This window comes from Paenibacillus sp. Leaf72 (assembly GCF_001422685.1).
Classification (GTDB): Bacteria; Bacillota; Bacilli; order Paenibacillales; family Paenibacillaceae; genus Pristimantibacillus.
This window is the reverse complement of the sequence record NZ_LMLV01000006.1, coordinates 57,672-109,784: the sequence shown is the minus strand read 5'-3', so window position 1 is coordinate 109,784 and position 52,113 is coordinate 57,672. Positions and strand designations below refer to the sequence as shown.

Annotated in this window: 53 protein-coding genes, 1 rRNA gene and 3 riboswitches; of the genes, 44 read left to right on the top strand and 10 right to left on the bottom strand. The window is 49.0% G+C overall.

Features of this window, described 5'->3' with window-relative positions; translation table 11 throughout:
- Positions 1-88: ribosomal RNA gene (gene rrf, locus ASF12_RS12840) — 5S ribosomal RNA — on the top strand; the annotation flags it as partial.
- Positions 89-252: 164 nt separating this feature from the next.
- On the opposite strand, the gene ASF12_RS12835 is transcribed toward rrf, so the two are convergent.
- A complete protein-coding gene (locus ASF12_RS12835) occupies positions 253-783 on the bottom strand; it encodes a hypothetical protein (RefSeq protein ID WP_056034973.1) in 531 nt (176 codons plus the stop codon).
- A gap of 217 nt (positions 784-1,000) precedes the next feature.
- Here ASF12_RS12835 and ASF12_RS33685 point away from each other — a divergent pair, with 217 nt between their 5' ends.
- The 10 genes from ASF12_RS33685 (at position 1,001) to rsmI (ending at position 8,542) form a co-directional block, all read left to right on the top strand.
- Positions 1,001-1,192 (top strand): sigma factor G inhibitor Gin, encoded by a 192-nt coding sequence (locus tag ASF12_RS33685; protein WP_081418785.1) that lies wholly within the window; start codon positions 1,001-1,003, stop codon positions 1,190-1,192.
- A gap of 184 nt (positions 1,193-1,376) precedes the next feature.
- Positions 1,377-2,903 (top strand): aminotransferase class I/II-fold pyridoxal phosphate-dependent enzyme, encoded by a 1,527-nt coding sequence (locus tag ASF12_RS12825; protein ID WP_056034961.1) that lies wholly within the window; start codon positions 1,377-1,379, stop codon positions 2,901-2,903.
- Between the two features lie 107 nt (positions 2,904-3,010).
- Positions 3,011-3,637 carry a dTMP kinase gene (gene tmk / locus ASF12_RS12820; RefSeq protein ID WP_056034958.1) on the top strand — a complete coding sequence of 209 codons (627 nt, stop codon included), beginning with the start codon at positions 3,011-3,013 and terminating at the stop codon, positions 3,635-3,637.
- A 67-nt stretch (positions 3,638-3,704) separates the two neighbouring features.
- Positions 3,705-4,034 (top strand): cyclic-di-AMP receptor, encoded by a 330-nt coding sequence (locus tag ASF12_RS12815; protein ID WP_046234500.1) that lies wholly within the window; start codon positions 3,705-3,707, stop codon positions 4,032-4,034.
- 16 nt (positions 4,035-4,050) lie between these two features.
- Positions 4,051-4,494, top strand: coding sequence for a YaaR family protein (locus ASF12_RS12810; RefSeq protein ID WP_046234499.1), 444 nt, complete (start codon positions 4,051-4,053; stop codon positions 4,492-4,494).
- Between the two features lie 39 nt (positions 4,495-4,533).
- A complete protein-coding gene (holB, locus tag ASF12_RS12805; protein ID WP_056034957.1) occupies positions 4,534-5,511 on the top strand; it encodes a DNA polymerase III subunit delta' in 978 nt (325 codons plus the stop codon).
- Between the two features lie 4 nt (positions 5,512-5,515).
- Entirely contained in the window at positions 5,516-6,319 is an 804-nt protein-coding gene (locus tag ASF12_RS12800; protein WP_046234497.1) for a PSP1 domain-containing protein, read from the top strand.
- A 94-nt stretch (positions 6,320-6,413) separates the two neighbouring features.
- On the top strand, positions 6,414-6,854 hold the full coding sequence (locus ASF12_RS12795) for an initiation-control protein YabA (RefSeq protein ID WP_056035002.1): 441 nt from the start codon (positions 6,414-6,416) through the stop codon (positions 6,852-6,854).
- Between the two features lie 121 nt (positions 6,855-6,975).
- Positions 6,976-7,632, top strand: coding sequence for a tRNA1(Val) (adenine(37)-N6)-methyltransferase (locus ASF12_RS12790; RefSeq protein WP_056035000.1), 657 nt, complete (start codon positions 6,976-6,978; stop codon positions 7,630-7,632).
- A 31-nt stretch (positions 7,633-7,663) separates the two neighbouring features.
- Complete coding sequence (gene rsmI / locus ASF12_RS12785; RefSeq protein WP_056034954.1) at positions 7,664-8,542, top strand: 16S rRNA (cytidine(1402)-2'-O)-methyltransferase; 879 nt, start codon at positions 7,664-7,666, stop codon at positions 8,540-8,542.
- 120 nt (positions 8,543-8,662) lie between these two features.
- Here rsmI and ASF12_RS12780 read toward each other — a convergent pair whose 3' ends face one another.
- Entirely contained in the window at positions 8,663-8,917 is a 255-nt protein-coding gene (locus ASF12_RS12780) for an AbrB/MazE/SpoVT family DNA-binding domain-containing protein (RefSeq protein WP_012772023.1), read from the bottom strand.
- 280 nt (positions 8,918-9,197) lie between these two features.
- On the opposite strand from ASF12_RS12780, the gene ASF12_RS12775 reads away from it, so the two are divergent.
- From ASF12_RS12775 to ASF12_RS12710, 14 genes are all read left to right on the top strand, one after another.
- A complete protein-coding gene (locus ASF12_RS12775) occupies positions 9,198-10,493 on the top strand; it encodes an HD domain-containing protein (protein WP_056034952.1) in 1,296 nt (431 codons plus the stop codon).
- A 116-nt stretch (positions 10,494-10,609) separates the two neighbouring features.
- Positions 10,610-11,383 (top strand): TatD family hydrolase, encoded by a 774-nt coding sequence (locus ASF12_RS12770; protein WP_056034949.1) that lies wholly within the window; start codon positions 10,610-10,612, stop codon positions 11,381-11,383.
- Between the two features lie 184 nt (positions 11,384-11,567).
- Positions 11,568-11,775: riboswitch (cyclic di-AMP (ydaO/yuaA leader) on the top strand.
- Positions 11,776-12,020: 245 nt separating this feature from the next.
- On the top strand, positions 12,021-13,166 hold the full coding sequence (locus ASF12_RS12765) for a 3D domain-containing protein (RefSeq protein WP_056034946.1): 1,146 nt from the start codon (positions 12,021-12,023) through the stop codon (positions 13,164-13,166).
- Positions 13,167-13,498: 332 nt separating this feature from the next.
- Positions 13,499-14,047 (top strand): ribonuclease M5, encoded by a 549-nt coding sequence (gene rnmV, locus ASF12_RS12760; RefSeq protein ID WP_056034944.1) that lies wholly within the window; start codon positions 13,499-13,501, stop codon positions 14,045-14,047.
- Between the two features lie 9 nt (positions 14,048-14,056).
- Positions 14,057-14,971: a 16S rRNA (adenine(1518)-N(6)/adenine(1519)-N(6))-dimethyltransferase RsmA gene (gene rsmA, locus ASF12_RS12755; RefSeq protein ID WP_056034941.1), complete on the top strand. Its 915-nt coding sequence runs from the start codon at positions 14,057-14,059 to the stop codon at positions 14,969-14,971.
- 103 nt (positions 14,972-15,074) lie between these two features.
- A complete protein-coding gene (gene yabG / locus ASF12_RS12750) occupies positions 15,075-15,965 on the top strand; it encodes a sporulation peptidase YabG (protein ID WP_056034938.1) in 891 nt (296 codons plus the stop codon).
- A gap of 203 nt (positions 15,966-16,168) precedes the next feature.
- Complete coding sequence (veg, locus tag ASF12_RS12745; RefSeq protein WP_056034935.1) at positions 16,169-16,438, top strand: biofilm formation stimulator Veg; 270 nt, start codon at positions 16,169-16,171, stop codon at positions 16,436-16,438.
- A 174-nt stretch (positions 16,439-16,612) separates the two neighbouring features.
- Entirely contained in the window at positions 16,613-16,801 is a 189-nt protein-coding gene (locus ASF12_RS12740; RefSeq protein ID WP_056034932.1) for a small, acid-soluble spore protein, alpha/beta type, read from the top strand.
- Positions 16,802-16,944: 143 nt separating this feature from the next.
- The gene (gene ispE / locus ASF12_RS12735) at positions 16,945-17,799 is read left to right on the top strand and encodes a 4-(cytidine 5'-diphospho)-2-C-methyl-D-erythritol kinase (protein ID WP_056034929.1); all 855 of its coding nucleotides are present in this window, start codon (positions 16,945-16,947) and stop codon (positions 17,797-17,799) included.
- A gap of 83 nt (positions 17,800-17,882) precedes the next feature.
- Positions 17,883-18,713, top strand: a complete 831-nt coding sequence (gene purR / locus ASF12_RS12730) for a pur operon repressor (RefSeq protein ID WP_046234486.1) — start codon at positions 17,883-17,885, stop codon at positions 18,711-18,713.
- A 35-nt stretch (positions 18,714-18,748) separates the two neighbouring features.
- On the top strand, positions 18,749-19,147 hold the full coding sequence (locus ASF12_RS12725; protein WP_056034997.1) for a RidA family protein: 399 nt from the start codon (positions 18,749-18,751) through the stop codon (positions 19,145-19,147).
- 129 nt (positions 19,148-19,276) lie between these two features.
- Complete coding sequence (spoVG, locus tag ASF12_RS12720) at positions 19,277-19,564, top strand: septation regulator SpoVG (RefSeq protein ID WP_020620824.1); 288 nt, start codon at positions 19,277-19,279, stop codon at positions 19,562-19,564.
- Positions 19,565-19,793: 229 nt separating this feature from the next.
- A complete protein-coding gene (gene glmU / locus ASF12_RS12715; protein ID WP_056034926.1) occupies positions 19,794-21,194 on the top strand; it encodes a bifunctional UDP-N-acetylglucosamine diphosphorylase/glucosamine-1-phosphate N-acetyltransferase GlmU in 1,401 nt (466 codons plus the stop codon).
- Positions 21,195-21,304: 110 nt separating this feature from the next.
- Positions 21,305-21,955, top strand: coding sequence for a 50S ribosomal protein L25 (locus ASF12_RS12710; protein ID WP_327204917.1), 651 nt, complete (start codon positions 21,305-21,307; stop codon positions 21,953-21,955).
- Between the two features lie 228 nt (positions 21,956-22,183).
- Here ASF12_RS12710 and ASF12_RS12705 read toward each other — a convergent pair whose 3' ends face one another.
- Complete coding sequence (locus tag ASF12_RS12705; protein ID WP_056034994.1) at positions 22,184-22,723, bottom strand: GbsR/MarR family transcriptional regulator; 540 nt, start codon at positions 22,721-22,723, stop codon at positions 22,184-22,186.
- Positions 22,724-23,008: 285 nt separating this feature from the next.
- Between ASF12_RS12705 and ASF12_RS12700 the strand changes: the two genes are divergently transcribed.
- Genes ASF12_RS12700 through ASF12_RS12680 form a run of 5 tightly spaced genes read left to right on the top strand, consistent with a single transcriptional unit; the run spans position 23,009 to position 27,347 of the window.
- Positions 23,009-23,833: a carbohydrate ABC transporter permease gene (locus ASF12_RS12700; protein WP_056034991.1), complete on the top strand. Its 825-nt coding sequence runs from the start codon at positions 23,009-23,011 to the stop codon at positions 23,831-23,833.
- Positions 23,834-23,856: 23 nt separating this feature from the next.
- Positions 23,857-24,696: a carbohydrate ABC transporter permease gene (locus ASF12_RS12695; RefSeq protein ID WP_056034919.1), complete on the top strand. Its 840-nt coding sequence runs from the start codon at positions 23,857-23,859 to the stop codon at positions 24,694-24,696.
- 40 nt (positions 24,697-24,736) lie between these two features.
- Positions 24,737-26,095 (top strand): ABC transporter substrate-binding protein, encoded by a 1,359-nt coding sequence (locus ASF12_RS12690; protein WP_056034916.1) that lies wholly within the window; start codon positions 24,737-24,739, stop codon positions 26,093-26,095.
- Positions 26,096-26,098: 3 nt separating this feature from the next.
- Positions 26,099-26,995 carry an HAD family hydrolase gene (locus ASF12_RS12685; protein ID WP_081418784.1) on the top strand — a complete coding sequence of 299 codons (897 nt, stop codon included), beginning with the start codon at positions 26,099-26,101 and terminating at the stop codon, positions 26,993-26,995.
- A 7-nt stretch (positions 26,996-27,002) separates the two neighbouring features.
- Complete coding sequence (locus tag ASF12_RS12680) at positions 27,003-27,347, top strand: DMT family transporter (protein WP_046234480.1); 345 nt, start codon at positions 27,003-27,005, stop codon at positions 27,345-27,347.
- On the opposite strand, the gene ASF12_RS34480 is transcribed toward ASF12_RS12680, so the two are convergent.
- Positions 27,334-27,492, bottom strand: a complete 159-nt coding sequence (locus ASF12_RS34480; protein ID WP_155973135.1) for a hypothetical protein — start codon at positions 27,490-27,492, stop codon at positions 27,334-27,336. The two genes, ASF12_RS12680 and ASF12_RS34480, sit on opposite strands and share 14 nt — an antisense overlap.
- On the opposite strand from ASF12_RS34480, the gene ASF12_RS12670 reads away from it, so the two are divergent.
- The gene (locus ASF12_RS12670; RefSeq protein WP_056034909.1) at positions 27,491-28,405 is read left to right on the top strand and encodes a metallophosphoesterase family protein; all 915 of its coding nucleotides are present in this window, start codon (positions 27,491-27,493) and stop codon (positions 28,403-28,405) included. The two genes, ASF12_RS34480 and ASF12_RS12670, sit on opposite strands and share 2 nt — an antisense overlap.
- Here the strand turns inward: ASF12_RS12670 and ASF12_RS12665 are convergent.
- The gene (locus tag ASF12_RS12665) at positions 28,402-29,544 is read right to left on the bottom strand and encodes a WG repeat-containing protein (RefSeq protein WP_056034906.1); all 1,143 of its coding nucleotides are present in this window, start codon (positions 29,542-29,544) and stop codon (positions 28,402-28,404) included. The two genes, ASF12_RS12670 and ASF12_RS12665, sit on opposite strands and share 4 nt — an antisense overlap.
- 374 nt (positions 29,545-29,918) lie before the next feature.
- Here ASF12_RS12665 and pth point away from each other — a divergent pair, with 374 nt between their 5' ends.
- The 4 genes from pth to ASF12_RS12645 all read left to right on the top strand — a co-directional run bounded on the left by pth (position 29,919) and on the right by ASF12_RS12645 (position 35,753).
- Positions 29,919-30,479 (top strand): aminoacyl-tRNA hydrolase, encoded by a 561-nt coding sequence (gene pth, locus ASF12_RS12660; protein ID WP_056034903.1) that lies wholly within the window; start codon positions 29,919-29,921, stop codon positions 30,477-30,479.
- 75 nt (positions 30,480-30,554) lie between these two features.
- Positions 30,555-30,788 (top strand): anti-sigma-F factor Fin family protein, encoded by a 234-nt coding sequence (locus ASF12_RS12655; RefSeq protein WP_056034901.1) that lies wholly within the window; start codon positions 30,555-30,557, stop codon positions 30,786-30,788.
- A gap of 202 nt (positions 30,789-30,990) precedes the next feature.
- On the top strand, positions 30,991-34,518 hold the full coding sequence (gene mfd / locus ASF12_RS12650) for a transcription-repair coupling factor (protein ID WP_056034897.1): 3,528 nt from the start codon (positions 30,991-30,993) through the stop codon (positions 34,516-34,518).
- A 77-nt stretch (positions 34,519-34,595) separates the two neighbouring features.
- Positions 34,596-35,753, top strand: coding sequence for a peptidylprolyl isomerase (locus ASF12_RS12645; protein WP_056034894.1), 1,158 nt, complete (start codon positions 34,596-34,598; stop codon positions 35,751-35,753).
- A gap of 114 nt (positions 35,754-35,867) precedes the next feature.
- Here the strand turns inward: ASF12_RS12645 and ASF12_RS12640 are convergent, their stop codons facing one another.
- Positions 35,868-36,752: an AraC family transcriptional regulator gene (locus tag ASF12_RS12640; RefSeq protein WP_056034891.1), complete on the bottom strand. Its 885-nt coding sequence runs from the start codon at positions 36,750-36,752 to the stop codon at positions 35,868-35,870.
- Positions 36,753-36,910: 158 nt separating this feature from the next.
- On the opposite strand from ASF12_RS12640, the gene ASF12_RS12635 reads away from it, so the two are divergent.
- The 6 genes from ASF12_RS12635 to urtE all read left to right on the top strand — a co-directional run bounded on the left by ASF12_RS12635 (position 36,911) and on the right by urtE (position 43,623).
- A complete protein-coding gene (locus ASF12_RS12635; protein WP_056034888.1) occupies positions 36,911-38,308 on the top strand; it encodes an MATE family efflux transporter in 1,398 nt (465 codons plus the stop codon).
- Between the two features lie 487 nt (positions 38,309-38,795).
- Positions 38,796-40,058 (top strand): urea ABC transporter substrate-binding protein, encoded by a 1,263-nt coding sequence (gene urtA, locus ASF12_RS12630; protein WP_056034886.1) that lies wholly within the window; start codon positions 38,796-38,798, stop codon positions 40,056-40,058.
- A 110-nt stretch (positions 40,059-40,168) separates the two neighbouring features.
- Complete coding sequence (gene urtB, locus ASF12_RS12625; RefSeq protein WP_056034884.1) at positions 40,169-41,074, top strand: urea ABC transporter permease subunit UrtB; 906 nt, start codon at positions 40,169-40,171, stop codon at positions 41,072-41,074.
- A gap of 24 nt (positions 41,075-41,098) precedes the next feature.
- Entirely contained in the window at positions 41,099-42,184 is a 1,086-nt protein-coding gene (gene urtC / locus ASF12_RS12620) for an urea ABC transporter permease subunit UrtC (protein WP_056034881.1), read from the top strand.
- The gene (urtD, locus tag ASF12_RS12615) at positions 42,153-42,932 is read left to right on the top strand and encodes an urea ABC transporter ATP-binding protein UrtD (RefSeq protein ID WP_056034878.1); all 780 of its coding nucleotides are present in this window, start codon (positions 42,153-42,155) and stop codon (positions 42,930-42,932) included. The genes urtC and urtD overlap by 32 nt, the downstream gene beginning before the upstream one ends.
- On the top strand, positions 42,910-43,623 hold the full coding sequence (gene urtE, locus ASF12_RS12610) for an urea ABC transporter ATP-binding subunit UrtE (protein WP_056034875.1): 714 nt from the start codon (positions 42,910-42,912) through the stop codon (positions 43,621-43,623). Before urtD ends, urtE begins: the two co-directional genes overlap by 23 nt.
- Before the next feature lie 92 nt (positions 43,624-43,715).
- On the opposite strand, the gene ASF12_RS12605 is transcribed toward urtE, so the two are convergent.
- Together ASF12_RS12605 and ASF12_RS12600 are read right to left on the bottom strand one after the other, a co-directional pair.
- The gene (locus tag ASF12_RS12605; RefSeq protein ID WP_056034873.1) at positions 43,716-44,738 is read right to left on the bottom strand and encodes an iron chelate uptake ABC transporter family permease subunit; all 1,023 of its coding nucleotides are present in this window, start codon (positions 44,736-44,738) and stop codon (positions 43,716-43,718) included.
- 119 nt (positions 44,739-44,857) lie between these two features.
- On the bottom strand, positions 44,858-45,454 hold the full coding sequence (locus ASF12_RS12600) for a TetR/AcrR family transcriptional regulator (RefSeq protein ID WP_056034870.1): 597 nt from the start codon (positions 45,452-45,454) through the stop codon (positions 44,858-44,860).
- Between the two features lie 145 nt (positions 45,455-45,599).
- Here ASF12_RS12600 and ASF12_RS12595 point away from each other — a divergent pair, with 145 nt between their 5' ends.
- On the top strand, positions 45,600-46,235 hold the full coding sequence (locus ASF12_RS12595; protein ID WP_056034867.1) for a DUF2306 domain-containing protein: 636 nt from the start codon (positions 45,600-45,602) through the stop codon (positions 46,233-46,235).
- Between the two features lie 8 nt (positions 46,236-46,243).
- On the opposite strand, the gene ASF12_RS12590 is transcribed toward ASF12_RS12595, so the two are convergent.
- Together ASF12_RS12590 and ASF12_RS12585 are read right to left on the bottom strand one after the other, a co-directional pair.
- Positions 46,244-48,067 carry an alpha/beta fold hydrolase gene (locus ASF12_RS12590; protein ID WP_056034864.1) on the bottom strand — a complete coding sequence of 608 codons (1,824 nt, stop codon included), beginning with the start codon at positions 48,065-48,067 and terminating at the stop codon, positions 46,244-46,246.
- 94 nt (positions 48,068-48,161) lie between these two features.
- A complete protein-coding gene (locus tag ASF12_RS12585; RefSeq protein WP_056034861.1) occupies positions 48,162-48,737 on the bottom strand; it encodes a TetR/AcrR family transcriptional regulator in 576 nt (191 codons plus the stop codon).
- 187 nt (positions 48,738-48,924) lie between these two features.
- Here ASF12_RS12585 and ASF12_RS12580 point away from each other — a divergent pair, with 187 nt between their 5' ends.
- The gene (locus ASF12_RS12580; protein WP_056034858.1) at positions 48,925-50,100 is read left to right on the top strand and encodes an asparaginase; all 1,176 of its coding nucleotides are present in this window, start codon (positions 48,925-48,927) and stop codon (positions 50,098-50,100) included.
- Between the two features lie 50 nt (positions 50,101-50,150).
- Positions 50,151-50,299: riboswitch (guanidine-I (ykkC/yxkD leader) on the top strand.
- A gap of 214 nt (positions 50,300-50,513) precedes the next feature.
- Positions 50,514-51,689: an asparaginase gene (locus tag ASF12_RS12575; protein WP_056034855.1), complete on the top strand. Its 1,176-nt coding sequence runs from the start codon at positions 50,514-50,516 to the stop codon at positions 51,687-51,689.
- A gap of 105 nt (positions 51,690-51,794) precedes the next feature.
- A riboswitch (guanidine-I (ykkC/yxkD leader) is annotated at positions 51,795-51,943 on the top strand.
- The last annotated feature ends 170 nt before the right edge of the window (positions 51,944-52,113 follow it).

The window sequence follows — 52,113 nt, the reverse complement described above, 5'->3', positions numbered from 1 at the left end:
CGTTCCCATCCCGAACACGACCGTTAAGCCCTCCAGCGCCGATGGTACTTGGACCGCAGGGTCCTGGGAGAGTAGGACGTCGCCAAGCACGAGAAGCCTGCCGCAGTTTGCGGCAGGTTTTTTGTTTCAATTTTAATTTATAACCACTGAATTAAAGGGTAAATATGCATTTAAAGAAGCTGTTCCTCCACTAATGACTGAGGAACAGCTTCTTTTTCATAATCATAGATATTTGCGTTATAGGATAGCCAGTTAACGATGGTAGTACGAGGCTTCGTATTTTCCAAGGCGGAGAATGCCTTCTTTTTTTTGTTTGCGAAAAGCGACGGACAAAAGGAGGCGCGGAACGATGAGCCACAAATGCCAACAGATGATGCTGATCATAAGCGATTCCGAAATCCAAGGATATAAGATGCCAGTGCCACAAAGGCCTATCCAGAACAACTGGCGGTGTACGCGGCGGAAAAGCTGAAGCTTAATATCGTTTGCTGGCTTAAAGCCGAACCAAGGGGGCGTAATACCCCATACCCAGCGGCGATCAGCTGCCTCTTCTACTCGGATAAAGGTCAGCAGCAATATAATCAGGTGAATGACTTGAATGACAGCAAAGCCGAACAACCAGCTGAAAAGTCCATCTCTACCATACATAAGCAGCTGAAAAGCGACGAATATAACGGCAATAAGGATATGGCTTTGGACAAGCTCAGGCCTAATGATTTTACGTTTAACGAGCTGGTATTGATAAATCGTTGCAGCTTGCTGCTCAGATAATGATTGACGCATCTTTCTAACATCCCTTCCATAACGTTCAAGCCTATCCTATATATATCGGTTAATTAGAGCTTTCCCGCGATAGCACACGGCTAATTTTGTATTCACCATCTGGGCTCTGGCGGCATACGATATATAAATATTTGAAATGGGCTATGAAACAAGTTTAAAAAGCTAGAATATATGCCATAATAGTAGCTATAGAGTTGGGATGAAAGGCGGGATTCAAATGCTTGAAAATCATCAGCTTCATTGTATTATATGCGGCGAACATAAAGCCGAGGGTGAAGGAATTCGCATCGTTACTGAATTTATATGCCAATCATGCGAAATAGAAATGGTGCAGACCGACGTTAAAGATGCTAAATATCCATTCTTTATCCATCAGATGAAGCAAATCTTCATTGAAAAAAATGCTTGAGCGAACTCTACCTATAGAATTCGCTCTTTTTTTCATGAAATATATGAATGTATAAGTTTTCATTAGCTTATATTCCACCAGCGAAACGGTAGCTTTGCTGCCAGAGGACGGCAACAGCCGTTTAAGCTTGTTCAAATCCACTAAAATAGATTTAAGTTTATAGCGAAAGGAACGGCTCTCTTTGATGCAACATATACATGCTCCGCTATATGAAATGCTGCTTAAACATACAGCTTCGCAGCCGGTTAGCTTTCACGTACCCGGGCATCGCTACGGCCAGGCATTTGGGCCAGATAAGCCCGAACGGGAAGGTGAAGGGCAGGAGTCCGATTTTATAAAAGCAATGAAAGAGACTTTTACAGCGATTATGAGGCTGGATGTGACAGAACTGTCCGCTACAGATGATTTGCATCATCCAGAGGGGGCCATTGCCGAAGCGCAAGACTTGGCAGCTCGCTGCTTTGGCGCGGAGGAAAGCTTTTTTCTCGTGGGAGGAAGCACTTCTGGCAATCTAGCTATGCTGCTGGCTGTATGTGAGCCTGGCGATTATATTCTCGTACAGCGCAACGTCCATAAGTCGGTCATTAATGGTTTGAAGCTCGCGGGTGCAAGGGCCGTATTTATAATGCCGCAAATAGATGAGCCTACCGGAATTGCAACGCAGCCTTCTCTAGCGCAGGTAAAGATGATGATGGACTTATACCCACAGGCGAAAGCTGTATTTCTCAATAATCCGAATTATTATGGGATGAGCATGAACCTACAACCTTATGCTGAAGCGATTCATCAGTGCGGCATGCTGCTGCTTGTGGATGAAGCACACGGTGCCCATTATGGCTTGCATCCCAAGCTACCTGGCTCAGCGATAGCGGCTGGAGCAGATGCCGTTGTGCAGTCCACTCATAAAACACTCACTGCGCTTACAATGGGAGCGATGCTTCATGTGCAGGGTGAGTTTCTTAACCGAACCGCCATTAGAGAAGCTTTAGCGACGATTCAAAGCTCGAGTCCGTCTTTTCCAATTATGGCTTCGCTCGATATTTCCCGTGCAATGATAGAGGCGTCGGGCGCTGACTGGTTTGATGATGCATTAGCTGTTGCTGCATATTTGCGTAAAGGAATAGAAGAGTGCTGTGCGGCAATTGAGATATTGAAGCAAAGCGATGATAGGCTAGCCGCAATGCCCGCTTACAATCAATTAGATCCATTGCGAATTGTATTATGGGATCGAACGGGGGCATTAAGCGGTTTTGAAATATTGAAGCTGCTGGAACAGCAGGGCTGCTGGGCAGAAATGGCGGATATGCGCCATGTCGTGCTTTTGCTGGGGATTGGCATTCAGTCTGAGGATGCAGATCGTCTCATTCAAGCTTGTCAGGCAGTGGAGATGATTATCGCATCTAAAGGACGGGTAATAGCTGAACAACCGCTTGCAAGAGCAAGTAACCCGCTGTTCTTACCAGAATCGGTAGAACCAATTGCTTTTTCGCGAGTGAGTAAAGGGACTATGGTAAGAGTGAAGCTGGAAGATGCGATAAATTGCAGGGCAGCAGAGATGATCGTCCCATATCCGCCGGGCATTCCTATTGTATATCCGGGCGAACTGCTTACTGCGGAAATGCTGGGCTATATTAAAGAGCTTGCTAGCAGTGGAGCGAAGTTCCAAGGTGCGGTAGATCCAGCCATGCAATCCATTGCAATCGTGGAATAAATATGATTAAGCGGCAAAAGCTCGTATACAAGGGAAAGTCGCTTTGTTAAAATGGAAGTAAGCATTACGCTGAAAATTCAGTTTCATAGATTAGGAGTTACGAACCGTTGAATAAGGGTATTTTTATTACAATAGAAGGCGGCGAAGGGGCGGGGAAAACTACACTGATCGAGCAGCTTGCGCATACGATGCAGCAGCAGGGCAAAGCAGTGTTGACCACTCGTGAGCCGGGAGGCATCCCTATTGCGGAGAAAATCCGGTCAGTCATTTTGGATCGGAATCATACCGCAATGGATGCTAGGACAGAAGCACTCTTGTATGCGGCTTCAAGACGACAGCATCTTGTAGAGAAGGTCATGCCAGCACTTACAGCAGGCAAGCTTGTCATTTGCGACCGTTTCGTGGATAGCAGCCTAGCCTATCAGGGACATGCGCGTGGACTTGGCATGGAAGAGGTATGGTCGATTAATCAGTTCGCGATTGAAGGGGCGATGCCGCAGCTCACAATCTACATGGATGTGACGCCAGAGGTAGGTCTTGCCCGTATTGGACAATCGGATGATCGTGAGATTAATCGGCTTGATTTGGAGGAAATCGCTTTTCACGAGCGAGTCAGGGAAGGTTATTTTATATTGCTGGAGAAGTTCCCTGAGCGAATAGTCCGAGTTGATGCAAATCAGGAGCTGGATATGGTGCTGAAAGATGTTTTGGCCGCAATAGAGGGCAATCTCTAGCATTATTTGAACTAAAGCAACGTTAGAGCTTACGTTTAAATGATAACGAATAATGGGAGGAATCAGGATGAAATTAGTCATTGCGATTATTCAGGATAAGGATAGCAACCGTTTGTCGAATGCGCTTGTGACAGAAGGATTTCGGGCAACGAAGCTGGCAAGTACGGGCGGTTTTCTGCGCGCAGGCAATACAACTTTTATGATTGGTATTGAAGATGAGCGTGTGCACGAAGTGCTTCAAGTGATCAAAACCAACTGCAAAGTGCGCGATCAATTAGTTACGCCTGTATCGCCAATCGGCGGCTCAACGGATTCTTATATTCCTTTCCCGGTAGAAGTACAAGTGGGTGGCGCTGCCGTATTCGTCGTTCCGGTAGAACGCTTTGAACATTTCTGATTGGACGTGATAACGGATGAAAATTGATCCAGGGTTTCGTCCGCTTGGGGCGAATCGCGCGAGTAACGACCTAGCTTCCAAGCAGCCGCAGATGAAGAGCTTCGGCGATGTTATGGTTCAGCAGGAAGCACAGCGGACACAAGAGCAATTGCAGCAGAAGCTGCAGGACATTCATAGACAGGGTGACCATTTATCCAGAGTAATGACGGTGCGGGAATTAAAGCTTTACCGCCAGATGGTCAAGAAGTTTCTGGAGGATACCGTTAGGCGCGGCATCGGGCTTAAAGAGCTTAGAGGGTTTGACCGCAGAGGCCGTACGAAGCGCTATAAGCTGCTTGACGAGATTGATGCAGAGCTCGTTAATATGGCGGAGGAGCTGCTGGAGACCGAAGAAGGGCGTATTGAATTGCTAGCCCGGATCGGTGAAGTGCGTGGCATGCTGATTAATTTATTGTTTTAGATTGGAAAGGTTACGATCGAGGAAGGAATTTTTGAGCTTATGAGCATGGAGCAGCTAACCGGTCAATGGAAAGCGAAGCGTATTTTACAGCATGCGCTGCAAAGCGGTAAAGTATCGCATGCTTATTTATTTTATGGACCGAAGGGCAGTGGCAGAATGGCGATGGCGGAAGCTTTCGCTAAAGCCTTATTCTGTACGAGCGGTGGCGATGATGCCTGCGGGCACTGCCTGGAGTGCCGCAAGTTTGATAATAACAATCAGCAGGATATGATTCGGATCGCTCCGGAAGGGCAGTCGATCAAGATTGATCAAATTCGCGAGCTGCAGCGGGAGCTTGGGCTGCGGGGCAGCGGGGCGAAACGCAAAGTATACATGATTGAGCGAGTAGAAACGATGACACTTCAAGCGGCGAACAGCCTATTAAAATTTTTGGAGGAGCCGCTATCCCCTGTTGTAGCGATATTGATAACCGATAATGGACAAGCTGTGCTGCCGACCATTCGCTCTCGCACCCAGTGGGTGCCGTTCCTCCCGATGTCTTCCGATGAGATGCTTCAAACATTAACAAATGAAGGACTGCCCTCTATTCTTGCTCGCGCAGCCGTACAGCTGAGCTCGGGATTGGACGGCGCTAGGGAAATCATCCAGCAGAATCAGTTTGCAGAAATCCGAAACGTAGTGATACAATTAGGGAAGGACAGTCTGACCCGATTCACCGCGGCAATGATTACCGTCCAGCAGCAGTTCATTAAGAAGGATATTGGTGAAGATCCGCAGCTGCTGTTATCTCTTTTTGTATTATGGTTTAAGGACATGATTAAATTTCAGGCCGGAAGGCAAGAAGATATTGTATATATAGATCAGTTGGAATGGATAAGCAAGCATGCATTCAGCCGGCCAGTGGAAGGCTGGGTCACTTGCATGGAGCATACACTCGAAGCAAGCAAGCGTATTAGGTCGAATGTATCTGCTCAACTCGCTTTAGAGCAATTAATGGTAAACTTACAGGAGGGCTAAATCCTTGTATAATGTCGTGGGTGTCCGCTTTAAGAAGGCGGGTAAGATTTATTACTTTGATCCAGCCCTGCATCCCGTTGACAAGGACCAGCATGTCATTGTTGAGACGGCCAGGGGGATCGAGTATGGCAAAGTAGTGGTTGGACAGAAGCAAGTCGGTGAATCGGATGTTGTCCTTCCGTTAAAGCGCGTTATACGAATTGCCAGCGACGTGGATGCGAAGGTTGTAGAAGAGAATCGTTCTGCTGCTCAAGCTGCATTCTCAACCTGTTCAGACAAAATAAAAGACCATCAGCTGAAGATGAAGCTGGTTGACGTCGAATTCACGTTCGACCGCAACAAGATCATTTTTTATTTTACAGCTGAAGGTCGGGTAGATTTTCGCGAGCTTGTGAAAGACTTGGCAAGCGTGTTCCGTACTCGGATTGAGCTTCGGCAAATCGGGGTTCGTGACGAGGCGAAGATGCTTGGCGGCATCGGACCATGTGGACGGATATTATGCTGCTCTTCGTGGCTGGGCGATTTTGAGCCGGTATCGATCAAGATGGCGAAGGACCAGAATTTGTCGCTCAATCCGACTAAGATTTCTGGTTTATGCGGCCGTTTGATGTGCTGCTTGAAATACGAGCATGACAATTATGAAAGCTCAAGAGAAGAGCTTCCAGCGATTGGCAAGATCGTTATCACTTCACTTGGTGAAGGCAAGGTAACGGGAATCAATGTTGGTTCCAAGACCGTGTACGTACACTTGTTTGAAGTTTCGGGGAAACCGAAGGAACTTCCGTTAGACGATGTCATTTTGAAATGACAGTATTAAGAACAATTCATAGCATGTCCAAACGACCAAGCGCAATGCTTACAGCTAAGGTGCAAGACGATGCTTGAAGCTCTGGGGTGGGAACTTGGAGAAAAAAGAGATTTTTGTTCAAATGGATCAGCTTGATACCCAAATGGGCGAGTTTCATCGTCAAGTTGGGGATCTGAAGCTGCGGGTGAAGGAACTGCTTGAAGAGAATAAGCGGTTAAGCATGGAAAACCATCAGCTGCGCAAAATTTTGAAGCGGATACCGCAACAAGCGGAGGAACCTTTGCCAGTTAAGACAGCAGGGGCTTCAAAATCAAATGCGGGCAAGACGATGGGGACAAGCACAAAGGTAGAGCAGCAGACAGAAACAGCCGATTTGTTCACTTCCGCCGAAGATGCAGCTGCATATTCAGTAGGAGAAGGGCATGATAATTTGGCGAGACTTTACCATGAAGGCTTCCATATTTGCAATGTCTATTATGGGCATTTGCGGACAGAAGGCGATTGTCTCTTCTGCTTATCCTTCTTAAATAAATAATGCAATCGGTCAACACTATGCCGTCCTTGCTAAGAGGACGGTATCTTTATGTCAAGGGAGCAGTGGGAAAGTCGTGGACGAGCAGATCAAGCTGGAAATCAATGAACGTTTGGACGATTTAATGATGGATACCGGACTGCGAATTATTCAGAGCAGGGAAGTGTTCAGCTTTTCGACGGATGCGGTGCTGCTTTCCAACTTCGCAAGCATTCCGAAAAAAGGAAAGGTCATTGACCTTTGCACAGGGAATGGCGTAATACCGCTGCTATTGACAGGGCGGACGAAAGCACAAATTGATGCAGTGGAGATTCAGCCAAGACTTGCGGATATGGCAAGGCGGAGTGTAAAGCTGAATGGGCTGGAGCAGCAAATTAATATCGTGGAAGCCGATTTGCGAAATTTTGCAGCGAATAAAGCGATTTATGGAACGTATGATGCGGTAACCGTCAACCCGCCTTATATGTCGGCTGAAGCAGGAGACTCTAATGAAAATGAGCATTATGCGATCGCCAGGCATGAGGTACACGGAACCTTGCAGGATATTGTCGAAGCTTGCTCAAGGCTGGTGCGACCAGCTGGGAAAGTAGCCATGGTGCATCGGCCATCACGCTTTGTAGAAATAATTGAGACGATGCGCAAGTACAAGCTGGAGCCAAAGCGGGTACAGTTCATTCATCCGAATAAAAATGGCGAAGCCAATATGGTGCTTATTGAGGCTATGCGTGATGGCAGACCGGAACTGAGGCTGCTGCCGCCAATTATGGTATATGATACTTAGCCTAGTGGAATGCTAGAAGGAGGGCTCAACAATGTTTGTGCAAAAAAGCTTTAGCGGGCCGCAGCAACACGGTGCCGGGACGTTATATTTAGTCGGAACGCCAATTGGCAACTTAGAGGATATGACCTTTCGCGCGATTCGTACGTTGAAAGAAGTGGATCTTATAGCTGCCGAGGATACGAGACAAACACGTAAGCTTCTTTCCCATTTTGAAATTGCGACACGGCTTGTGAGCTATCACGAACATAATAAACAAGCGAGTGGCAGCGAGCTTATTCGATTGCTGCAAGAGGGGCAATCGATTGCCCTTGTAAGCGATGCAGGGCTGCCTGCTGTATCCGATCCCGGTGCAGATTTGGTTGCCGAAGCGGTGGAGCAGGGTATTTTTGTCGTTCCGATACCTGGTGCGAATGCGGCATTGTCGGCTTTAATTGTATCAGGCTTGCCAACGGAGCGTTTTATGTTCGCCGGATTTCCGCCGCGAGACAAAAAGTCACTTGCGAAATGGCTGCTTCAGCTTCAAGCACAGGAAGGCACCTTGATGCTGTATGAGTCGCCACATCGCTTGCGGAAGACGCTGGATGCCATACTGGAGCATCTCGGAGACCGTCGTATCGCGATGGTGCGGGAACTGACGAAGCGTTTTGAAGAAATGGCGCGTGGTACAGTAACGGAATGTATCACTTGGATTGAGGAAAATCCGCCATTGGGAGAGTATTGCCTTATAATAGAAGGAAGCAGCTCAGATGAGAATACGGGGGAGCTTGCTGCCGCTTGGTGGGCGGAGCTGAGCATGGAAGAGCATGTACAGCATTACGAAGCAGAGCTTGGACGTAAGGACGCGATAAAAAAGGCAGCTACAGATCGTGGTCTATCAAAGCGTGATGTTTATAATGAAGTAAACCGCTAGAAAAACAAAAAATAGAGAAAAAAAAGACCTTCCTGGCCGGGTTCTAGCACAGGAAGGCAATAAGGAGTATTAAAAGGTTAGAATTAACTAGTTGAATAAGGTTATTATAACCTATTTTTTTTATTTTGTCACAGGTGAAGGCATTTCTGATAGGCAAATGTGACAAACAATTTTTCCTTTGAAGTAAGATACGTTCTCAGCGTTACCACAGAAGATACAAGCTGGCTCGTATTTCTTCAACATAATGCGCTCGCCGTCTACATAAATCTCTAGTGCATCTTTCTCTCCGATACCAAGCGTACGGCGAAGCTCGATTGGAATAACAACGCGACCTAATTCATCAACCTTACGGACAATACCTGTGGACTTCATCATAATAATTTGTTTCCCCTCTCATCAAAAAGTGTATTCGTCACTTTTCGACATAGTTTCTCTTTTTATGTCTACTATAATACCAACGTTTCCCATAATAGTCAACTGAAATTATTGAAGAAAATTGCAGCTACTAAGGGAGTTTGACTATATAGTAAGGTCATATTACTCTTACTATAGAATACAACAGCTTCGACATTTTGGAAACTGTTTTGCGACATTCTTCGACATATTTTTTGCTTTTTTATGTCGAACCAGAGAACAAAAGGAGTTGATTTGTTGAATGAACCGACAGCTATCGGAAGAGAAAGTTTTTAAGGACCCCGTTCATAAATATATTTATGTTCAGGATCAGACGATATGGGATCTAATCAATACGAAGGAGTTTCAAAGATTACGGCGTATTCGGCAGCTAGGAACCTCTTATCTCACTTTTCATGGCGCTGAGCATAGCCGATTCTCCCACTCCCTTGGCGTGTATGAAATTACTAGAAAGATTATTTCCCAATTTGAACGCAATGGTTTTCCCGGCTGGCCGCAGGAGGAGCGGCTATTGGCGCTTTGCGCTGCGCTGCTGCATGACGTTGGTCATGGGCCATTTTCCCATTCGCTGGAGCAAGTATTCGATACGCATCACGAGCAGTGGACCTGCAGCATTTTGCTTGAGGACACCGAGGTCAATCGTATACTACGAAATGTAGCAGACGACTTTCCTGAACATGTCACTGCTGTTATTAATAAGACATATCCGAATCCAATTGTTAGCGGCTTGATTTCCAGTCAGCTTGATGCGGACCGAATGGACTATTTATTGAGGGATGCTTATTTCACAGGGGTCAATTATGGCAACTTTGATCTGGAGCGTATTCTGCGTGTGCTCCGTCCTATTAATGGAAGGATTGTTGTTAAAGAAAGCGGCATGCACGCCGTAGAGCATTATTTGATGTCCCGCTATCAAATGTATTGGCAAATTTATTTCCATCCGGTGACGAGAAGCTCGGAAATCATCCTTAGACAAATATTTCGCAGAGCGAAGGAGCTTTATGAGGGTGGGTACACATTTGGTTGGATGCCGGAGCCGCTAAAACGGCTGCTTGACGGGACAATTGGGGTTAAACAATATTTGAAGCTGGATGAGGCGTATTTGCAGACAGCCTTTATAGAATGGAGCGACGAAGGCGATGAACTGCTGGCGGAGCTATGTGATCGTTTTTTGACGCGTCGCCTCTATAAATACATCATGTTGGATAAACCGGATATTGGCCTCTTTAATGAAGTAAGACAACAATTTGCAGCGATCGGGTTGAACCCGGATTACCATATGGAAATTGATTTTCCATTTGATCAACCGTATGATGTGTATCAGCCTGATACGAAAAAAGGCGGAAAAGAAGAAAAGACGCCGATTTTGTTAATGGATAGCTACGAGGCTGTCAGTGAAATTTCCACGAAATCTGACATCATTCGTTCCATTACTGGACTTCATCAGGGCCAGTCCCATTTGTATTATCCGGAAGAGAAGCTGCGCGCTGCCGCTGATCAATTAAGCGATAAAGTACGAATGTTATTTAAAATATAGGAAAGTATATGATTTTGCCATACTTTCTCTATATTTCTCGGACTGAAACGCGCCGCCAAAGGACGGCTTTCGACCGTTTCACCATAGACTATAATATAGAAGGAGCTTGCTCAATTATGATTTCTTTATTCGACACACACACCCATTTGGACTCCCCGCATTTTGACGAAGACCGCGAAGCTGTTATCGAAAGAGCGCGTGCGGCAGGGGTGGATTTAATGGTTAATATTGGATTCAATCGGGAAACGATTCCAACAACACTTGCGCTGGCAGAAAAATATGATTTTATATATGCAGCAGTTGGCTGGCACCCCGTTGACAGCATCGATATGCTGCCGGAGGATCTGGGATGGATTGAAGAGCTTTGCTCTCATCCTAAAGTGGTAGCCATTGGCGAAATCGGACTGGATTACCATTGGGATACGTCCCCAAAAGACGTCCAGCATCGCGTATTTCGCGAGCAAATTCGCTTAGCCAAGAAGTTGAAAAAACCAATTATTATTCATAATCGCGATGCCCATGAGGATATTGTCAAGCTGCTGAAGGAGGAAAATGCTTCTGAGGTTGGCGGCATTATGCATTGCTTTTCCGGCAGTCCAGAAACGGCTCAAAAATGCCTCGATATGAACTTCTATATATCGTTCGGGGGACCGCTTACATTCAAAAATGCAAGGGTGCCAAAAGAGGTGCTTGCGATGGTTCCGAGTGACCGAATTTTGATCGAAACGGATGCCCCATATTTGACCCCTCATCCATTCCGAGGGAAACGAAATGAGACGTCTTATGTGTCGCTCGTTGCGGAAGCCGCAGCAGAAATATTAGGAAAATCGGTGGCCGAAATCGCCAATTTAACGACCGAAAACGGTAAAAAATGTTTCGGAATTGTGTAAAAACGGCTATAAAAACGAGAATAAGTGACCTTTACGGCGATAAAACTAATTTTTCATGCTGAAATAGACTCTCTTTTCCGTAAATATCCTAAAATTTCGCTTAAATCGGTTTTTATCTGATCTTTACAATTAGGCTCCGATGAAGGTATGATTCATTTCAGAGCTTTAAATTTTTGTATTGGATTTCCAGTTTGCGCTTAATCTTCGAACTTTGGAGAGCGGGGGAACCATGCACGATGCTGTGAGGAATTTGCGGATCACATTGCACGCGCACCTGAATTTCTTCTAGGGGTGAATTTGGCGGGGATTGCCATGAGCATTCTTCCGACGATAGGGCAGCTCTCTTGCCCGAACCCGACAGCTAACCTCGTAAGCGTTTATAGAGAGTGATCAACCTCGTGCATCCACCATTCCTGAATAGTCTATTTTGACGTTCCCGGGAAGCCACGAAACAGATCCTCTGTCGACGGGCTTTCTTTTTATTTTTGAATATTGGGTAAATCGTCGTCATAGGGTAAATCTAGGAGGTTGCAGAGGAAATATACTGGAGCGTGCTAGAAGCACGCCAATATACTATAGTCGCGTCAATGGTATCATGCGTAATTCGACGGCGGGGCTATGAAGGAGGACCGATGAAGTGGGCATTATTCAAGCAAGTGAGACCCATGGGAAACGATCATCCAGCATGTCTTTCGCATTGCGATGGAAGCGTGAAAACTTGCGTTTGATTCTTTTGAGTACTACGATCTCAATCGCTATGACTTTCATGTTTTTGGTGTTGTTGTACGGATCGGCTGACAAAAGCGTATCCGTAGTAGTGAATGGACAAGAAACCGTTGTTTCAACGAAACAATGGGTCCTGCAACGCCTACTGGATGAACAAGCTATTACAATTGGCCCGCATGACGAGGTATCTGTACCTCTGAATACGGCAGTAAAGGATGGGGACCGCTTTGAAATTAAGCATGCGGTACCGCTACTTGTAAAAGCTGATGGCAAAACATCAACGGTGTACACGACAGAGAAAACCGTGCAGGCAGCGATAAAGAAATTAAATATTCCTGTTGAAGATGATGATAAAGTATTACCTTCGCTTGGCTCGGGCGTCAGCGCGGATATGACCGTAACAGTCATTCGCGTCGATACGAAGCTAGGCAAGTCGTCCAGCACAACACCGTTCACCATTGTGAAGAAGGAAGATCCGAACCTGGAAGTAGGCAAGGAGAAGGTTGTGCAGACGGGCAAAGAAGGCGTCGTAACGATCAAAATTGAGAAGCAGTTTGAAGATGGCGTACTTGTCTCCAAGAAAGTGGTAGACAAGGTAGTCGAAACGGTTGCGGTCAATCAGGTCGTTGCAGTCGGTACGAAAAAGCCGGAGCCTAAAGTTACTGTGCTGTCGACAGCGACAACCAGCAACAATGTAACGGTAGACGGCACAACGCTCACATCCAAAAAAGTGCTCAGCAACGTCACATTGACGGCCTATTCAGCTGGCTTAGCATCAACGGGCAAGAGCGAAGGGCACCCGGACTACGGAATTACGGCCTCTGGCGCTAAAGTATCGGAAGGACGGACAATTGCCGTTGACCCGGATATCATTCCACTCGGTTGGTGGGTGTATATCGAGGGCATTGGTTTCCGCCGTGCTGAAGATACCGGAAGTGCGATCAAGGGCAATAAGATCGATGTTTATTTTGACAGTGAGAAGCAAGCTAATAAATTTGGTAAGAAAAAAGGATTTACCGTTTATGTGATTGGTCCTAACAAGCCATCGCTTAGCTAATTAGTGGCAGTTCTTTATGGATTGTGCTCTAGTTTATCGCAATCATAAGCTAAATATGACAGGATGCGGAAGAGGCCTTGCCTCTTCTTTTTGTTTGCGTCAGATTCGCTTGAATGGCCAATTGGGGTTATAATAAAACAGACGTGAATGAGCGGGTTGTTGTTGCAGCAATCGCCCATTTTTTCTGAAATATAAGATTGATAAGTTTCACATTTATAATCAGCTTATATTTCACCGCGAAACGGCAGCTTTGCCGCCAAAGGACGGCGACAGCCGTTTACGCTTGAACGAATATCCAAGATAAGTTTCCCTTTGTGAAAGGATTGTTCGATGTGATCAAGGAAATGATTGTAGTAGAAGGCAAAGAGGATACGGTAGCGATTAAGCGGGCCGTTGAAGCCGATACGATTGAGACGAATGGATCGGCCATTGGCGAGGATGTGCTGCGGCGCATCGCGCTGGCACAGGAGCGCCGTGGCGTTATTATATTTACAGATCCGGATCATGCGGGAGAGCGTATTCGTAAAATTGTCGCTCAGCGCGTGCCGGGCTGCAAGCATGCTTTTTTACCGCAGGAGCTGGCCTCCTATAAAGGGGATATCGGCATTGAGAATGCGGCGCCTGATGCGATTAGGCAGGCGCTCTCGGAGCTGCGTACAGAAACGGCTGAGAGCGTCGGGGCCATTACATGGGACGATCTGATGGCAGCTGGCTTAATTGTGCATGAAGAAGCGGCAAAGCGGCGGCTGGTTATGGGCAAGCTGCTGGGGATCGGCTATGCGAACGGGAAGCAGTTCTACAAGCGCTGCACGAGCTTCTGCATTACGCGCGAAGAGTTTGAGAAGGCGCTGCAAGCCATGGAACAACAGGAACAGGGGTGACGAAGGCGTATGACGGAGCAACAAAGCTTGAATAAAGGCGCAGTTAAGGCCGCAGAGGTAGCTACGCCTAAACGAACAAAGGAAATTATTGCGAAGTACGGGTTCTCCTTTAAGAAGAGCTTGGGACAAAACTTTCTCATCGACCAAAATATTTTAAACAATATTGTCAGCGCAGCTGAGCTTGACGAGACAAAAGGCGCGCTTGAGATCGGCCCTGGTATCGGAGCATTGACGCAGCGCCTTGCTGCAGTTGCGGGAACGGTAACGGCTGTTGAAATCGACAATCGGCTCATTCCGATTTTGCATGATATTTTCGAAGGCGAAGCGAATGTGGGCATTGTGCACGGCGATGTGCTTAAGCTCGACCTGAAGCAGCTGTTCGAAGAGCGCTTCAGCGGCGTAACGGGCGTTAGCGTCGTGGCGAACCTTCCTTACTATGTGACGACGCCGATTTTGATGAAGCTGCTGGAAGAGCGCCTGCCGCTGGAAAACATCGTCGTCATGATCCAGAAGGAAGTCGCGCAGCGGATGGCAGCAAAGCCAGGCGGCAAGGAATATGGCAGCCTGAGCGTGGCTGTGCAATATTATTGCGAGCCAAAGCTCGTCTGCACCGTTCCGCATACGGTGTTTATTCCACAGCCGAATGTGGATTCAGCTGTCATTAAGCTTGCGCTGCGGGACAAGCCGGCTGTTGATGTGCCCGATGAGGCGCATTTCTTCCGCGTCGTGCAGGCCAGCTTCGCACAGCGCCGCAAGACGCTCTACAACAATTTGACGGCGCTTGTGGGCAAGGAACAGCGGGAGGCCCTTACAACGCTGCTGCAGGGGCTTGCGATCGATCCTGCGCGGCGGGGTGAAACATTGTCGCTGGAGGAATTCGCCAAGATCAGCCGTGCATTTTTGGAAGTGGGCTGGAAAGGCTAAATAAAGATGGGCGCCGCCGGGCAATGGCCTCGGGGCGCCCGTTTGTTTTTTGCGCACACTACACGCCTTATGCCCATAGGATAGACGAAGAGGTGATTTACCTATGGAGCAAGGGGAGCTGGTCGTCCGCAAATCGTATGGCGGTGACGTGCTATTCCGCGTAGAAGCTGTTCGAACACATCATGCCCTGTTGAAAGGCACGGATTACCGATTGCTTGCGGATGCACCGATTCCTGATTTATCGGTTGTTCGCGATCCAAAAAAAGAAAAAGCTACGCAGCTGGTTCGAGTGAAAGTAAACGACTCGCTCAGCCGCATTCGTCAGCAGCATGAGCAAATGGCCGTTCAGGTGAAGGCGGATATTCGGCATGCGATGCCACAAAGCCAGCCTTTCTTCGAGGTGCCCGGCAAAGTGCTGCATTTGGACGGTGACGGCAATTATTTGCGTAAAAGCATGCAGCTGTACCAGACGATGAACGTACCGGCACACGGCGTGCACGCGCATGAATCACAGATGGCTGATTTGCTTTACCGTCTGCTGCCTCAAGTGAAGCCGGACATTGTGGTCATTACGGGACATGACGGTGTGCTAAAAACAAGGCTGGAAGCCGATCTGCACAGCCTAAGCAGCTATAAAAACTCGCAGAGCTTCTATAATGCGGTCCGCGTAGCACGGGAGTATGAGAAGAACCGCGACGGCCTTGTCGTCATTGCGGGAGCGTGCCAGTCGCATTTTGAGGCGCTGCTGCAAGCCGGCTCGAACTTCGCAAGCTCGCCCGGGAGAATTTTGATTCATGCGTTAGACCCGGTATACATTGCGATCAAAGCAAGCTATACGTCCATACGAGATACAATTAACCTGGCTGATGTCATTCATGGCACCATCAGTGGCATTGATGGCGTAGGCGGCATTGAGACGCTGGGAAGGTACCGCATTGGTTTGCCAAAACCTAAAATTAAGGCAGCCGAGTCATCCTTGCAAAGCATTTCCTAACAAACGGCCGAGTGCAGTTGAGACTCGCAACAGTTCTCGGCTTCATTGATTTTATAATTTTTCGATAAATTATTCATGGAATGATAAAAATGGATGAAAACACCGTTGACAATTAAATAAGTTGACTGATATAATATTTTGCTTTGTTTGACAACCCCTCTCCATTTTGTTATAATGGACAAGGAAAGAGGTGGTAGTGGACAATGGCAAAAAATGCCCTACTGGATATAAAACGCAATTTGGAAGCTCATGTGGGCTCCAAGATTCGTCTGCGAGCAAATGGCGGTCGTCGTAAGACCGTTGAGCGCACCGGTGTGTTGGAAGAAACCTACCCTTCTGTTTTCATTGTTAAACTGGATCAGGAATCGCAGTCATTCAAGCGTGTTTCCTACAGTTATGCGGATATACTGACGGAGTCGGTGGAAGTGACCGTATGCAATGATGAAGGTCAAGTCCGAATTACCCAGACATAACATCAGATCTATAGATGCCGACAGGCTATACTAAACGCGGAGACGACAGTTCTTCGCGTTTTTTTTCATTTTCTAAGCTGGAAGCGGTCGGTGGGCGCTCATGCGTATAGGGCTGCTGGGTTGTCGCATACTAAGGGGGCATAACCAATTCAGCAGCAAGGGAGGATCTCACGCATGAGCCGCAGAAGACGCAGTGTAATGTCCGAGGAGCTAAAGTATGAGCTGGCGAAGGATCTAGGTTTTTATGATACGGTGCAAAAGGAAGGCTGGGGCGGCATTCGCGCCAAAGACGCTGGCAACATGGTCAAGCGGGCGATCCAAATGGCTGAGCAAGCCGCAGCGAATGGAATCAATCGGCCTTAACAGGCACCCGCAATGCGAGGCTAAAACGGCAATAATCGGCTAAGAGTCGCCGCTCTTTATATAAGCGGCAGCACTCTTAGCTTTTCTTCTGCCCGTTTGCTATAATATTGGATAAGTTAATGATAGGAACGGGAGAGCTTAGGATGAAAATTTATGAAAAAGCTCCGGCTAAAATCAATTTATTGCTCGATGTGCTTCGCAAGCGTGAGGACGGCTTCCACGAGGTCGAGATGATTATGACGATGGTAGACCTTGCAGACCGCCTTGAAATGCAGGAACTGCCGCGCGACACGATTATTATATCGAGCCAGGCCGGCTACATACCTTTAGATGAGAAAAACCTGGCGTTTCAGGCGGCACGTCTTATTAAAGACCGCTATGATGTGCGTAAAGGTGTATATATTCATTTGGACAAAAAGATTCCGGTAGCCGCTGGCCTTGCCGGCGGCAGCAGCGACGCGGCAGCAGCCCTTAGAGGGCTGAACAGGCTGTGGGGGCTGAACATTCCCGAGGAGGAGCTGTGCACGCTTGGAGCGGAGCTGGGCTCCGACGTCCCGTTCTGCGTAACGGGCGGTACTGCCATTGCTACCGGACGCGGCGAGCGGCTGGAGCCGATCGAAAGCCCGCCGCAATGCTGGGTCGTCCTTGCGAAGCCGCCAATCAATGTTTCCACCGCAGATGTATACGGCAAGTTTCGGGTAGCGGGCATTGGCCAGCATCCGTCTGCCGCTGACATGGTGTCAGCGATTCAGCGCGGCTCCTTCGCCGATGTGTGCGGGGGATTAGGCAATGTGCTGGAATCGGTCACGCTTGATCTGTACCCGGAGGTGCGCCAGCTCAAGGAGAGCATGATTCGTCTTGGAGCTGATGGCGTGTTAATGTCAGGCAGTGGACCTACAGTATTCGGGCTCGTTTCCAAAGAAGGAAAGCTCCCGCGCATATATAATGGGCTGCGTGGCTTTTGCAAGGAAGTTTACGTGGTAAGAATGCTAACATAAAAGTGACGTTTCCCTTGATTAAATCCGTATAAAAATGTTATATTAACATTATAATATTCGGATTTTAGCAGGGGGAGAATTCCTTGAAAAAGTTAAAACGCAGCGCAAGACTGGTAGAGATGACGCAATACCTGCTAAGTCGCCCACATACGTTAATCTCGCTAACAGCTTTTGCGGACCGCTATCAGTCAGCCAAATCATCCATTAGCGAGGATCTGGCGATCATTAAAGAAGTATTTGAGGAAGAGGGCATTGGCGAGCTGAATACCCTTGCGGGTGCCGCAGGCGGCGTGAAATTCGCACCGAAGATGCATGCCTCGGATGCACTCGACATTATGAATAATATTTGCCGTCAGCTGGAGCAGCCAGAACGGGTGCTCCCCGGCGGTTATTTGTATATGACGGACATGCTTGGCCAGCCTGAGCTGCTAGCCGATATTGGCCGCATGTTCGCGACCGCTTTTGCCGCGAGGAAGATTGATGTCATTATGACGGTAGAGACGAAGGGCATACCGCTCGCTTATGCGACAGCTGCCTGCCTGAACCTGCCTGTCGTTATCGTACGCCGGGACAATAAGGTGACGGAAGGCTCTGCGGTCAGCATCAATTACGTCTCTGGCTCGAATAAGCGCATTCAGACGATGTCGCTTGCGAGGCGCGCGCTTAAGGAACAGTCCCGCGTGCTTATTATTGATGACTTCATGAAAGCAGGCGGCACCATTCAAGGGATGATGGATCTGCTCTTTGAATTCAAAGCGACCGTTGCTGGCGTTGGCGTCTTTGTAGAATCGGGCGAGGTGGAGCTCGAAGAGCGTTTATTAGAAGATTATGTGTCGTTAGCCAAGCTGACGGCCGTGGATTTGAAGACCAAGCAGACGACGGTCATTCCGGGCAATTATTTTCGCACGGAATAATAACGATAATAACTAAAGAAGGGTTGGAATAAATGATGTCACAGCATTTAGAACCGAAGGTTATTGCAACAGATAAGGCGCCTGCCGCTATCGGACCTTATTCGCAAGCGATTCAGCTTGGAGGACTTCTTTTTACATCGGGACAAATTCCGCTTAATGCAGCCGGCGAGCTTGTGACGGGCGATATCACGGTGCAGGCGAACCAAGTATTTCGCAACCTGGAGGCTGTACTTGCCGAAGCGGGAGCAACCCTGCAAAATGTAGTGAAGGCAACCGTCTTTATGAAGGACATGGACCAGTTTGTAGCGATGAATGAAGTGTACGCTTCTTACTTTGGCGACCACAAACCAGCACGTTCGGCAGTAGAGGTGGCAAGGCTTCCGAAGGATGTGCTTGTCGAAATTGAAGTGATTGCAGCGATTCCTGTCGAATAGAGTCAAATAAAATTCAAATAGAAAATTTTTTTAAAAATATGCATGTTTTTTCCAAAATAGGAGAAGGAATTGGCACAAAAATGTGGAATATTACACCAAGTCCCAGATAGGCAAAGGTGGTGAACACAAGTGCAAATTACTGATGTAAGACTCCGCCGTGTCAATTCGGAAGGTCGCATGAAGGCTATTGCTTCCATCACGATTGACAACGAATTCGTCGTTCACGATATCCGTGTGATCGACGGAAACAATGGAATGTTTGTTGCAATGCCGAGCAAGCGTACCCCCGATGGAGAATTCCGAGATATCGCTCATCCGATTTCTTCGACCACTCGGGAGAAAATTCAAGCTGCCGTACTCGCTGAGTACGAGCGCGCTGCAACGGAAGAAGAAGTGGCCATTGAAGAGGGTGCTTAATAGCAGCTTCGTTAGAGGGCAAAAATCAGTATCTGCATGAGGGGATAAGGGGGCCAAGGGGGCTCCCTTTTCTTTTTGCCCAAGATGGGATATATTCTTGTAGATAGATCGATGCGGCAGACCGTATATATAATAGGACAACAAAGATTTAGAGCCTAGTAGAGAAAAGCCGCTTTCATGCATGAAGGCGCTTGTGCTTACTGGACTTTTAACTTGGGAGGAATAGCAATTGAAAGTAATGGCGATTGTGCTTGCAGCAGGTCAAGGCAAGCGGATGAAATCCAAACGATATAAAGTGCTCCACCACGTATGCGGCAAGCCGATGGTAGGCCATGTGCTGGACACGGTGAAACAGGCAGCTAGCGAGCGGACGGTTGTCATCGTCGGCCATGGCGCGGAAACGGTTAAAGCTTATTTGGGTGAGCAGGCAGAATATGTGCTGCAGGAGCAGCAGCTCGGTACGGGCCATGCGGTACGCCAAGCTGAGGCGCTGATTGGCGCGGAAGACGGCAAGACGATCGTTATTTGCGGCGATACGCCGCTTGTGCGTGCAGAGACGATCCAGGCGATGCTGGCTTTGCAGCAGTCGAGCGGAGCGGCAGCAACGGTACTGACGGCTTCTTTCGCTGATCCGACTGGCTATGGCCGGATTATTCGCGGCGAGAGCGGCGAGGTAGAGAGAATCGTCGAGCAGAAGGACTGCACGCCAGAGGAAGCAGCGACGAAGGAAATCAACACGGGTACGTATGTGTTCGATAACCGCAAGCTGTTCGAGGCGCTTGCCAAGGTAACAAGCAATAATGCGCAAGGCGAATTTTATTTGACCGATGTCATTGGCATTTTCCGCCAAGCAGGCGAGTCCGTTCAAGGCTATTGCACAGAAGATACGGCGGAAGCGATTGGCATCAATGACCGCGTGGCGCTTGCCGAGGCGGAAGGCTTGATGCGCGCGCGCATTAACCGCAAGCATTTAATTGAAGGTGTTACGATTATAGATACAGCCTCGACTTATATAGAAGCAGATGTGCAAATCGGTGCAGATACAGTGATATACCCAGGAACGGTGCTGCGCGGCTCCACAGTCATTGGCGAGGATTGCATCATTGGGCCTAATGCGGATATTCAGGATTCGGTCATCGGAGACGGCGTCAGCGTAAAATATTCGGTAATCGCCGAATCCGAAGTCGGCAATAAAAGCTCGGTTGGGCCATATGCGAATTTGCGTCCCGGCTCCAAGCTGGGCGAAGACTGCAAAATCGGCGATTTTGTCGAGCTGAAAAATGCTACGCTTGGCGACGGCAGCAAGGTATCGCATTTGAGCTATGTAGGCGATGCGGTAGTCGGTAAAGACGTGAATATCGGCTGCGGCGCGATTACGGTTAATTACGACGGCTTCAATAAGTCGGTAACGGAAATCGGCGATGGCGCGTTTGTTGGCAGCAACGTCAATTTGATTGCTCCTGTGAAGATTGGCGACGGCGCTTTTGTCGTTGCTGGCTCGACGATTACAAAGGATGTGCCGGCAGGTGATCTGGCGGTTGCGCGTGCCCGTCAGGAGAATAAGGAAGGCTATGCCGAGAAGATTCGTACTCGTGCAAAAGCGAAGAAGGAAAAAAGCAAAAAGGGCTGATTTTTATAAAATTCCAGCGGCCTCAAAAAAGGCAGCGCCGTTTAAGTTTGTTTATTTTTTGGCTCATTAGGGTAAAGCTATATGGAATATCACTTTTCTAGGAGGTTTCCATGATGTCTAACTCGATGATTGCCGAAACAAGAACTGCTCTTACAAACGGTGAGCTGCGCTCCCTGAGACAGCGGGGCAAAGTGCCTGCCGTCGTATATGGCAAACAGCTGTCCCAATCCACATCTGTTTTGCTTGAAGAGAAAGAATTGCTGGCTTTGCTCCGTTCGCATCCAAAGGCCGTACTGGAACTGAATATTCCATCCCATGGCAAAAAGCCGGTTATGATAACGGATGTACAGCGTGATCCGGTATCGCGCCAAGTGCTCCATGTGGATTTTCATCAAATTAACATGAATGAAGAAGTGAAGACGCAGGTTCGTATCGACTTCCTCGGTGAAGCGAACGGGGTGAAGGAAGGCGGAATCCTGCAGGTGATGCTCCATGAGCTTGAGGTGCAGTGCTTGCCAGGCAGCATTCCGGATTCCATTGAGCTGAACGTGGCGGATTTGGAGATGGGCAGCAACCTGCTCGTCAGCGATATCGTGGTGCCAAGCGGTGTAGAAGTGAAGTCCGATCCCGAGCAGGTCGTTGTGACTGTGCTGGCTCCTCAGAAGGAAATTTCCGAGGAGGAAGCGGAGGAAGCGGCAGCCGAGTCGTTTGCTCACGAGATACGCTCCGAGGATGCGAAAGAGGTTGGCAGCAGCTCGTAGCTTGCAAGCACGTGGTTCTTAGCTAGTAGCTCGAAGGGCAAGCGTGACTGGCAGCTTCTGCTGGATCATTATATAGGTGTCAAAGAAACGTTTCCATACGATAAAAACGGCTCCATGCATTTGCATGGGGCCGCTTTTTGTTTGCCTGATATGTGAGTTTCCTTCAATCGTCAATGGATGGAAGCGCCTCTCGACGCTAACCTTCTAACCTTGCGAAGCCGGCCATGCTTAGGTGCTTTTTTCGAAAAAGGCTCCCGCCTTCAATTGGTCCACGAATTGCTGTAGCCAAGCGTAATATTGCACGGCATGCCGCAGCTTCTGCAAATCCTCCAGGCAGCGCATACGCTCCTCCTCGCTCGTCTTCATATCCAGAATCAGCTCGCTGAGCAGCGGAATAGTCGATTCGGCCGCTTCCGTCATGACATCCACTTCGTGCTGAAGCTTGGAGGTGAAAAAGTTTTGGAACGTTTTGAAAAAATCGGTCTCCGCCTGATACAGGTCCTGCCGCTCCCGCTTCTCCGGCAGCTTCATAATCATTTGCGACGACATTAACGAGCGCACCGCATAGCTCATATTGCTTTTGCTCATATTCATATGCGCCTTCATCTCGTCAAGTGTCATCGGTTTATCCTCGAAAAACATAATGCCATATAATTGTCCGAACGAATAATTCGCCCCGTATAAATTCATCGTTTGCGCGATTGCGTCAATCATCGTTTGGCGCAAGGCAAGCCGCTGCGTCTCCTGCTCCTCCGTATGGTCTGGCATAACCATCCTCCATTTCTCCCGTCTGCCTCTTGCCCATATTATAGCGAATTCTTAAAAATCCAGCTTTATATTTGTAACTTTACAATAAATTTAGCTGGTGATGACGATGCGTTAATAGTTCTGCGACATAATGAGTATACAATAAATTTTGAATTTATAGATTTTTATTTCGGTAAAACGGGTCATTTGGTCATTAATTAAATTTTTATTGAATGGAGAGTTTGAGTGTTGAAACGGACAGGATGGTTGAATGAGATAAAAGCAGTGCTGTTTACGCTGCCGGCGATGATTCCGATTACGGTGTTCTGGCTGGCACCGCTGGCCTATGTCTTTTATCTGAGCTTCGTGGAATGGGACTTTATGAGTCCGGACAAGCTGTTCGTCGGCTTGGACAATTATGTGTATTTGCTGCAAAATCCCGCCTTCTACCAGTCGCTGAAGGTGACGCTTCTATTCTGTCTTGGCAGCGTGCTGCCTATTATGGCAGGCGGGCTGGGGCTGGCGCTGCTGCTCGGTCGCTCGCTTAAGGGCTCCGCTCTGTACCGAACGCTCGTATTCGCGCCCTGGGTAACGCCAACGGTTGCCGTTTCCATTGTATGGTCTTGGATTTTAGAGCCTAAAGTGGGGCTTGGAAATACGATTTTAGGGGCAATTGGTCTTCCGGCCATTGGCTGGCTGCAAGATCCCAAATGGGCTTTGGTCGGGGTGCTGCTAGTGGGCATCTGGAAATCGGTCGGATGGGCGATGATCTTCTACATTGTAGCGCTGCGAAGCGTGCCAACAGATATGCTGGAGGCGGCGGGGCTCGATGGAGCGGGTGCGATTCAAAAATTTCTGCACGTAACGCTGCCGCTTATCTCGCCAACGACGTTCTTCCTGTTCGTTGTACAGACGATTGATGCGCTGCAAGCTTACGATTCCATTAATGTACTGACGCAAGGCGGTCCATCAGGCTCTACGCGTACGCTGCTGTATTTGTATTACCAATCGGCCTTCGAATCGTTCCAGGTTGGCGAAGCATCATCGATTTCCATCGTTATGATCGCAATCTGTGTTCTGTTGTCCGTGCTGTCCTTCTCGGTCAGCCGCAAAATGGTGCATTACAACTAGCTAAAAGGGAGGAATTTGGAGTTATGAAGGGTGTTTACCAGGCAGGGCTGGCACTGCGGCATATTAGCCTGCTGGCTATTGCGCTCGCGATGGCATTTCCATTCTATTGGATGATGACGAGCGCGCTGAAGACAAATGATGAGATTTGGCAGTTTCCGCCGACATTATGGCCGGAGCTGCCGCTATGGAGCAACTATGTGGAGGCGTGGCTGGCCGCGCCGTTCGGTCAATATATAGCCAACAGCGTAATCGTTGCGGGCGCCATCGTTCTTTTGCAAATTATAAATTCAGCTATGATGGCTTACGCCTTGACCCATATGAAATTTCGGTTGAAAGGTTTTTTGACCGGCATTATAATGCTCGGTTACATGATTCCCAGCACAGCGGTGTATTTGCCCAGCTATATGATTTTGTCCAAGCTTTATTTGCTGGATTCGTATGCGGGCCTGATTCTATCAAACGCGGTCAGCGTCTTCTCGATTTTTCTCATCAGGCAGGCGTTTCTGCAAGTGTCGCATGAGATGGTGGAGGCCGGGCAAATTGATGGCGCGTCGCACAGCCGGATTTTATGGACGATTATGATGCCGCTGACCCGCGCCTCGTTCGTAGTACTGGCACTTATCACGTTTATCTCGCAGTACAACAACTATTTTTGGCCGATGCTCATTACGAAAAATCCCGATCTCCAGCTCGTATCGGCGGGACTGCGCAGCTTCTTCGTGGAAGGGGGTGCTTACGGGCTGAAATGGCCGCTCATTATGGCGGCAAGCTCCTTCACGATTATCCCGCTCTTGCTGCTGTTTCTGTTCGCCCAGCGGACGATTATGCAGAGTGTTAACTTATCTTCAGGCATTAAGGGGTAGCTTTACGAAATCGACAATATAAATAGTGGAGGAATGGACGATGTTGAGAACAATGAAATGGGCGGGCACGATGTCGCTCACGCTTGCAATGGTGACGCTTAGCGCATGTGGACAGACGGCAGGCACGCAGACGGGTGGAGCGAGCAGCAGCAGTGCGCCTCAGCAATCGGCAGCAGCTTCGGAGGCGCCGAAAGCGCCGGTGCAGATCGAGTTTTGGTATGGCCTTGGCGGCAAGCTGGGCGAAAATGTGGAAGCACTCATTAAGAAATTCAATGAATCGCAAAGCGAAGTTATCGTTAAAGGCGTTGTCCAGGGGGATTACAGCGAAACGGAGCAAAAGCTTCAGGCCGCTATTGCCGCCAATCAGCCGCCGGCTGCGGTGCTGGCCTCCAATGTGGACTGGGCAGCTAAAGGGTATTTTGAACCGCTGGATGACTATATCGCGGCTGCTCCGGATTTTAAGAAAGAAGATTTTATCCAAACGTTTCTGGAGCAAGGACAAGTAGCAGGCAAGCAGTATTTTATGCCGATGTATGGGACGACTCAAGTGATGTATTACCGTCTGGACACGTTCGAGAAGGCGGGCATTAAGGCAGAGGACATCAAGACTTGGGAAGACCTGGCGAAGGCAGCGGAAACGATGGCTGTGAAGGATGGCGGCAAAACGACCTTTTTTGGCTGGGAGCCGATGTGGGGCTCGGGCAATATGATTGATGCGGCACTTAGCAAAGGCGGTAAAATTTTAAGCGATGATGGCAAAACAGTCGTATTCGATTCGCCGGAATGGATTGAGACATGGGATTTATTCCGCAAATGGCTGCATGAAGATAAAACGATGGCGATTCACTCCGGTGGACAAGGCTGGGAGTACTGGTACAAAACGATAGACGACGTCATGAAGGGCCAAGCAGCAGGCTACACGGGCTCCAGCGGCGACCAAGGCGACCTGGATTTCAACATCGTTGGCGCAATGCAGCAGCCCGGCTGGGAAGGGGTAGGGGAAGGCAAGCCAGTCGCACAGGCCATTATGGCGGGCGTTCCTGCCAAAGCGAAGGATGAGCAGAAGGAAGCGGCCTTTAAATGGTTGTCGTTCTTTACAAAAAGCGAGAATACAGCTGCCTGGTCGATGAACACAGGCTACATTGCCGTCCGTTTGTCCGCGCAGGATGATCCGGCTTTCAAGGCATTCAGCGAAACAAATCCGCAAATCAAAATTCCTTTGCAGCAAGCTTCGCACGGCTCGAAGCCATTCCTTGATCCGACGGGCGGCAAAATCAACGATGCACTGACTGTAGCGGCTGATCAGGTGCAAATCGAGAACATTTCGGCAGAGAAGGCGCTGAAGCAGGCGAAGGAAACCGCACAGCGTGAGCTGGATAAAGCGTTGAAGGGCAAATAAGGGATGGCAGAACATTCAGCTCATTCAGAAGCCCTACAAGCTCTACAAGCCCTACAAGATGGATTGGTGCAGGAAAAGTGGCGAAGCCAGAAGCAAGCTCAAGGGAAGCAGACTACCGTTGCTGGCCTTAAGGTTGACGGCGGCAAGCCGTGCGGCGTTGAAGCCATTCTTTTTGATAAAGATGGAACGATTATTGATTTTGTCTCGATGTGGGGGAATTGGAGCGAGCTGCTGGCGAGCCGTTATACAGCGCGACTCGCGGCTAAAGGCTTGCTGCTGCCGAAAGGGATATTCCCCTCCCTCTGGGGAACCAGCCTGGATGCGACGGGAAATGTATGCGCATATGACCGCAACGGGCCGCTCGCGATGGGGACGATGAATGACTTGTATGCCATTGCAGCCTTGCAAGGCTATAAGCTTGGCTTATCCTGGGGCGAGTCGATGCAGCTAGTCAGGGAAAGCAAGGAAGAAGCTGATGGGGAGCTGAAAAGGCGTAAATCAGCCATCCCGCTTGTGGGCGTTGTCCCTTTTATTGAGCAGTGCAAGAAAGCGGGGCTGAAGCTCGGCATCGTCACGGCAGATGATACCGAAGCGGCGCGCGAGCATTTGGAGTGGATGGGGCTGCTGCCCCATTTCTCCGTCATCGTAGGAGCGGATCTCGTACCGCGCAGCAAGCCGTATCCCGATATGCTGGAGCTGGCTTGCCAGGAGCTTGGCGTTGCCCCATCGTCGATCGCTATTATTGGCGATACCGATGGCGATATGCGAATGGGGCAGGCGGCGGGAGCGGCACTTTGTATTGGCATAGCGAATCAGGCCGCGAGCGTGCTTCCCTCGGCGGATGTCATTATTGCTTCCTATTCGCAGCTTGCTGTGGAGGAAGCTCATACTGAAGGGTGAGTAAACATTGGGTTATCTATGGCTGGCACTGGCGATTGTGCTGGAATTGTCAGGAACAATATCTATGAAACTTTCGGCGAGCTTTACGCGTGTGGTTCCGTCGATTGCTATGTTTATTTTTTATGGAAGCAGCTTTACGTGCCTGAACTTCGCCCTGCGTTATATGCATGTAAGCGTTGCGTATGCGGTATGGTCAGGCATAGGCATTACGCTCATTACAGGAGCGGGATATATCTGGTTCGGCGAGCGAATCCCGCTTTCAGCTCTGCTATGGGTCGGAGTCATCGTTATCGGGGTAGTTGGGCTGAACATGAGCATTAGCGCGCATGGCGCAGCCGTTAGAGGGAATTAACGGAGTTAGAGCAAACAGCAAAAACAGCAAAAACAGCAAAAACAGCAAAAACAGCAAAAACAGCAAAAACAGCAAAAACAGCAAAAACAGCAAAAACAGCAAAAACAGCATAGGCGGCAACATCAGCAAAAGGAGTTTTGACCATGAAGAAGGTTAGTTTGTGGTGTGAAAAAGAGACGGCGCCCAGCTTCAGCGAGCCGCTGATGTTTTTTCAAGTCATTACGGATACGCATGTTACGGTTGACCCGAGCCATGTGCATAATCAGCATTTTGAGCGGGCGCTGCTGGATATTCAACAACTGGCGGCTGCTTCGGGCAGCGCTGGCATTATGCATGCCGGAGATATTACGGATCATGGAGATGAAGCGGAATATGCGCAGTTTTCAGCGATTGTCGAGCGTGTTAAGCAGCAGGGCGAGCTTCCACCTATGCTGTATACAATCGGCAACCATGACACTTGGAAGGATTGGGAGCAAGGGCAGGAGCTCGGCAGCTTCAAGCATTTTACAGGGATGACTGCTGTTTATTATGACCGCTGGATAGGCGGCAGCCATTTTATTTTTCTAGGTTCTGAGCTTCAGACGGCTAAAAATGCGGAGCTGTCCAGCACGCAGCTGGCGTGGCTTGCAGAGAAGCTGGAGGAGCACCGCGGGGATTCGCGTCCCGTGTTCCTATTTCTTCATCAGCCGCTGAAAAATACAGTTGCCGGCTCGCTGGAGGAGCAGGAGTGGTACGGCGTGAATCAGGACGAAGAGCTGCGCGCGGTGCTGGCCAGCTGGCCGCAGGTGATATTATTCACCGGGCACACCCACTGGGAACTGGGTGCGCCGCATACGGTGTTTGATGGGCAAGGCGAGATCGCGACCATGTTCAACGCAGCGTCCGTCGCCTATTTGTGGACGGATGAGGATGCGCATAAGGCCGGCAGCCAGGGCTATTATATAGAAGTATACGAGCAGGGCGTGCGTGTCCGGGGCCGTGATTTTGTGGCGCGCCAGTGGATGGAAGCCCAGGACTATTTTGTGCATAACGGTCATGCGGGTGAAAAAGGAAGCTAGCTCTGCCATTTTTCGTCTTCAATATTGTTCCAAACGATTGCGCCTGTTTTATTGATGTAGGCTTTCATAGCGGGCGTCTTCGTTTTAGCATTTTCGCGGAGCTCGACGACAGCCAGCTCTCCCCGAAACGGCTCGGCATAGCTATATGCAGCCGTAGGTTTGATCGCATAAGCACCTTGTGGATTGATATAGCCAAAGGATGAGCCTGCTTGAACAGGGGCTAGTCCGTTTGAGAAAGGGCCGCTAGAACTCACGTTCATGGTTGCTCTTTTTCCTTGTTTATCGACGAAAAAGGATTTGCCATTGCGTTCCACGTAGGCAAGGCCCTCTGAGAAAGGCTGAACAGCGGTGTAATTGGGCTCAAACAGAAACTCGCCGCTCTTGTTAATAAAACCGTAGGTGTCTCCAGAAGACACGCGTGCAGCGCCGTCTGTAAACGAATCGGCATAGTAGAAGCGCGCAGGAATAACGACCTTTCCGGTTTTATCAATAAATCCGTATTTGATGGTCACGCCATCCTTGCTTTTTTTCAAATATCCGACTACGGCCATGCCATCTGAAAAGTTAGTCGCACTACTGAACTGATAAGGGATGACGAGCTTGCCCTCTGTATTAATGTAGCCGCTGCCTTTGCCCATCGTCACGATGGCGAGCCCTTCGGAAAATTCACGGGCTTTATGAAAAATAGGCTCGGTCACCTTTTCCCCCTTGGCATTCAAATAACCATACCTTTTCTGCAGCTTTCCATCTGCTCCCTCAACTTTCTCTGTGTAGATGACCCGCTCGTTCTGCATAATGCCAACGCAGCGCGTCTGAGGGCATTCAAACAGCTTCGTTCCTTCAGCCGAAAAATAGATGATCGTCTTCTGTTTATTGTCAGTAACTTGGACTGGTTCATTCGGCTTTAAGGAGAAGGAGCGTGAACCGCCGTCGTATACGGGCTTAATGACGATTTTCCCGCTTTGATTAATGTAGCCGTATTTGCCATCCTTCTTGATCAAATACAAATAATTGCGGGCTTCAGCCGCTGGTTTCGTCTCCTTTTGCGAGACTGTGTCATCCGCACTGCTGGCAGAAACCGTGCCTGTAATCAGGCTGGTGATGATGGCAAACATCCATAATGCACGAAATAATCGCATAGGCGTATTTCCTCTCTTATAGCTAGTAGGGTTGAATATGGAATGATTATTTTCCATGTTTTATGGACGTTGTTGGGGAGGATTAGGTTGCAGTAGTAGCGTGATATGATCTAGTTTATGAAAGGTTTGTTCATCGAAATGGAATTAAATAGGCTTAAGCAATCAACCTTTGAAACGCCTGATGGCCCGCTGGGATGATCCCGCTGGCGGTCAGGCTTTTTTCACGTGGAACATTTTTCGTAAAAGAGGGGCGCAGCATTATCGATAATTTCGGTCATCTGCTGCAATATATTGCCCGCAATGAAGGAAAATAAGGTAAAATGGAGAACATAACAATCGATAAGGATCGAGACAGCAAGGAGTGAAAGACCGCTATGAAATGGATTGTGGGACTCGGCAACCCTGGATCGCAATATCAGGGTACGAGGCACAACGTTGGATTTATGGTTATTGATGAGCTTGCACGGCGTTGGGGCATCCAAGTGACGCAAAGCAAATGCAAGGCGCTGATTGGCGAGGGCAATGTGAATGGAACGAAGGTTGTGCTGATCAAGCCGATGACGTATATGAATTTATCAGGAGAATCGGTGCGTTCGTTCATCGATTATTTTAAGTCCGATGTGACCGAAGGGCTCGTCGTTTACGATGATCTCGATACGGAGGTGGGGCGTATCCGTCTTCGATTCCAAGGCGGGCCAGGCGGGCATAACGGTATTAAATCGCTGATTGCGCATTTGGGCACACAGACATTTGACCGGATTCGCATGGGGATTACACGTCCGCAGCCCGGCGGCAACATTGCCGACTATGTGCTGTCCAATTTTCCAAAAAGCGAGCAGGAGCAGTTGAAAACGATGATTGATCAAGCATGCGATGCGGCGGAGTTCTCGCTGAAAGCGTCGTTCGAGGAAACGATGGCGAAGTTTAATCGCTAGCTTGGGGAAAAATGCGTAAAATAGGGTAAAGCCGGGCATACTGAAGGGTATAACGATTCTTCAGGAGGCATACATATGGCTGTAAACTATATTTGCAAACACTGCCGTACGCCTATAGGGACGATTGCAGGCGGGGACGGAATTACCGAGCAGCAGCTGGGGTTCGATTTCTTGACCCTTGAAGAGCGCAGCGATATAATTACGTATGACCAGCACGGAGACGTGACGGTTAAGGTAATTTGCGATTATTGCCGGGAAGCGCTGGAGGCGAATCCTGAGCTGAACTTGATCGCGAGCCCGTTGCAGTAGCTTGAAGGTGGCTTGGAAGTGGTTGGAACAGGTTTAGCTCACAAGTATAGTAAGGCCTTGGCGGCTGGCTGAGGCTTCTTTTCGATGATAGCGATTCATACATGCAAAGCGCTGAGCTCACCTTTTTAGGTGGGCGGTTTTGCTTGAAATTAATTTAAGAGTTTATAAGTGGTCTGTTTATAGAAATGGGGTGCCGAGACGATTGAAAGCGTTAATACAGGCTTTTGCGGCTGATCCGGATGTGCAGTCCATAATAGCCGGAATCCGTTCAGGAATGCGCGAGCAGATGGTATCAGGGCTTGCTGGCTCATCCAGACAAGTGCTGATGGCCGCAGTGAAAGAAGAGATTGACCGTCCGATGCTAGTCGTGACACATAATATGTTTTCAGCGCAGAAAATCGCAGAGGATCTTCAGGAATGCTTCTCTTCGGATACTGTGCTGCTCTATCCCGCCAATGAGCTTGTAGCTGCCGAATCGGCGATCTCGAGTCCTGAGACGCTGGCACAGCGAATGGACGTGCTGATCAAGCTGTCCGAAGGCTTCCGCGGGATTGTTGTCGTCCCCTTTTCCGGTGTGCGGCGCTATTTGCCTGTACGCGGCGTTATGGCAGAAGCGAAAATTACGATTAGTGTAGGCGATGTTCTGCCGATAGACAGCTTCCTAAGAAAAATGACGGGACTTGGCTATGTTCGCGTAGATCGCGTTGAATCCCGTGGTGAAATGAGCGTTCGTGGGGGGATCGTCGATTTTTACCCGCTGACTGAAGCTTCCGCTTTCCGGATTGAATGGTTCGGCGATGATGTCGATTCCATTCGGACGTTTGATGCGGCTGACCAGCGGTCGCAGGATAACATCCAGACGTATACGGTTCCGCCTTGCCAGGAAATTGTCGCGAGCGCAGAGCGCTTTGCATCAGCAGCTAGCCATGCGGCAGCCTTGCTGGAGCAGCAGCTTGGCAAAATGTCCGACCGTACGGCGAAGGAGCGCCTTCGTTCGGAAATCGGCAGCGAGCTGGAGAAGCTGCGCGAGCATATGTATTTCACCGATATATATAAATATATTTCCTTGCTGTATCCGGAACGCCAGACCATTATGGACTACATGCCGGAAGATACGCTGCTCGTTATGGATGAGCCTACCCGCTTGATCGAGACGGCGAAGCAGCTGGAGCGCGATGAGGCAGAATGGGCAACTCATTTGCTGCAAAATGGCAAGTCGCTGCCAGGTTTTGAGCTTGCGTGCAAGTCGGAGGAAGTTTTGTATGGTAAGCGGTTTCCTACGTTGTTCTTATCGCTGTTTTTAAGGCAAATTCCGCATTCGCAGCCGCAAAATATTCTCAATATGACGAGCCGGGCGATGCAAAATTTCCACGGACAAATGAATGTGCTCAAGGCGGAGATGGACCGATGGCGCAAAATTGGGGCCAACGTGCTCATGCTGGCCGGCAATGCAGAGCGCATGGAGCGCATGCGCCGCGTGCTGTTCGATTATAATATTGAGCCGCCTACGCTGCTGGAAGGCAACCTGCAGTCTGGCTTTGAGCTGCCCTCTTCGCATCTGGTCGTCATCACAGAAGGAGAAATGTTCTCCCAGAAGCAGCGCAAGGCGCGCCGTATCGACAAGAAGATAGACAATGCTGAACGAATCAAAAGCTACACCGAGCTGAAGGTTGGCGACTATGTCGTGCATCAGAACCACGGCATCGGCAAATATGTCGGCATCGGCACGCTGGAAATCGCGGGCATTCATAAAGACTATTTGCACATCGTATATGCAGGCGGGGATAAGCTGTCTGTTCCGATTGAACAAGTCGATATGATCCAGAAATACGTCGGCAATGAGGAAAAAGAGCCGAAGATCAATAAGCTGGGCGGCAGCGAATGGACGCGGGCGAAAAGCAAGGTGCAATCTTCGGTTAAGGATATTGCCGATGACTTGATCAAGCTGTATGCGCAGCGCCAATCTGCGCCGGGCTTTGCCTTTGGACAGGATACCGCTTACCAGAACGAGTTTGAGGAAATGTTCCCTTACGATGAGACGCGGGATCAGCTGCGGGCCATTGAGGAAATCAAGCGTGATATGGAGAAGCCGATGCCAATGGATCGTTTGCTTTGCGGCGATGTTGGCTATGGCAAGACGGAGGTTGCTGTACGGGCAGCGTTTAAGGCGGCAATTGAAGGCAAGCAGGTTGCCATTCTCGTGCCGACTACCATTCTTGCGCAGCAGCACTATGAGACGTTCCGCGAGCGCTTCTCCGGTTATCCATTCAATATTCAAGTGCTCAGCCGCTTCCGCTCGCGCAAGGAGCAAAATGATACGATGAAGGGCCTCAAAGCCGGAACGGTCGATGTCGTCATTGGCACGCACAGGCTACTGTCGCAGGACATTGTGTTCAAGGATCTGGGTTTGCTGATTGTCGATGAAGAGCAGCGGTTCGGCGTATCGCACAAAGAGAAGCTCAAGAAGCTGAAAAATAACGTCGATGTGCTGACGCTGACGGCAACGCCGATTCCGCGCACGCTGCATATGTCGATGCTGGGCGTTCGCGATTTATCGGTTATCGAGACGCCGCCGGAAAACCGTTTCCCGGTTCAGACCTATGTGGTCGAATATAACACTGCTCTTGTGAGAGAGTCGATTGAGCGTGAATTGGCCCGTGGCGGCCAAGTCTACTACTTGTACAATCGCGTTCAGGGAATCTACCAGATGGCGGAGCTGATTTCGGAGCTCGTACCGGATGCGAAGGTAGCGGTCGGGCATGGGCAAATGTCAGAGCAGGAGCTGGAGAAGACGATACTCGACTTCCTCGACGGCGAATCCGATGTGCTGGTCAGCACAAGCATTATTGAGACGGGCGTTGATATTCCGAACGTCAATACGCTCATTGTCCATGATTCGGATAAAATGGGCCTGTCGCAGCTTTATCAGCTGCGGGGACGGGTTGGCCGCTCCAATCGGATCGCTTATGCCTATTTCACCTACCAGCGAGATAAAGTGCTGACGGAAGTGGCAGAGAAACGTCTGCAATCCATTAAAGAGTTTACGGAGCTAGGCTCCGGCTTCAAAATCGCGATGCGCGACCTTGCCATTCGCGGTGCCGGCAACCTGCTGGGTGCAGAGCAGCATGGCTTTATTGCGTCGGTCGGCTTTGACTTGTACTCGCAAATGCTTGCCGATGAGATTGGCAAGCGCAAGGCGGAGCTCGATGGCGCCCCTGTGCAGGAAAGCAGAGTCGTCAGCACGCTCATTGATGTCAGTGTAGATGCCTACCTGCCATCCGACTATATTTATGACAGCATTCAGAAGATTGAGATTTACAAGAAGGTGGCTTCCGTACGCTCCTTCGAAGAGGCGGATGATCTGACCGAGGAAATCATCGACCGTTTCGGCAACCTGCCGCAGGCGGTAGATAATTTGATGACGGTGGCCAAATTGAAGGTGTTTGGCGCGATGTATGGCATTGAGCAGATTAGTCAGCGCAACGATGAACTCGTCGTTCGATTTGCCTCCGCCGAGAAGAAGCGGATCGATAGAAAGCAGGTCGACAAGCTGTGCCTGCATTTTGAAAATCGCTTCCACCAAGGCAGCTCGCTGGAGGATAATCCGGTAGTTACCCTTCGAGGCAAGGGACTCGATATGGATCAGCGTCTGCTGCTGCTTGAGCAGTTTTTGAAGCGTTATGCGGATGCCCGCATTGTGAAGGAGGAGCTGCAGGACACAGCTCCTTGATTTACTGTAAATTCGCAATAGGGTCCACATATCTGTTACAATACAATCAACTTTATGATTTGAGAGGAGATTTCTTAATGTTGCACAACACACGCAAATCGGCATGGCGCAGATTGGCTCTGCTTGTAGTCGCGGCAGTGCTGGTCATGACGGTACTGGCGGCTTGCGGCTCGAAGAAAGAAGAAGGAAACGGTACCTCGTTCAGCGGTACAAGCGAAGGAGCGACTGTTGCTACTTATAAGGACAATGGCAAAGTAACAGAGGCTGAATTCAACAAGTATTTGGCGGTATTTAATTTCTTGCAGCCAGGGTATGAGTCCGTAACGGCTCTGCCGCAGTTCCAGGAGCAATTGCTGCAGCAGTACATTGCTTACAAAATCTTGGCGGCTCAAGCAAGCGAAGAAACGGTGAAACAGGCTACTACAGATACGGACAAGCAGTATGCGGATTTTGAAGCGGCACTGGAGCAGCAAGCTGAATTGAAAACGCAGCTGAAAGCGAAGAATATTACGAACAGCGATGTAAAAACCTACATGAAGCTGATGCTGGTTGTCGTGGATCACATGAAATCCAAAGTGACTGACGAAGAAATGAAGAAAGAATTGGAAACTAATCTTGCAAAATATACGACGGTAACCATTCGTCATATCTTAGCGGCAACAAGCGAGACAGATCCGGAAACGAAGGAAACGAAGGAGTTGCGCACGAAAGAAGAAGCGCTGAAAATCGCAAAAGAAGTAAAAGCGAAGCTGGATGAAGGCGGCGACTGGGCTGCTCTCGCTAAGGTCTATTCGGACGACTCGGGCTCCAAAGAAGTTGGTGGTCAAATTGAGAATGCAAAGCCAAGCGACTGGGTTGAAAACTTCAAAAATGCAGCTATGACGCAAAAAATCGGCGTAATTGGCGAGCCAGTAGAAACTGAATATGGCTATCATGTCATTTTGGTTGAGAAACGCGATGAGCTGACGTATGACAAGCTTGATGATACGACGAAAGAAGCAGTAGAGAGCGCTGTAGCTTACAGCCACATGAGCACTTTCATGAGCGAAGATATGAAAAATCAAGAAGTGAAAATTACACTGCCTGAGCAATCTCCTGCCCCAGGTGCAGAGCAATCCCCGGCAGCAAGCGATGATGCGAAAGCAACTGATGATGCTGCGGCATCGCAAGCGCCAGCTGCATCGGCTTCGCCTAGCGCGTCGGTAGAACCGTCCGCATCGCCTGCGGCGAAGTAATAAACGCCTATCGCGCATGCATGCGATAAGCTTTAAGGATACGCAAAAATCCCCATGTCCAGCTAAAGAGCTGACGGCATGGGGATTTTTGCTGTGCCTGCTTGGCGCACGCGTTTAGCCATGCGAGAAGCGCTGGCGATATTGGCGCGGCGAGAGCCCCTCATAACGCGAGAAGCAGGAGGTGAAATAGGCAGGCTGATTGAAGCCGACCTCCTCGGCAATGCGGGCGACTGCAAGGTCCGTTTGAAGCAGAAGCAGCTTGGCCTGCTCCAAGCGGAAGCGCATTAAATAATCGAAGGGCGCGCAGCCGAACTCTTTTTGCATGCATCTGGCAATGTAGACAGAATGAAAGTTAACGGCCTCGCTTAGCTCCTGTGCGGTTATGTTATCACGGTAGTGCTCACGCAAATACGAGGCGGCTTGCTCGGCGCAATACGCGGAGGGAGAAGGTCCAGTTACCTCCAAGGAGGCGGAAAGCTGCTCCATAATTTCCTGGAAAGCGAGCTGCTGCTTCCACTTGACCCCGGGAATATGATCATTCGTATTCAACTGCACAAGCTGCCGCAGCAGGCTGTCCATGCGGGAAGGCTGGAGCAGTTTTGCAAATTGCGGGAGTTGTTTTGTAAAGGTTGGCATCGTGTAATAGTTATTGTTTTGTATACGCTCAAGGCTGCCGCCGCCAGCCTGCTGATCGGCGAGCCTTTCTGAAACGCTCCATGCTCCGGTCGTCTGGAAATGAATCCAGTAGTAAGCTGTAGTTTCTTGGCATGCCATTGTCGCATAATGGTAAGCATCGGGCCGCAAAATGAGCGCATGACCAGCATGCACCTCATATTCCCGCTCCTCTTCACCGATATAAAGGCAGCCTTTCGTCACGACGAGCAGGTCGAACACGCCAATATTTCTTCTGCTCGGGTGTCTGCGTCCTGCCGGGGCGATGGAGAGGCCGCCTATAATGTAATGGGGAAGCGGGGGAATCGTCAAATGAATCATCGTCATGTGGCCGTGCTTCCTCCTTGCTGTGAAGTTTGTATCTTAATAGTTTCGGTTTTGAAAATGATACATCATGCTCAGTATAGCATCTATAATTTGAGATGACGAATGATACAAGAGCAGCGGAAGAGCGAGCAAGGCTGGCTCCAGAGGGAGATAGGAAAATGGCAGTAACGAACAAAAAATTTTCGCTGTGGCTGCTGGCATGGCCGATTTTTATTGAATTATTTTTACAATTTTTGCTAGGTGCGGCAGATACGCTGATGGTAAGCCGGATTTCCGATCAGGCGGTTGCCGTTGTCGGCTTCTCCAATCAGCTGTTTCAGGCGCTCACGACGCTGTTTATTACAGTGGCGAGTGGAGCCGGCATTCTCATTGCCCAAAAGCTGGGCTCTCGCAAAAGCGAGGAAGCACGGACGATTGCGATAATGGCAGTCAGTGTGAGCGGCATAATTGGGATTGGGCTAAGCATCGTACTGTATACGATGCCGGGGCAAATTGCTTCGCTGCTCAAGCTGCCAGAGCATTTAATGCCGCTTGCTGAAACTTATATTTCCATCGTAGGCGGGGGCATGATGCTCATTTCCTTGATGGCGGCGCTTAGTACGGCGATTCGCAACACCGGCAATACAAAGGGACCGATGTATACAGCCATTGGCATGAACATTGTACATGTGGTTCTCAACTATGCGTTTATTTTTGGCGCGTTCGGCTTCCCGGAGTGGGGGCTGAAAGGGGTAGCGATATCGACGGTCATCTGTCGTCTGCTCGCCGTCACGGTGCTGTTTGTTATGTTCATGCATGCCTTTGAACATACGATTCGGATTCGCGATCTTGCAAAATTCAGCCGCAAGCTGTTTGGCGATGTGCTGAGAATCGGTTGGCCGCTTGGCATCAATATGTCCTGCTGGGTGTTTACGCAGCTGCTTATTTATACTTTTTTGGCGATGCTCGGCACGAATGAGCTGGCAGCTCGAACGTATTTAAATACACTGGAATCGTTTTGCTTTATGCTGGGCTATTCCATTGCTTTGGCAGTGCAAATTCAAATTGCTCATTTGTATGGAGCGGGAAGAATTAAAGAAGCTTATGGCATAGCGTATCGCGCCATGTGGATCGGGCTTGCCATCGTTACGGTCAATGCCACGCTTATCTTCTTATTCGGCAAGCAGCTGCTCGGTTTATTTACGCAAAATCATGAAATAATAGCGCTCGGCGTCTCTCTGCTAGGACTTAACCTAATCTTGCAGCCAGGCAAAATGGTCAATATGGCGATGGGAAATGCGCTAAACGCAGTCGGTGACACAAGGTTTACGATGTGGAGCTCGCTAATCTCCATGTGGCTAATTGCAACGGGGCTGGCCTACTGGGTCGGCATCGAGATGGGCTGGGGTCTGCTCGGCATTTATGCCTGCATGATTTTGGATGAGTACATTCGGGGCACACTTGCTCTGCTGCGCTGGCGGGGTAGGAAATTTCTGCTCAAAGCTGAGCGGCAGCATGAACTGGAGCATAAGGCTGCACAAGGTTTAGCAGCGGGTTCGGGTGCACTTGCTAAGTAATGACGGGCTCAGAGCTTTGAAGTGCCGTTCAAGATTAAGCGATGATAAATACAGACGCAACAAAAGGAAATCGTAACAATAAACAATAGATAGAGCAGCTATGCGCTAAGCGTATAGCTGCTTTTTTGTGCTTGAGAACAAGAGCAGCGAATGATCAAGGGGCATAGCGCTACGCAAAAGCAAGTTGGAAGTCTAATTTCATGTTAGATAAAATAACTTTAATATAAAGGGGAGAGTGAGGCGATGCGCAAATGAGGCGCTGGAATCATCTTTAGACTGAATAATTATGTCATAAAAACAAGTTTTTTGTCGAATGAAATAGAATCAGAAAAAGTTGTGTTAGATATATTGACATGAGATAAATTGCCAATCTATAATGAACCTGCGAACGTTGCCTCTGAACGAACGATCCATACATAATTTCTCTTAACGTTCGGTTTTTAGATAGCTCTTATACAAATAATGCTTAACTTAGGGGAGTGGAGAAATGAAAAACAGAAATGTAATTCAAGCGGGAATGATCTTATTGCTTATTAGCCTTGTAGTGTCGGCATGCGGGGGGAATAAAGAGACAGCCTCAACCACACCTTCGGAAACCGCGGGGGGAAGTAGTGGAACTGCGGCGGCAGAAGGCATTAAAGTAGGGATTCTGCACTCGCTCAGCGGTACGATGGCGATTAGTGAAGTGTCCGTAAGAGATGCAGAGCTGATGGCCATTGAAGAAATTAATGCAGCAGGCGGCGTACTGGGCCAGCAAATTATTCCGGTCGTTGAAGATGGAGCATCGGATTGGCCGACCTTTGCCGAGAAAGCACGCAAGCTGATTTCCGAAGATAAGGTGGCGACGGTGTTCGGGGGTTGGACCTCCTCGAGCCGCAAGGCGATGAAGCCGGTATTTGAAGAATTGAATGGACTGCTCTGGTATCCGGTGCAATATGAGGGGCTGGAGGCATCGCCGAACATTTTCTACACGGGAGCGACGACGAACCAGCAGATTGTGCCAGCTGTTGACTGGCTCCTCGAAAATCGCGGCAAAAAAATGTATCTGCTCGGATCAGATTATGTATTTCCACGCACGGCTAATCTGATTATTAAAGAACAGCTCAAGGCTAAGGGCGGAGAACTGGTTGGTGAGGAATACACGCCGCTAGGACATACGGATTACAGCACCATTATTAGCAAAATCAAAGAAGCAAAGCCGGACATCGTATTTAACACGCTGAACGGCGATAGCAACGTCGCTTTCTTCAAGCAGCTGAAGGATGCAGGCATTTCCGCAAAGGATTTGACGACATTGTCGGTATCGGTAGCGGAGGAGGAAATCCGCGGCATCGGTGTTGATGTGCTGGAAGGGCATTTAGCGGCATGGAACTACTATCAGACGACGGATACCCCGGCCAATACGGCTTTTGTAGCGAATTATAAGAAGAAATTTGGCGAGGATCGAGTGACGGCTGACCCGATTGAAGCTGGATACACAGCAGTGTACTTATGGAAAGCAGCCGTAGAGAAGGCGGGTTCTACTGATGTTGCCAAAGTAAAGGAGGCTGCGAAGGAGCTGGAGTGGGATGCGCCAGAAGGCAAGGTGCGCATTGACGGCGAGACGCAGCATATTTACAAAACCGTAAGGATTGGCGAGGTTCAAGCAGACGGACAGTTTAAAGAGCTGTGGAATTCCGGTGAAGCCGTGAAGCCAGACCCCTATTTGAAAAGCTATGAATGGGCTGCAAGCATACAGCCATCTGAGTAGGAAATTTAGGCTCGGCTCATGCTTTCGGAACGCCCCTTGGGCTTGAAATGCCTATAACAGCAGCGGGATAATGGCGATGGCGCAAGCCATCGCAGGAGGTGAAGAGCGGAATGGACGTATTTATTTTGCAGCTGTTCAATGGCATTAGTGTAAGCTCGATTTTGCTGCTTATCGCACTGGGGCTGGCCATTACGTTCGGCTTAATGAAGGTCATTAATATGGCCCACGGCGAGCTGATTATGATTGGCGCTTATTCCACCTATTTGACGCAAAATCTGTTTCACGCCTATATGCCGGGCTCCTGGTTCAACTGGTATTTTGTTTTATCAATTCCGGCGAGCTTCCTGATTGCATTCTTGTTTGGCCTTTTGCTGGAAGTCAGCCTGATTCGCCATCTGTATGGCAGGCCGCTTGACAGCTTGCTGGCAACCTGGGGCGTAGGCCTTGTACTTCAGCAGCTAGCACGGTCCATATTTGGCGCTCCCAATGTGGCGGTGACCAGCCCTTCATGGCTGAATGGCGGCATGCGCATATTGAACGATGTCGTGCTTCCTTACAAAAGGCTGTTCATTGTCGGCTTGGTCGCGGCCTGTCTGATCGCCATGTACTTCTATATTTACCGCAGCCTTGAAGGGCGACGCATGCGTGCCGTTATGCAAAATCGCGATATGGCGGCGTGCCTTGGCGTATCGACCCGCCGCGTAGATGCAATGACCTTCGCGATTGGCTCAGGTATCGCAGGAATTGCGGGCTGTGCCTTAACGCTGATGGGGCCAATCGGCCCTTCTCTGGGCACCTATTATATTGTTGATGCGTTCATGGTCGTCGTGCTTGGCGGTGTCGGCAAGCTGGTTGGTACGGTGCTTGGCGCACTCGGGATCGGCGTATTTAATACAATGTTTGAATATTGGACGAATGCTTCGCTCGGCAAGGTGCTGGTGTTCCTATGCATAGTGGCGTTCCTGCAATGGCGTCCTTCCGGATTTGTGGCAATGCGTACACGCTCGCTTGATTAATAGGGAAAGGGGTGACGGGTGAAAATGGAACAGCGAAGGTTATCACCCCAGCGATTGTGGATTTTGGCAGGTTATGCGGCTGCGGCCGCGGCGTTGTTCTCGGCGCCGATGTTTTTAAGTGATTTCCGCCTCAATCTGCTCGCAAAATTTCTTGCTTTTGCTATTGTGGCGCTAGGACTGGACTTGATTTGGGGCTATACAGGCATTCTCAGCCTCGGCCATGGCATCTTTTTTGGAATTGGCGCGTATGCGATGGCGATGTACTTGAAGCTGGAGGCGAGCGGCGGTAAGCTGCCGGATTTCATGGGCTGGAGCGGGCTTAAGGAGCTGCCGCTGTTCTGGCAGCCGTTCAGCAGCTTTGGCTTTGCGGTAGCGATGGGCATAATAATGCCCGCGCTCCTGGCGCTATTTCTCGGCTTTTTCACCTTCCGCAATCGAATTCGTGGCGTTTATTTCACGATTTTGACGCAGGCGTTGGTTATTATTACGACGACGCTGCTCGTCGGGCAGCAGGCTTTTACGGGCGGGACGAATGGCGTGACGGGGTTTGGAAAAATATTGGGCGCTTCGCTCGCCTCCCCTGATACGAAGCGGATTTTATATTTTGTTACGGTGCTGGTGCTGATTGCTGTTTTTGTAGCTTGCCGCTACGTTGTCGGCAGCCGCTTCGGCAAGGTGCTTCGCGCCATTCGCGACGGGGAAAACCGCGTGCGCTTCATCGGTTATAATCCTGCGATGTACCAAATGGCTATTTTCACTTTATCTGCCGCATTTGCGGGTATCGCGGGCATGTTGTTTGTGCTCCATGTTGGCATTATTTCGCCTTCCATGATGGGCATCGTGCCCTCCATTGAAATGGTGCTGTGGGTGGCCATTGGCGGGCGCGGCACTTTAATTGGGGCGGCGCTGGGCGCTGTATTGCTCAATTGGGCAAAAAGCGAATTCAGCACCTCTTACCCCGAAGGCTGGACTTATTTTCTCGGTGCGATGTTTGTCATCGTTGTTGTATTCCTGCCGAATGGCTTAACGGGACTGCTTGGCAAAATCAAGCTCGGCAAAAAGCGGAGGGTGACGAAAAATGAGCCAACCATTGAGTATCCTGCAGTGTAATGATGTGACGGTAGAATTTGACGGATTTAAAGCCATTCAGGGCATGAGTCTTACCTTGGCAAAAGGAGAGCTGCGCTTCCTAATCGGTCCGAACGGCGCGGGAAAAACGACGATGCTCGATGTGATCTGCGGCAAGGTGCGGCCATCAAAGGGGCAGGTCACATTCAATGGCGATATCGACATTACGCGAAAAAAAGAGCATCAAATTGCGGAGCTGGGCATCGGCCGCAAGTTTCAGGCCCCATCTATTTTCCCCTCCATGACGGTGCTGGAAAATTTGGAGATCGCGCTGCGCCAGCGGCGCGGGGTGTTCGCTACTCTGTTTGCAAGGCTTCAGGCTGGAGAACAGAAACGGATGAAGCGGCAGCTGGAGATGATCGGGCTGGCAGATCAAGAAGATAGCCGTGCTGGCGGGCTGTCGCATGGCGAGAAGCAGTGGCTGGAAATCGGCATGATGCTGCTGCAGGAGCCGGATATTTTGCTGCTCGACGAGCCGGTGGCCGGCATGACCGATAAGGAGACGGATAAGACGGGGGAGCTGCTTCAGGAAATTGCGCGTGAACGTTCCATCGTTGTCGTTGAGCATGATATGGAATTTGTGCGCAGCTTTGCAAGCAAGGTGACCGTTATGCACGAGGGCAAGCTGCTCAAGGAAGGCACGATGGAGGATGTGCAGCGGGATGACCGGGTAGCGGAGGTGTACTTGGGAAAAAGGCGGGATGCAGATGTTAGCCGTTCAACAGCTTGAGGCGGGTTATGGAGAAAGCATTATTTTGCGCGATGTATCGTTAAAGGTGGAGGCAGGCGAGGTTGTGTGCCTGCTCGGGCGTAACGGTGTCGGCAAAACGACGTTAATGAAAAGCATTATGGGGCTGTTGAAAGCACGCCATGGAACAGTAGCTTACAACGGCGTAGATCTGACGAAGCGCGCACCGGGCAGAAGGGCGAAGAGCGGCATGGGATATGTGCCGCAGGGCAGAGAGATTTTCGGGCAGCTCACCGTATACGAAAATATTCTTATTGGCTTGGAGGCTGCGCCGCGGGAGAAGCGAGGGCGCGGACAAGCGAATATGATCCCGCCCGATGCCATTGCGAAATTTCCGGTGCTGCCGGAAATGTATGCGCGGCGCGGCGGTGATCTCAGCGGCGGGCAGCAGCAGCAGCTCGCTTTCGCCAGAGCGCTCGCATCGCAGCCGTCGCTGCTGCTGCTTGATGAGCCTTGCGAGGGGATTCAGCCCTCCATCGTGGATGATATCCGCGAGGTCATTCGTTCCATTAAGGCGGATGGCCAGACGGCGATTTTGCTCGTTGAACAAAGCCTCGACTTTGTAAAAAGCGTGGGCGATTATTTTTATATATTAGAAAAGGGCGCTATCGCATGGGAAGGAACACTCGCGCAGCTGAGCGACGACGTAATCAAAAAGTATTTGACGGTTTAATGCCCCGATTCATCCCTTACCTCGGTTCTGGCATCCCCGCTTCAAAGCAGATAACAAGAGAAAAATGAAAGTCTTACTCTAGGCAGGAGCCTTTAGAAGAGTAAGGCTTTCTTTTTGCGATAATAACTCCATAGCATAACAATAAATAAGGGAATGGCAAACACGTTGGTGAATTGGGCAAGCGGCATTTCGAAAATGGGGGAGAGAGATTTGCTGAATATATTTGCAAGTAATAAGATAATGGCTCCGATTATAGCTGAGCCTGGAATAATAATGCTGTAATTATTTCCACACCATTTACTTAGTAAGACTGATGATGCAAATCCTACACATGCTACGGGACCAACAAACCATACGGCAATGCCAGTCATAATGGTAATGATTACAGTGGACAGGATGTGAACAATAACTCCAGCGCTTCTCTCATTATTATAGTGTTTGGAAATAAGGCTGGACATCAAGGTGGCGGCAATTAGGGCAGCAATAATTACAAAAGCCAGAGTATATGACTCTCCTTTGAAAATGCCATGCCCCCGAATGGAAGAGATAGTGGCTTCCTCGCTAAATCGGTTAAGCATATAAAGCAGCGCCAAGATAAAGTGAGCGGCTGTTCCAATGAAGGCGCCAGCCAAAATAAGCTGGATGGAGGACGTAGAAATTTTTAGTAAACGAACAACGGCGTATAGAAGGATGTAGCCTAGTATACAACCTACCATAGTGGTTGCTACTGTAAGAGTAGAAACGCTAATTGAATTTTGCATACTAGTTATGCTAGACCAAGTAACGAGTAAGGAGAGGCTTGCCATTTCTGTCAGTCCAAAAGTTGTGGGTGCAGCCAGACGATTGCGTGTCAGCCCTTGAAGCATAGCTGCGGAACAGGCCAGTGCTGCTCCTGCTAATGCAATGGCTATGGTATTAGGGAGCCGCAATGTCGTCAATACCACGTACGCATCGGCCTCCCAATATTTTACAAGAATAGCTTGTTTAAAGTCATTAAGTGTAAACCCCATGGGCCCCGTAGACAAAGACCAAGCAAAACAAGCAATCACCAGAATAGGCCCTAAAATAAACAAGGCAGAGACAAACAGCGGGTTCGCTTTCGTACGTGTAGTCATGAATCGTTAGTCCTTCCTGAAAAAATCTATTTTCCTTTATATCGGAAATATAGCAGGGAAATTTTAACCGGACTGTTCATCACCTTAGTATGGCGACCGCTGGCAAATCTATTTTTCAATTAAGAAACGGCGATTGTGGCCTTTAAAAATGTTTCTATATTATCTATAGAATAATTCACATATTTATTATCCTGTGTGAGCCGGCTGACCATAATGCCTCCTTCTAGGGAGGAGAAGATAAAGGAGGCGGTTGATTCTAAATCGCAATCCGCCCGAAATTCGCCTCTGGCTATGCCTAGCTTCAAAATCTCCTGTAACATGGCAAGCGAGCCTTCAAAAGCGGCAATCGTATGTCCGCGAAGAGCAGGAAAAGCGTGATCGCTTTCGACTGCACTAATAATAAACGGGCAGCCGCCCTTTATTGGAGTATTGTTGACTGTATCACTGTAAATATGGCAAAGCGCCATGATTTTGCCGAGTGCTGTTTCTGCACTTCCCACGGCCTTCTCGAAATGCTCTTGCAGCACTTCTCCCGCATAGGCAAAAGCTTCAAGAGCAATTTCATCCTTGCTGCTAAAGCTCCGATAGATACCGCCTTTCGTTACGCCAGTTGCCTCAATAATATCCTGGATCGACGATCCCGTAATTCCCTTTTGATTAAAAAGCTCCGCCGATTTTATAATAATATGACGGCGTGTTTTTTCTCCTTTACGCATGGGCGGTCAATCTCCTCTCTATAGTTACAGCTCTCGTTTCATGGTTGTCTAAGTATTGTAACATTTTGCAGATGAAACAAAGAAGCGAATGAGCTACAATAAAAATACCGAACGGTTCGGTTTTTAAGAGGAGGAGAAATAGCTTATGAAGTCTCTATCAAGCAGGTCCTTATATTCCTTAATGGTTGCCGCAGCAGTGATTTACATCGGTTACGTCGTTTATCAAAATTTCTTCTATGACCCACAGGCGACCGCCTTCTTGGAGCATAAAACGAAACGCCCGACCAATGCGGCCGCCTGGCTGATTGTCATGTATGTGCATATTGTGTTCGCAAGCCTTGCGATGGTATCCGGGGCAGTCAATTTTTCAGGAAAAGTATTAGCCCGCTTTAGAAAGCTTCACCGTGTCAATGGCTATGTGTATTTGATTGCCGTTCTTGTTGTCGTCCTTAGCTCAGGCTATATGGCCCCTTATACGACAGGCGGGAAAATCAACAGCATTCCCTTCAATATAATCAATATGGCATGGACAGCGATGACAATTGCGGCAATTGTTCAAATTAGAAAGAAGCAGGTGGTCAAGCATCGCAAATGGATGGTAAGAAGCTATGTTTTTTGCTTTACAAACATGTTCATTCATAGCCTTACATTTGTATCGCAGCAAGGGTTTGGCTTGGATTACGTCACCAGCTACACGATCGGCGTCTATGGATCTATTGTCTTGAACCTTCTAATTGCAGAGTTGGTTATTCAATTTATTTATAGACGTAGGCCTGCCTAATGCAGGAGCTATTGCAACAGCAGCTGGGCAGTTTGCTCTGGATGAGAAATCGGAAAATGATGCCCATAAGGAAGGCTGCTCAGCTTCAAATGGCGGTAACGATCAGGCAGTTCATAATTCCGCTCCTTCTCTCCCCATAAAATATGCACCTTCTTCTCATCCCACTGCTCCGGCGATAGCTGAAAGCTTTGCGGGCGTGTCAGTTCGCGCAATAGCTCGGCAAGTGTTTTTCTTACCCGCGGTGAGCGCAGCTCCTCCTGCACATAACGGATATATTCAGCTGGAATTTGTGCCTCTGATTCGAAGCAGCTTTGCTTGATCAGCGACTTCACCAGCGCAGCCTCACTCATGCGTGAGAGCGCCATTTCTGTAAGCCAGCGCTGTTTATACATGGACGGTGCCGGATGAAAAACGGGCTGCAGCAGTCCGAGCGCTTGAATTCGCTCCGGCAGGCGCTCCATGACTTTGGCAGCGAGGAGCGCTCCGTAAGAATGCCCGATTAAGGTAACGGGAGTATCCATTGCTTCGATGGATTCTATAAAACTCTCCACGTGGCCGTCAATTACATGGGAGTTGTGGTGATAAGGGCTTCTGCCCAACCCGGGGAGGTCAGGGAGCCATACGTTGGCATTCTGAAAATGATTAGCCAGAGGAATCAGGCAATCCGCTCCGCTAAAGGTGCCAGGTATGAAAATAATCGGATTTCCGCTGTTATTGTTATTGTGCAGTGCAGTCATATTGCCTAACTTGCTCTGCTTGTAGCCTTTATGTGCCGTCACTGAATGCGAGAGGCGAAAATCGAGGTCAGTGATCGTATGGCGCAGAGCGGACGGCGTTACCCTGTAGTCCAGCGCATATTTTTGTTGGATATGTCGGGCTGAATCGAGCGAATAAGAATCGTCTACGACAAAGCTCAGCGATTCTTGGGGAATGCCTAGCTTGCTGCCCAGCGGGCTTCCAAGCACCTTGGATAAGAAGCTAAGAGGCAGAGAACCAATGGGTTTTGCTACGCGAAGCTCCTCTGCCATCGTTGTAATAAGCTGCCTCATATTAGGGTTGTCTTCCTTTGCTTGCAGCAAATAATACGTTTGGCTGATGGGCTGCTCTTCTTGGGCAAGTGCGGCGATAAAGGCTGCGGCGTGATCGAGATGGAACAGGGGCAGCCAATATTTCTCGCCTCCCGGCACAAGCGCCATCAACTTTCGGCGTGCAGCATCAACTAACAGACCTAGACCGCCGAGCTGCTCCGTCTCTCCTGTTGCGGAATCGCCAATGACGACGCCGGGGTGAACGACGGACAGGGGATAGCCTTGCTTTGTACTTTGCTCCCGCATGTGCAGGTCTGCAAGGAACTTGGCTTGTTCGTAAGGCGGCTCATGGTTGAGAGACGCAATAGCCTGCTCTTTTTGCGATAGATCCTCATTGCGAAAGGGGCTTTTAAAGCCGACCAAATGGATAAAATGGCGCAGCGTCGTCTCCGCATGAATAAGTGAGGCTATATCAGCCATATGCTGCGAGGCTTGTAAAAACACTTGTTTTGCCTGCTCGTCGCTCAGTCTGATATCCATAGGGCCTCCCGCATGAATAATGACTTCTGCTGTTTTCACTCGTGCCAAATCCTCTTCATTCAAACCTAATAAAGGCTGCGTCAAATCACCGCATACCGGTTTGATGTACTCGTTATGCTGCTGAAGGTCCAGCTTGTCCAAAAGCTGCTCATATCTGCTTAAAGAACGAACGAGAACGGTTATGTGCTGCTTGGTTTGTGCAAGTGTCTGTATCAATCGTTGTCCAATAAATCCTGTACCGCCCGTAACAAATAAATGTGCCATGTGCTTGCTCCTTTTGTATCGATCATTTTATTAGTTAAGAGGTAATTATCTTCTCAAGAAATAGTACTATTTAGTACTAAAATGTTCAAAAAAATTACTTTAGCAAGGCTGCTAAAGCATGAAACGCATGTTGAACGGTATTTGGATTCTGGCTGGCATGCTGCAAAAATAAAGCTCCCTCAATCGTAGACAGCATGAGCGCGGCGGTTGGTTCAACGGGCAAATCGGACTTGAGCTCTTGGCGTGCTATCCCTTCATGCAGCAATTGCTCAATAAAGGAAAGCTGGCTTTGGAAAAAATGGCGAAACTGCTCGCGGAATGGTCCGTTCTCCAGCGGCGCCTGCGTATAGAGGGTCAGAAATGGGCAGCCGCCAAGGCAGCGTACATCCTGCTCGGTCAATAGCTGGACTAATTTATCCAGACGCGTAAGTACAGGGATGTCAGTCTGCCTGCCAATGTGCTGGAATAAGCTTTCATATTGGCTGATCATCCGTTCAATAATGGCGGACAGCAGCTCTTCTTTGCTTTTAAAATAATAATAGATATTCGTTTTGGACACTTTGCTGGCAGCAACGATGTCATCCATGCTCGTAACCAAATAACCTTTGCTCAAAAATAACTGTTGGGCCGTGTGCAAGGCAATCTCGCGGTTGGATTGTTTTGTTTTCATACTAGTACTGTATAGCACTAAAATTATTTTGTCAATGCTTGCACATGCGCAGACTGCTTCAATAGAACCTATCACATTATCATAAAATGAATGCCAGTTACCCTTATAAAATCTCTTGTTAAATATATACATATGAGATAATATAATACAATAATGACTGCATTGTTGTTAACTGGAGGGATTCGATATGATGCTATCTATTAGAAGGATGACTATTTTTTCGCTTTCTGCCATTATCGCACTCGTAACATTTATTTCTCCCGTAGGGGCCGCTGAGGCTGCTATCCAGGCAATTGCTTTCCCTGAGGTGCCTGCTTCCTTCCAGAAATCGAAGCTCCCTAACATTCTGGTTATTGGTACAGGAGGCACGATTGCTGGACAATCGACGGATGAGACAAGCTTTCAAACGTACCGTGCGGGTACGCTTTTAATTAAAGATATGGTGAAGAGCCTGCCGAATCTGGATAAGATGGCAGACGTTGAGACTGTGCAGTTTGGCAACAAAGACTCATCAGCTTATCTGATGGACGACTTGGCAAGCCTGTCGATGACAGTGGATGCAGCGTTGAAGAAATACGACGGTGTAGTCGTTACGACAGGTACAGATACGATGGAGGAAATCGGTTATTTTCTTGATCTTACGGTTCGCAGCTCGAAGCCGGTTGTTATTACGGGCTCTATGCGCCCGTGGACAGTGATCGGAAGCGATGCTCCGGCGAACTTGTTCAATGCGATTAAGCTGGCAGCAAGCGGCAAGACGAAGAAATTCGGCACCGTGCTCATGCTGAATGATGAAATTCATGCTGTGCGCGAAGTGACGAAAGCAAATGCAATGCGTCTCGACACATTCGAGTCGCCAGGATTTGGCCCGCTGGGCTACATTGATGAATCGATTATTCAAATTTACCGCGTGCCGACAAGAGCGCTGAAAACCGATGCAGAGTGGGCAACGCCGTTTGATCTGTCCAAGCTGCCGAAGGCCGGCTTCTCGAAGGTTGAAATTGCTTATTCGTATCAAGGTGCTGGCGGCGAGGCGATCAAAGGCTTCGTAGACGGCGGGGCGAAAGGGATTGTTACAGCGGGTACGGGAGCTGGCGGCATTTCCGCTGCAATGAGGGAAGAACGTACGAAGGCGATTGAGAAGGGTGTTGTTTTCGTAACGACGACAAGAACCGGATCGGGCAATATTTATGGCGGCGGCGATGGGATTTTGGCAGGGGATAACTTGAATGCAGCTCATGCTCGTATTCTGCTTATGCTGACTCTGACTTACACAAGCGATTTCCCAACTATGCAAAAATGGTTCACTACTTACGGTGCGCTGGAAGTGCCGGAAGATACTACGGTGAAAGCTGCTGCATAATACAAAGCATTTTAGATGAAAAACATATGGTTCCTTGTACACATCGGGAACGACAAGCTGTCTAGGGTTCCGTTGAAAGGCTGCAAGCGTGCTTGCGCCTTATCAAGTCTGGTCCAAGAGACGGCGTACGGCGGGCGTGCACCCATTGAGAGATGACAGCAACCGCTGTGTAACACGGAAGGATAAAAGCCTGGGAGATCACAATCTCCCGGGCTTTTGTTTTTTTTAGAAATATAAGGAGCGGGACAAGGCGATCTCGCGGTTGGATTGTTTTAGCAGAAGACCTCACACCGTCATTAAATTTATGTTAGTTATTCTTACACATATAGGTATAAAGTCACTTGTTTGATTTAAATATGTGAGATAATATAACGCAATAGAGATTACATTATAGTTAAGTGGAGGGAACCAAGATGATGCTGTCTATTAAAAGGATGACTGTTTTTTCGCTTTCTGCCATTATCGCACTCGTAACATTTATTTCTCCCGTAGGAGCCGCTGAGGCTGCTATTCAGGCAATTGCTTTCCCTGAGGTGCCTGCTTCCTTCCAAAAATCGAAGCTCCCTAACATTTTGGTTATTGGTACAGGCGGCACGATTGCTGGACAATCGACGGATGAGACAAGCTTTCAAACGTACCGTGCAGGTACGCTTTTAATTAAAGATATGGTGAAGAGCCTGCCGAATCTGGATAAGATGGCAGACGTTGAGACTGTACAATTTGGCAACAAAGGCTCATCGGCTTATCTGATGGATGATCTGGCAAGCCTATCGATGACAGTAGATGCAGCGTTGAAGAAATACGACGGTGTAGTCGTTACGACGGGTACGGATACGATGGAGGAGATCGGTTATTTCCTCGATCTTACGGTTCGCAGCTCGAAGCCGGTTGTTATTACAGGCTCTATGCGTCCATGGACAGTAATCGGAAGCGATGCTCCGGCGAACTTGTTCAATGCGATCAAGCTGGCGGCGAGCGGCAAGACGAAGAAATTCGGCACCGTGCTCATGCTGAATGATGAGATTCATGCTGTGCGTGAAGTGACGAAAACAAACGCGCTGCGTCTTGACACATTTGAGTCGCCAGGATTTGGCCCACTGGGCTACATTGATGAATCGATTATTCAAATTTACCGTGTGCCGACAAGAGCGCTGAAAACCGATGCAGAGTGGGCAACGCCGTTTGATCTGTCCAAGCTGCCGAAGGCCGGCTTCTCGAAGGTTGAAATTGCGTATTCGTATCAAGGAGCTGGCGGCGAGGCGATCAAAGGCTTCGTAGACGGCGGAGCAAAAGGGATTGTTACAGCGGGTACAGGAGCTGGCGGCATTTCCGCTGCAATGAGAGAAGAGCGTACGAAGGCGATTGAGAAGGGTGTTGTTTTCGTAACGACGACAAGAACCGGATCGGGCAATGTTTATGGCGGCAGCGATGGGATTTTGGCAGGGGATAACTTGAATGCAGCTCATGCTCGTATTCTGCTTATGCTGACTCTGACTTACACAAGCGATTTCCCGACTATGCAAAAATGGTTCACTACTTACGGTGCGTTGGAAGTGCCGGAAGATACTACGGTGAAAGCTGCTGCATAATACAAAGCATTTTAGATAAAAACGACGTAAATTAACATGACATGAGTATTGACAGAGTGTTGGATGCCCTACTATAATACAGATAAATGTTGTACACATCGGGAACGACAAGCTGTCTAGGGTTCCGTTGAAAGGCTGCAAGCGTGCTTGCGCCTTATCAAGTCTGGTCCAAGAGACGGCGTACGGCGAGCGTGCACCCATTGAGAGATGGCGGCAACCGCTGTATAACACGGAAGGATAAAAGCCTGGGAGATCACAATCTCCTAGGCTTTTGTTTTTTTAGAAATGTAAAAATGTATGAGTTACATACTTATACATTTTTATATTTCACCCTCGAAATGGCAGCTTTGCTGCCAGAGGACGGTGACAGCTGTTTACGCTTAGCCCAATCTCCCGTTATTCAGGGGCTGGAGCTATAAAGACA

What these genes read in the sequence shown, in the direction of transcription:
- rsmA (WP_056034941.1), top strand. Translation starts at nt 14,057, where the DNA reads ATGACGGAGCAACAAAGCTTGAATAAAGGCGCAGTTAAGGCCGCAGAG.
- ASF12_RS33685 (WP_081418785.1), top strand. Translation starts at nt 1,001, where the DNA reads ATGCTTGAAAATCATCAGCTTCATTGTATTATATGCGGCGAACATAAA.
- ASF12_RS12810 (WP_046234499.1), top strand. Translation starts at nt 4,051, where the DNA reads ATGAAAATTGATCCAGGGTTTCGTCCGCTTGGGGCGAATCGCGCGAGT.
- ASF12_RS12770 (WP_056034949.1), top strand. Translation starts at nt 10,610, where the DNA reads ATGATTTCTTTATTCGACACACACACCCATTTGGACTCCCCGCATTTT.
- ASF12_RS12590 (WP_056034864.1), bottom strand. Translation starts at nt 48,067, where the DNA reads ATGGCACATTTATTTGTTACGGGCGGTACAGGATTTATTGGACAACGA.
- ASF12_RS12670 (WP_056034909.1), top strand. Translation starts at nt 27,491, where the DNA reads ATGAAGAAGGTTAGTTTGTGGTGTGAAAAAGAGACGGCGCCCAGCTTC.
- ispE (WP_056034929.1), top strand. Translation starts at nt 16,945, where the DNA reads ATGAAAATTTATGAAAAAGCTCCGGCTAAAATCAATTTATTGCTCGAT.
- rsmI (WP_056034954.1), top strand. Translation starts at nt 7,664, where the DNA reads ATGTTTGTGCAAAAAAGCTTTAGCGGGCCGCAGCAACACGGTGCCGGG.
- urtC (WP_056034881.1), top strand. Translation starts at nt 41,099, where the DNA reads ATGGAACAGCGAAGGTTATCACCCCAGCGATTGTGGATTTTGGCAGGT.
- ASF12_RS12655 (WP_056034901.1), top strand. Translation starts at nt 30,555, where the DNA reads ATGGCTGTAAACTATATTTGCAAACACTGCCGTACGCCTATAGGGACG.
- ASF12_RS12600 (WP_056034870.1), bottom strand. Translation starts at nt 45,454, where the DNA reads ATGCGTAAAGGAGAAAAAACACGCCGTCATATTATTATAAAATCGGCG.
- urtA (WP_056034886.1), top strand. Translation starts at nt 38,796, where the DNA reads ATGAAAAACAGAAATGTAATTCAAGCGGGAATGATCTTATTGCTTATT.
- ASF12_RS12740 (WP_056034932.1), top strand. Translation starts at nt 16,613, where the DNA reads ATGAGCCGCAGAAGACGCAGTGTAATGTCCGAGGAGCTAAAGTATGAG.
- ASF12_RS12605 (WP_056034873.1), bottom strand. Translation starts at nt 44,738, where the DNA reads ATGACTACACGTACGAAAGCGAACCCGCTGTTTGTCTCTGCCTTGTTT.
- ASF12_RS12725 (WP_056034997.1), top strand. Translation starts at nt 18,749, where the DNA reads ATGTCACAGCATTTAGAACCGAAGGTTATTGCAACAGATAAGGCGCCT.
- ASF12_RS12595 (WP_056034867.1), top strand. Translation starts at nt 45,600, where the DNA reads ATGAAGTCTCTATCAAGCAGGTCCTTATATTCCTTAATGGTTGCCGCA.
- ASF12_RS12635 (WP_056034888.1), top strand. Translation starts at nt 36,911, where the DNA reads ATGGCAGTAACGAACAAAAAATTTTCGCTGTGGCTGCTGGCATGGCCG.
- urtB (WP_056034884.1), top strand. Translation starts at nt 40,169, where the DNA reads ATGGACGTATTTATTTTGCAGCTGTTCAATGGCATTAGTGTAAGCTCG.
- ASF12_RS12790 (WP_056035000.1), top strand. Translation starts at nt 6,976, where the DNA reads ATGATGGATACCGGACTGCGAATTATTCAGAGCAGGGAAGTGTTCAGC.
- ASF12_RS12580 (WP_056034858.1), top strand. Translation starts at nt 48,925, where the DNA reads ATGATGCTATCTATTAGAAGGATGACTATTTTTTCGCTTTCTGCCATT.
- ASF12_RS12645 (WP_056034894.1), top strand. Translation starts at nt 34,596, where the DNA reads ATGTTGCACAACACACGCAAATCGGCATGGCGCAGATTGGCTCTGCTT.
- ASF12_RS12825 (WP_056034961.1), top strand. Translation starts at nt 1,377, where the DNA reads ATGCAACATATACATGCTCCGCTATATGAAATGCTGCTTAAACATACA.
- veg (WP_056034935.1), top strand. Translation starts at nt 16,169, where the DNA reads ATGGCAAAAAATGCCCTACTGGATATAAAACGCAATTTGGAAGCTCAT.
- ASF12_RS12775 (WP_056034952.1), top strand. Translation starts at nt 9,198, where the DNA reads ATGAACCGACAGCTATCGGAAGAGAAAGTTTTTAAGGACCCCGTTCAT.
- yabG (WP_056034938.1), top strand. Translation starts at nt 15,075, where the DNA reads ATGGAGCAAGGGGAGCTGGTCGTCCGCAAATCGTATGGCGGTGACGTG.
- pth (WP_056034903.1), top strand. Translation starts at nt 29,919, where the DNA reads ATGAAATGGATTGTGGGACTCGGCAACCCTGGATCGCAATATCAGGGT.
- urtD (WP_056034878.1), top strand. Translation starts at nt 42,153, where the DNA reads ATGAGCCAACCATTGAGTATCCTGCAGTGTAATGATGTGACGGTAGAA.
- ASF12_RS12695 (WP_056034919.1), top strand. Translation starts at nt 23,857, where the DNA reads ATGAAGGGTGTTTACCAGGCAGGGCTGGCACTGCGGCATATTAGCCTG.
- ASF12_RS12690 (WP_056034916.1), top strand. Translation starts at nt 24,737, where the DNA reads ATGTTGAGAACAATGAAATGGGCGGGCACGATGTCGCTCACGCTTGCA.
- ASF12_RS12685 (WP_081418784.1), top strand. Translation starts at nt 26,099, where the DNA reads ATGGCAGAACATTCAGCTCATTCAGAAGCCCTACAAGCTCTACAAGCC.
- ASF12_RS12835 (WP_056034973.1), bottom strand. Translation starts at nt 783, where the DNA reads ATGCGTCAATCATTATCTGAGCAGCAAGCTGCAACGATTTATCAATAC.
- ASF12_RS12705 (WP_056034994.1), bottom strand. Translation starts at nt 22,723, where the DNA reads ATGCCAGACCATACGGAGGAGCAGGAGACGCAGCGGCTTGCCTTGCGC.
- ASF12_RS12575 (WP_056034855.1), top strand. Translation starts at nt 50,514, where the DNA reads ATGATGCTGTCTATTAAAAGGATGACTGTTTTTTCGCTTTCTGCCATT.
- ASF12_RS12700 (WP_056034991.1), top strand. Translation starts at nt 23,009, where the DNA reads ATGATTCCGATTACGGTGTTCTGGCTGGCACCGCTGGCCTATGTCTTT.
- ASF12_RS12640 (WP_056034891.1), bottom strand. Translation starts at nt 36,752, where the DNA reads ATGACGATGATTCATTTGACGATTCCCCCGCTTCCCCATTACATTATA.
- ASF12_RS12815 (WP_046234500.1), top strand. Translation starts at nt 3,705, where the DNA reads ATGAAATTAGTCATTGCGATTATTCAGGATAAGGATAGCAACCGTTTG.
- holB (WP_056034957.1), top strand. Translation starts at nt 4,534, where the DNA reads ATGAGCATGGAGCAGCTAACCGGTCAATGGAAAGCGAAGCGTATTTTA.
- ASF12_RS34480 (WP_155973135.1), bottom strand. Translation starts at nt 27,492, where the DNA reads ATGGTCAAAACTCCTTTTGCTGATGTTGCCGCCTATGCTGTTTTTGCT.
- urtE (WP_056034875.1), top strand. Translation starts at nt 42,910, where the DNA reads ATGTTAGCCGTTCAACAGCTTGAGGCGGGTTATGGAGAAAGCATTATT.
- ASF12_RS12585 (WP_056034861.1), bottom strand. Translation starts at nt 48,737, where the DNA reads ATGAAAACAAAACAATCCAACCGCGAGATTGCCTTGCACACGGCCCAA.
- ASF12_RS12665 (WP_056034906.1), bottom strand. Translation starts at nt 29,544, where the DNA reads ATGCGATTATTTCGTGCATTATGGATGTTTGCCATCATCACCAGCCTG.
- ASF12_RS12780 (WP_012772023.1), bottom strand. Translation starts at nt 8,917, where the DNA reads ATGATGAAGTCCACAGGTATTGTCCGTAAGGTTGATGAATTAGGTCGC.
- ASF12_RS12710 (WP_327204917.1), top strand. Translation starts at nt 21,305, where the DNA reads ATGATGTCTAACTCGATGATTGCCGAAACAAGAACTGCTCTTACAAAC.